Source organism: Actinocorallia aurea (genome assembly GCF_054783995.1).
Genome location: NZ_BAAGPQ010000029.1, coordinates 1 through 56,576 on the forward strand (window position 1 = coordinate 1; position 56,576 = coordinate 56,576).

Genomic DNA, 56,576 nt, shown 5'->3' on the forward strand with positions numbered 1-56,576 from the left:
GGAAGCCAAGGAAGCTCAGAAGCACGTTCCGTGACCGCTCCCCAGGGAGTGAGACAGAGCCTCTTCCTGCTGACCGACTACTTCCGCGTCGACGAGCCCGAAGCGATGATCCCGATGCTCGGCGCGGTCAGCCTCGCCGGCATCCTCATCGCCACCGCGATCTCCGGGCCGCTGTCGGACCGCGCCGGGCGGCGCAAGCCGTTCGTCTTCGGCTCCGCGACGGTCACCGGGCTCGCCCTGCTGCTGCCCTGGGTCTGGCCCGACGTGACGGCCTGGACGCTGATGATGTTCCTGTGCGGCTTCGGCTTCGGCATGTTCCAGGCCGTCGACACGGCGCTGATGAGCGAGGTCCTGCCGTCGGCGAAGTCGTTCGCCAAGGACCTCGGCGTGGTCAACATCGCCGCCACCCTGCCGCAGACGCTCGCCCCCGGCGTCGCCGGCGCGATCGTCCTCGCGTTCGGCCACGCCGGCCTGTTCCCCGTCGGGATCGCGCTCAGCCTGCTCGGCGCGTTCGCGGTCTGGCCGATCAAGGCGGTGCGGTGACGCCGTGCTCCTCTTCGCCGGACCTCTCCCCACTCACCGCTGAACACGGAAAAGGACCATGAACCACGAGAACGGCAAGATTCCGGAGTCCGTCGAGGCACGGGCGCGCCGGATCGTCCAGGCGCTCGATCCCGCCGCGCGGGTGAGGCTGCTGTCGGGCGCGAGCATGTGGTCCACCGAGGAGGCGCCCGGCGCGCCCGCGCTCCTGCTCGCCAACGGGCCCAACGGGGTGGGCAAGCAGGTCTCCGACGCCGACCACGTGGGCATCGGCGAGACCGTGCCCGCCACCTGCTTTCCCGCCGGTGCCGCGCTCGGCTCGACCTGGGACGAGGCGCTGCTGGAAGAGGTCGGCGCGGCGATGGGACGCGAGGCACGCGCCGAAGGGGTGGGCGTCCTGCTCGGTCCCGGGCTGAACATCAAGCGCCACCCGGGCGGCGGGCGCACCTTCGAGTACCTCTCTGAGGACCCGTTCCTCGCCGGGAAGGCCGCCGCGGCGCTGGTGCGCGGCGTGCAGGCCGAGGGCGTCGGCGCGTCGGTGAAGCACTTCGCCGGCAACAGCCAGGAGACCTCGCGCATGCGCCTGGACTCGGTGATCGACGAGCGCACCCTGCGGGAGGTCTACCTCGCCGGATTCGAGATCGCCGTGCGCGAGGGGAGGCCTTGGACGGTCATGACGTCCTACAACCTGCTGGGCGGCGAGCACACCGGCGAATCGGTGTCCCTGCTCGACGAGATCCTGCGCGGGGAGTGGGGCTTCGACGGACTCGTCGTGTCCGACTGGATGGCGGTGTTCGACCGCGTCGCCGGGGTCCGGGCCGGGCTCGACCTGGAGATGCCCGGCGGCAGCGACGCCTGGGACGCCCGGGTGCTGCGGGCCGTCGCGTCAGGGGCGCTCTCCCAGGACGAGGTGGACCGGGCGGCGGCTCGGGTCGTCGCGCTCTCCCTGCGCGCGGAGCGGGCGCGGGCCGAGGCGGGGCCCGCCGTCGTCGACCGGGACGCCCACCACGCGCTGTCCCGGCGCGCGGCGGCGGCCGGCACCGTCCTGCTGACGAACGACGGCCTGCTCCCGCTCGCCGCGTCCTGCCGCGTCGCGCTGATCGGAGCCGCCGCGGAGCACCCCCGCTACCAGGGCGTGGGCAGCTCGCGCGTCAACGCCTGGCGCACCGAGACCGTTCTCGACGCGCTGCGCGACCGGATCCCGGGGCTGACGTACGCACCCGGATACGACCCGGTCACCGGGGAATCCCCTGCGGAGCTGCGGCAGACGGCCGTGGCGGAGGCCTCGTCCGCTGATGCGGTCGTCTTGGTGCTGGGCGTGCCCGCCGGGCTGGAGGCCGAAGGCGTGGACCGCACGGACCTCGCCCTTCCCGCCGATCTGAACGCCCTCGTGCGCGACGTCGTCGCCGCCAACTCCCGCACGGTCGTCGTGCTCGTCAACGGGGCGCCGTTCGAACTGCCGTGGGCCGACGAGCCCGCGGCCCTCATCGAGGCATACCTGGGCGGGCAGGCCGCCGGAGCGGCGATCGCCGACGTCCTGCTCGGGGACGCCGAACCGGGCGGAAGGCTGGCCGAGAGCTTCCCGGTGCGGGCCTCCGAACTGGCCGCCTCCGCCGCGTTCCCGACCACGGCCCCCACCCAGGCCCTGTACCGCGAGACGTCCTTCGTCGGCTACCGCTTCTACGACACCTGGGACGTCACGCCCCGCTTCGCCTTCGGCCACGGGCTGACCTACACCTCGTTCACCTACGGCACACCGCACGTCACCGGCCATGGCACGGATCTCGTCCTCACCGTGCCGGTCACCAACACGGGGGAGCGGACCGGCACGGAGGTCGTGCAGCTCTATGTGCACGACGCGGACTCCGCGGTCCACCGGCCCGAGCAGGAACTCAAGGCCTTCGCACAGGTGCGGCTCGCGCCGGGAGAGACGCGTGAGGTTACCCTTCGCCTGGACCGCCGATCCTTCGCCGTCTACGACGTCGCGAGCCGATCCTGGCTCGTGGAAGCGGGCGACTTCGACCTCCGCGTCGGCGCGTCCTCGCGCGACATCCGGGCGACGGTCACCGTGCGGATCGAGTCCGACGACATCCTCACCCCCGTACCCGCCCCCGCAGGCCCCGTCGCCACGGACGAGGAGATGGCCGCGCTCCTCGGCCGCCCCGTCCCCGCCCCTCGCCCGCTCCTGCCCTACACCACCGACTCCACCATCGAGGACCTCGCCCAGACCTGGCTGGGCCGACGCCTCCGCTCCACGCTGCTCGCCGCCGTCCGCAAACAGGTCCCGATCGACGACGAGGCCACCAAGGCCATGGTCGAAGCCGTCCTCGCCCAAATGCCCCTCCGCGGCCTCGTCACCGCATCCGCCGGCCGTCTGACCCTCAACACCCTGGACCGCCTCGTCTCCATCCTCAACGCGACCTCACCCACCCCCCGCCGAACACCCGCAAAGCCCCCACGGTGATGCCGAGACGCGACACATCACGTGTCTCCAAGTCTGCATGGATCGCGATCGGTGGTGGTCTCGTGAGCGGGATACGGGACTCAAGATCCGGCTTTTGCGAGGTTCGGCCGACGCCGTGGGCGACGTGGTGATCCCGGCGGTGGCGGCGTCGGTCAGTGTCGGTGGGGTTCGAGGTGTTCGATGTAGGCGGCCAGGCGTAGGCCGGCCTCGAAGGCGAGGTCGGTGTCCGGTTCCGGGTCGAGCCACAGTTCGGAGATCCGGCGCCAGGCGGGTGGGCCGATGAAGGGGCCGGCGACCGGCTCGTCGCCGAGGGCAGGACGCCAGAGGGCTTCCTGGTCGAGCAGCCTGCGCAGGACCGCTTCGTTGTCCGCGGCCTTGGGATGCTCGGTGTGGAAGCCGATCTCCAGCGCGTGCCCCCGAGCCTCCTCGACCAGGTCGGCCCTGATCAGCTGGGCCTCGTAGTGCTCCTTGGCCGGAACGGGATCACCGATCCACGCCTTGACGCCGTTGCGGTGCACGACGAGCCGGAGCGGCCCGAGGACCCGGGGCACGGCACCCCGAACGACCTCTCCCACCTGCTCGAAGAAGTCCGGTTCCACGTCATCACTCCCATCACCCGCGCCTCCGGCCAGCGTACGGAACCCCACCGACATTCCCGGTACGCGCCTGGGACGGGGCCGGGCCACCGCGGTGCTCGACGACGTCCCGGAGGGTTGCGTGCAGTGCGTTCCCCCACGCCGACCCCATCGCGCACGCGCTCCTCGGACCGGATCCGGAGGAGTCCTCCGCGCGGGTCCCGGCGCGTCCCCGACCAGCGTGTGCGTCGGCTACGTGATGGGAGGCGGCACCGAGTACGGGCAGATCGCGTAGCGGCCCGAGGCCCGGCACGCGACGAGCATCGGGACGACGGTCACGTCCATGGTGCCGGGGCGAGTGGCGTGACCGTCGGTCCGTCGGCGGCGGCGGAGCACGCGAGCCGCTTCATCCCCGGGTGCCACGGCGTGAAAGCCTGAACACGCAAGGCTTCTAGCGGTCCTGGACGGGGTCGAGGAGCACGCCTTCGAAGTGCGGGGTCGCGGCTCGTATCTGTTCGGGGCGGAGGCCCGTGCCGCGGAGGTCGGTGCGGGTCAGGCGGGCGTCGGTGAGCGTCGCGCCTTCGAGGCGGGCATGCCGCAGGATCGCGCCGGTGAGGTCGGCACGGGTGAGGTCGGCGTCGCGGAGGTCGGCGCCGGTCAGGTCGGCGTCGCACAGTTGAATCCAGCGCAGGTAGGCCCCGTACAGGACGGCGCCCGACAGGTCGGCTTCCGACGCCATGGCGCCTTCGGCGTTCGCTCCGCTCAGATCCGCGCCGCGGAGCTCCGCGCCTTCCAGGAACGTCCCGTACAGCGTGGCTCCGACGAGTTCCGCTCCGGCGAGTTCGGCGTGGGACAGATCGGTGGACCTCAGCACCGCCCGACGCATCCGTGCGCCGTCCAACCGGAATCCGGACAGCCGCAGCCCGCCCATCTGGGCACCGGTCAGATCGAGCGGCTCGGCAGGCTCATTCTCGACGGTTTCGTCGCCTGGGTTCTCCATCGAGGGACTCCCGACCTCTCCCACTTCGTACCTTTACCTCCATCCTGAGCACTTGGTGTGCCGGAGTAGGCCGAAATCCGGTGTTCGGGGCGCGCGTCAGGATCGCGGGCCGGGTGGGTCGAGGACCTCGGTGCAGCGGTCGGATTCGGGCGAGGTGGCGGAGGCGGCGCGTTCCAGCAGGGTGAGCAGCAGGGTTCGCTCCTCGGGAGCGAGGTCGCGCAGGAGGTCCTCCTCGGTGCGGGAGACCTGCTCGTCGAGGTCGGCGAGGATCCTGCGGCCGTGGTCGGTGGGCACGACGCGGCGGGCCCGCCGGTCGTTCGGGTCGGGTTCGCGGCGCAGGAGGTCGCAGCCCTCGAACGCGTCGAGCAGGTAGGTCATGACGGTGCGGTCGATGCCGAGGCGGGCGGCGAGGGCGGCCTGGGTGGGCGGCGTCCCGTGGGTGGCGGCGGAGAGTACCTGGTAGCCGCGGACCCCTTGCGGGAGGTCGCGCGCGATCTCCTCGACCCGTGCGCGCCATTCGCGCAGCAGGACGGTGAGCGTCCAGCCCAGCATGGACGGCTCGCGCGGCGGCGCCTGTGGTTCTGGGCGTTCCCGGATCGTCACGCACCCAGCGTAGCCGGAAATACGCTGCGGCGCCGATGTGTTGTCGAAGATATAGTCTGCTCCACAGATTATCTCTCGGAGAGAAGAAGGGGGTTCGTGATGCCGGACTACGGCCATGACCTCGAGTTCGGCGCGTTCCTCACCCCGCAGAACCGCGATCCGCAGAGCCCGGTCCGGCTCGCGCAGGCCGCCGAGGCGGCGGGCCTCGACCTCGTGACCTTCCAGGACCACCCCTACCAGCCGGGATTCCTGGACACCTGGACTCTCCTGTCCTGGGTCGCCGCGCAGACCGAGCGGATCACGGTCTCCGGCAACGTCCTCAACCTGCCGCTCCGCCCGCCTGCGGTGCTCGCCCGCGCCGCCGCGTCCCTCGACCTGCTGTCGCAGGGCAGGTTCGCCCTGGGTATCGGCGCCGGCGGCTTCTGGGACGCGATCGAGGCCATGGGCGTCCCGCGCCTCACCCCGGGCGAGTCGGTCACCGCCTTGGAGGAGGGCCTGGAGATCATCCGCGGCGTGTGGGACGCGGGGGAGCGCGGCATCCTGCGCGTCGACGGCGCGCACCACAGGGTCGACGGGGCCAAGCGGGGCCCTGCGCCCGCGCACGACATCCCCATCTGGCTGGGCGCCTACGGCCCGCGCATGCTGCGCCTGGTCGCCCGCAAGGCCGACGGATGGCTGCCCAGCCTGTCGTATCTGAAGGACGGCGACCTGAAGCGCGGAAACGGCGTCATCGACGAGGCCGCCGCCGAGGCCGGACGCGATCCGTCGGAGGTGCGGCGGCTCCTGAACGTCACCGGCGAGATCGGCCCTTCCTCCCAGGGCCTCCTGCGCGGGCCCGTCGCGCAGTGGGCGGAGGAACTGACCGCCCTCGCCCTGGAGGACGGCATCGGCACCTTCATCCTCGCGTCCGACGACCCGGCGGCGCTCCAGGCCTTCGGCGCGGAGATCGCCCCCGCGGTGCGCGCGAGCGTGGCACGGGAGCGGGACAAGGCGGGGACGGCGCCTGCCGCGTCGCGGCGCGGGTCGGCCGCGATCGCGCTGCGCCGTCCGGGCATCGACTACGCGAAGGTGCCCGCGGACCTCGCGGCCGACGCCGTCGAGCCGGGCGACCGCGCCTACGGGTCGGTGCGGCACAACTACCTGAGGTCAGGGTCACCGGGCCTGGTCCTGCGCCCGCGGACGGCGGGCCAGGTGGTCGACGCCCTCGGCTACGCGCTCACCCAGGACGTGCCGCTGGCGGTGCGCTCGGGCGGCCACGGCATCAGTGGCCGCTCCACCAACGACGGCGGCCTCGTGCTCGACGTCGGCGCGCTCAACGCCGTCGAGATCATCGATCCGAGAACCCGGCGGGTGCGGCTCGGCGCGGGCGCGACCTGGGGCGAGGTCGCCGCGGCACTGGCGCCGCACGGATGGGCGATCAGCTCGGGCGACTACGGCGGCGTCGGCGTGGGCGGGCTCGCCACCACCGGCGGGATCGGCTTCCTCGGACGCAGGTTCGGGCTGACCATCGACCACGTCGTCGCCGCCGAGGTGGTGACCGCCGACGGACGCGTCCTGCGCGCCTCCGCGCAGGAGAACCCCGACCTGTTCTGGGGCCTGCGCGGCGCCGGAGGCAACCTGGGCGTCGTGACGTGGGTCGAGATCGAGGCGATGGAGCTCGGCGACATCGTCTTCTCCCAGATGACCCTCGACGCGCGCGACACCTCCGGACTCCTCCAGCGCTGGGGAGCCGCCGTGGAGGCCGCGCCGCGCGAGCTGACGAGCTTCCTCATCCTCTCCCCGGCCCGCCGCGGCCGCACTCCCGTCGCTCAGCTCATGACGGTGTACGCCGGCGACGACACCTCGGCCGCGGTGAAGGAACTGGAACGGCTCGCCGAGGCGGGCCCGCTGCTCGACCACCAGGGCCACCTCCTGCCCTACGCCGCCCTGGTGCGGCCCGAGGAAAAGCACCACACGGGCGGCGGCGATCCCGCGGTCCGCTCCGGCCTCGTCACCCATCTCGACGCGGACGTCAGCGGCGCCTTCGCGAGGACGGCGCACTCCGGAACGCCCTACTTCCTTCAGATCCGCGCCACCGGCGGCGCCGCGCACGACCTGGCCGGCGACGCCACCGCGTATCCCCACCGCCACCAGAACTTCGCGCTCACCGCCATGGCGGCCTTTCAGTCCCCTCTGAACGCCCTGTGGGACGCCGAGGTCGCCCCGCACACCGACGGCCTCTACCTGTCCTTCGACACCGACACTCGCCCCGAACGCCTGCGCGACGCCTTCGGCGACGCGGGCCTCGCCCGGCTCCGCCACCTCAAGCGCGCCTACGACCCCGCCAACGTCTTCCGAGCGAACTTCCCGATCACCCCCGCGGACTCCTGACGTCTCCGGCCTCCCAACTGCCGAGGGCGGCCACCAGCCCCGCGATGCCCGGTGGGGAGGCGGAAGCCTCCGTCACCCGAGCGGGGGCGGGCGGCCGTCGGTCTCGGACGGCCACGCCGGTCGCTCACCGCTCCGGCTCGCAGGGAAGCGGGGGCGGGGGGTGGAGCATGGGGGCGAGGTAGCGGCGGGCCAGGTCGGCTAGGTGGTCGTCGTCTTCGAGGTGGGGGAGGTCGGTGGGGATGGTCAGGAAGGAGGAGGAGATCCGGACCATCAGTTCGGCGACGAGGTCGACGTCGACTTCGGCGGCCACGTTGCCGGCGTGCTGCTCGTGGCGGAGCAGGCCGGCGAGGAACCGGCGCACGAGGGTGAGCGCCTGCCTTTCGTTCTCGATCGGGGAGGCGGCGACCAGATCGGGTTCGGGGGCGAGCAGTCCGCCGATCAGCGGGTTGCTCCGGGAGGCGCGCAGCGTGCTGACGAAGCCGAGGACCACCCGGTCGGTCACCGTCTCGGCCTGGGCCATCTCTTCCCGGAACTCCTCGAAGTAGCGCCGGAACTCGCGGCGCACCACCTGTTCGACCAGGGCGTCCTTGGTGGAGAAGCGCCGGTAGACGGTGATCCGTGAGACACCGGCCCGCCGCGCCACGTCGTCCATGGTCGACTTCTGGACGCCCAGCCGGCAGAACTGCTCGTAGGCGCTGTCGAGGATGCGTGCGCAGTTCCCCTCGTCCTCGTCGACCAGCTCCGCGGCGTCGGCGTACGCCTGCTCCAGCAGCGACTCCGCGTCGGCGTCCGCTGCGGCGCCGGACGTGGGGAGCGGGGGCGTCTCCATATCTCTCCCGGAAGACAGGGGGAAGGTCTGCCGGCCGCAGAGGTCGTGCCCACGGCCGACGCATCAATTGGACTCACTGTCAGTGACGTCGGAAACGCGTTCCGCGCAACAAACTACCAACCTCAAGGGTCGCCGCCGCGTCCGGTGGGTGTGATGTGCCTTCCGTTCGGCGCCTCAGCCTTCGAGATCGCTCAGGCTTCGGGGTCGCTTCGGGGCGGGTCTTGCGGGCGGGTGTGCGGGCGGGTCCGGAGCCAGTAGGTGAGCGCGGCCTGGTATTCGAGGTTGCGCTCGGGGTCCCGGATGGCGGGGCCGAAGACCTCCTCGAGCTGGCGGATGCGGTAGCGGATGCTCTGGGGGTGCAGGTTCAGGCGGGCGGCGACGTCGGAGGCGTTGAATCCGCACTGCAGGCAGCGCAGCAGGGTTTCCAGGAGCGCTTCGCGGGTGGAGTCGCGCAGGGAGCCGACGGGGGCCAGCAGGGTGTCGACGAGATGCTCCATCATCTCGCCGCCGTGCAGGAGCACGAGGGGCAGCGTGTGGTCGTCGGTATGGACGAGCCGGTCGCCGTCGAGAAGGCCCTCGGCGGAGAGGTCGAGGGCGCGGCGGGCCCAGCGCAGGGACCGGGCGGCCTGGGTGATGCCGACCGTCGGGCCGACCGTCGCGGTCCAGTCGCGCAGTTCGGTGGCGAGCGCGAGGCGGCGGCCGGGCCCGGCGGGGTCGGGAATGACGAGGCAGGGGTCCGGGAGATGGAGGCCGGGGAGCGCGTCCGCGGGGAGGGCGGGCCGGAGCTTGACGACGTCGGTGCGGCGTCGCAGCGCCACCGCGGCGATCGTCCTGGGGACGGGCCAGCCGGCCTCCGCGGCGGCCTGGTGGACGTCCTCGGGGCGGGGCCCGTCGCTGATGAGCAGGTCGAGGAGCTTGCGCCGGTGGTGCAGGGTGTCGCCGACCCCGGCGCCGGCATAGCCCTCGTTCATGGCGCTGGTGATCCGCTCCAGGTAGTACAGGACGTCCTGGGCGACCCGGGCGATCGCGGTCGGGGTGACGCCCGGATACGTGCCGACCGCCTCGGTCATCCGGTTGATCGCCACGCCGGTGCTGATCCTGAACGTGGCCTGCCAGTCGTCCTGGGCGACGCCCTCCTCGGCGAGGAGTTCGCCGAGGTCGCGGTAGAAGTCGTGCAGTTCCTCGAGACGGGCGTCGCCGCCGGCCAGGAGCTCGATGAACCGCCCGATCCCCCAGTGCACCGCCTGGCCGAGGAAGGCGCCGTACCGGGGATCGTGCGGCCGGACCAGCGTGGGGATCTGCGTCTCGATCTCGCGGACCGCTTCTGCGGTGACCTCGGGAAGTCGCCCGCGCAGCGCTTCGCCGAGTTCGGCGGCCTGCTCCTCGGTCAGGTCCAGATCGGTCAGCCGCACGGCGCTCACTCCTCTTCCGGTAAGAGGGATCACCCTAGGACAGATCGCGGCGGGCGATCCGGCGAGTCCGCACGGCGCCTCAGGCCCGCTCTTCGGTCGAGCGGGAGTCGGTGAGGGTGAGCGCGCCCCCTGCCGCGATCAGACCGACGATCACCGCGAGGACGGCGTAGGTGATCCGCTCGCCGTGGAAGAACGACGCCACGAGATCGCCGCTCCAGGCGCCGGCGGGCAGCCGCGTGGTGACCAGCGCGGCGATCATGGTGCCGATCACCGCGGTGCCGATGCTGCTCCCCACCTCCTGGGCGGTGTCGTTGAGCGCCGTGCCGATCGAGGTGCGGTTGGCCGGCATCGCCTCGACGAGGGCGATCGCGCAGATCGTCATCACGGTGCGCAGCCCGATGGTCAGCACGACCATGGAGACCGCGATGGCGGGGTACCCGTGGTCGACGCCCCAGGCGAGGCCGGCCAGCGAGCCGGCCAGGCAGGCCGCGCCGATCAGGCAGGCGACGCGGTGGCCGAACGCCTTCGCGAGCCACTCCGACAGCGGGGTCGCGGCGATCATGGTCATGATGATCGGCAGGTTCGCCAGCCCGGCCCGCACGGGGCTCCAGCCGTAGGCGTACTGGAAGTGGAGGATCAGCCCGAACATCACGCCCGCCATCGCGATGGACGTCCCGACCTGCGCGATGGCGGCGCCGCGGACGGTGCCGCGGGAGAAGAGGCGCAGGTCGAGCATGGGCGACGCGCTGCGGCGCTCGTGCCGCACGAACGCGACGGCCGCGGCCACCGCGCCGAGGACCGACGCGAGCGTGATCCCGGAGAGCCAGCCGTGCTCGACGCCGCTGGTCAGCGCGTAGCAGGACAGGCCGATGGCGGCGACGCTCAGTACGGCGCCCGGCAGGTCGAGCCTGTCGTCGGTCAGGTCCTCCGGCCGGTCGGCCGCGACGCCGAGCCGGACGCCGATGGCCGCGATCAGCGCGATCGGGGCGTTGACGATCAGGAGCCACTCCCACCGCACGTGGGCCAGGGCGGTGCCGCCGAGCAGCGGGCCGAGGACGAATCCGGACATGCCGACGACGATCATCAAGGTCATCGCGCGCATGCGCAGCGCCTGGTCGTCGAAGAGCCGGAAGACCAGCGCGTTGGTGATGGGCGCCATCGCCGCGGCGGCGATGCCGAGCCCGGCCCTCAGGGCGATGAGCTCCCCTGCGGTGGTGACGGCGACGACGCACAGGCTCAGCAGGCCGAACACGGCGAGGCCGATCAGCAGCACGCGGCGGCGTCCGAGGCGGTCGGCCATCGATCCGGCGGTGAGCAGCAGTCCCCCGAAGGTGAGGGAGTACGCCCCGGTGACCCATTGCAGGGCGGTCGTGCCGCTGCCGAGGTCGCGGCCGATCGTGGGCAGCGCGATCGAGAGCAGCGTGTTGTCGACCATCTCGACGAAGAAGGCCAGGCAGAGCGCGGCCAGGGGGATCCACGCGGCGCGTAGGGATGGATAGGTGCGGGAGGTGGCGGGTGCGGCAACGGCGGTCATGGGGGCTCCTCTCGGGCGTCGTCGACTATCGAACGACGTTCGATAACATAGAACAACGTTCGATGATGCGCAAGCTGTGATTGAATGGAGCACATGGCACGCCCGCGAACACGCTCCGTCGATGGTCCGTCCCGAGAGCGGCAGCGTGCCTCGCACTCCATGGAGGCCGTCCTCGCCGCGGCCGTGGGCCTGCTCGACGAGGCGGGCGCCTCGGCCCTGACGTTCCGGGCCCTGGCCGGCCGGCTGGGCACCGGCGTCGGCAGCATCTACTGGTACGTCGCGAGCAAGGAGGAGCTGCTCGACCGCGCCGCCGACCATGTGGTCGGCGAGGTGCTGACCGCCATCGAGGGCCAGACGGGCAGCGACGACCCGATCGCCGACCTGCGCATGATGGCCGTCACCCTGTTCGACACGATCGTGGACCGGCCATGGCTGGCGGCCTACTTCATGCGCAACACCGAGGTCCAGGAGCACTCGCTGCGGCTGTACGAGAAGTTCGGACAGCAGGTGCTCCGCCTCGACCTCACGCCGCGGCAGCGGTTCCACGCGGTTTCGGCGGTCGTGGGCGTCGTCGTCGGCACCGCCGCCGACCTGGGCGCGGAGGTGCCCCGGGAACTGCTCGACGGCAGCGTGAACCGCGAGGAGTACCTGGGGCGTTTCGCCGAGACATGGCGTGCGCTCGACCCCGCGGAGTACCCGTTCGTGCACGAGATCGCCGACGAGTTCGCCGGGCACGACGACCGGGAGCAGTTCCTCGCCGCGCTTGACCTGACGCTGGCGGGACTCCGCCTCCAGACCGAAGCCTGACCGACGGCTTCCCCGGCTCGGACATCAAGACCGAGCCCGCCTCCCGCCGCGCGAGCCCGCGTTCCGTGTCCTCGACGAGCCCGTCACGGGCTCGCCCCGGCGGGCGTCGCCGAGATCCGCGCCCTGCTGCGTGAACGCCGGCACCGCCCCCTGATCCGGCTCGCCAGTGCGGGCAGGGCCTGGCCCGGCGACGCGGAACAGGACTGTGAGGTGACCTCAGTGTGAGTCATCACTCAGTAAGAGACCTCAGTGTGAGTGATCCTCTGTGAGGTGAGCTCAGTGTGAGTCATTCTCCGTGAGGTGTGCTCCAGAGGGCGGTGATCTCGGCGGCGCGCTGGAGGTGGCCGGTGGGGTCCCTGCCGAGGAGCCGGGCCAGCGAGGCGAGGGTGTCGGCGGGCGGCGCCAGGGCGAGGGAGAGGCTCTCCAGACCGGCGGGAGGGCCGTCCTGATGCGGGAGAAGCGCCTCGTACAGGTCCGCGGCCTCTGCGGCGTCGCCCAGCGCGAGGACCGTCATCGCGCGGAAGGTGCAGAACATCGTGAAGTAGAAGTCCGGCTGGATCGGGGCGGCGGACGCGTGCAGGCGGCGGGCCTCGTCGAGGCGGCCCGCCGCGGCGTGCGAGGCGGCGAGGACGTCGCCGACCAGGGGGGCCAGCCCGGCGGGAACAGGGTCGGCCTCGGCGAAGTCGGCGAGGCGTCCGCGCCCCGCGGCGAGGGCGGCGCGGGCGAGCAGGGCGAACCCGTCGGCGTGCAGCGACCCCTGCTCGGCCATCGCGCCGGTCGCCGCCGCGTAGTGCCGTTCGGCGTCGTCGAAGCGCCCTTCGGCGGCGGCGAGGGCGGCCCGCGCGGTCTCGCAGACGGCGGACGCCTCGGGCATCCGGTATCGGCGGGCCAGTTCTGCGGCCTCCGCGACCAGGGCGCGCACCTCGGCGGGACGGCCCAGCCGCACGAACGCCCCCGCGAGGTTGTACGTGCCCGCCCACAGCGCCTCGGGCATGTCGTGTTCGGCGCCGAGGGCGCGCAGCTCGCGGGCGTGCCGCACCTGGTCGTCGGTCTCGCGGTGGTCGTGCTCGCGGCCGAGCGTGAGGAGGGTCAGCACGCGCAGCTTCGGATCGCCCAGGCTCCGGGCGATGCCGACGGCCTCCTGGGCCGCGGCCCTGCCGCGCGGATCGCCGGTGCCCGACAGCTCGGCGGCGCAGGCGTCGAGGAGCCGGCACCGTACGTCCGGGGCGAGATCGGCGCGCGCCAGGAGGCGGGACAGCAGGGCGACGAGGCGGTCGTCGACGACGCCGTAGGGGCGCACCTGCCAAGGGGCGGGCTCGGTCCACGCGGTGAAGGCCGCGATCAGGAGGTCGTCGCGCCGCGCCCGCTCGGCGAGATCGACGGCGCGCTGCCGGGTGGCGCGGGCGTCCTGGATCGCGCCCGCGCGCGCCTGGGCGCGCAGCAGGCGGCCCAGCAGGTCGACGCGCTCGGCGTCGTCGCGGTTCGGCAGGCGTTCGAACGACACGAGGGCCTGGGCGAGCAGTTCCACCGCGGTCTCGTGGGCGTAGCGGGTCTCGGCCAGTCCGGCGGCCCGGACGCAGTACGCGACGGCCTTGGCGGCGGTCGCGGCGGAGGCGGCGCGGTGGAAGTGGTACGCCAGCGCGGGCACGTCGTCGGGGGCGAGGCGTTCCAGGGCCGCGCCCAGCCTCGCGTGCATCCGGGTGCGCCGCGGCGCGCTGAGGTCGGCGACCATGGCGCTCTGGACGAGCGCGTGCGCGAACCTGACCCGGCCCGGGGACCGTTCGGCGAGCAGCCCCGCGACGAACCCGGCGTCGAGCGCGTCGAGCACCCCTTCCTCGTCGGCGTCGGCCGCGAGCACGAGCGTGTCCACGTCGATCTCGCGGCCCGCGACGGCGGCGAGGCGCAGCACCGCCGCGGCGGCCTCGGGCAGGCGTGCGAGGCGGCGGCGCAGGACGTCGCGGACGCCCTCGGGGACCTCCGAAGTCGCCACGAGCGCGCCCTCGCTGCTGAGCAGGCGCGCGCTCTCCCGGACGTAGAAGGGGTTGCCCCCGGTGCGTTCGGCGAGTGCCGAGACCGTGGCGGCGTCCACGTCACCGCACTCGGCGGTGACGATCCGGGCGACCGCCTGCTCGGGCAGCCCGCGCAGGGCGAGGCGGAGCGGGGAGCGGCGGGCGAGGACGGCGAGCGTGCCGGTGAGGCGCGCGCCGATCTCGTCGGCCCGGTAGGCGGCGACGACGAGCAGGGGCGCGTCGCCGGAGAGCGCGGCGAGCAGCGCGAGGGTCTCGGTGTCCGCCCAGTGCAGGTCGTCGAGCATGACGGCGAGGGGCCGTCGCCGGGCCGCGTCGTTCAGCCAGGTCCAGACGGCGCGGTGGAGCCGGAACCGGCCCGCCGTGGTGTCGCGGGAAGCCACCGCGGTGGCGTCCCGCAGCAGCGGCGCGACCTCCGCGGGGGCCGGGACCTGCCCGGACAGCGAGGTCAACGCCTCGGTCCAGGCCCAGGCCGGGGGAGCGCCCTCGCTCTCCGGGCAGCGGCCGGTCACGACGGCCCAGCCGTGCTGGTGCAGGACGTCGGCGAGCCGGGTCAGCAGGGCGGTCTTGCCCAGTCCCGCCTCGCCGGTGACGAGCGCGACGCGCAGGCCGCCCCGGCCCGCGAGCCCGGTCAGCGCGGAAAGTTCGGTGTCGCGGCCGAGGAACAGGTCGCGGTCGGGGACGGGCGGGGGAGTCGGCGCGGCGACGGGTTCGGGAAGGCCGGTGCGCTGCTGGAGGATAGCCCCTTCCAGGGCCGCCAGCGCGGGGCCGGGATCGAGCCCGAGTTCGTCGGCGAGCGTGGCGCGGGCCCGGCGCAGCGCGGCGAGGGCGTCGGCCTGGCGGCCCGCGTTCCACAGCGCCAGGGCCAGCAGCCGCCAGCCCTCCTCGCGGAGCGGATCGGCACCGGTGAGGAGCTCGGCCTCGGGCACGGCTCCCGCGGCGTCGCCCGCGCGCAGCAGGTCGGCGACGTGCTGTTCGCGGGTGGCGAGGCGCATCGCGTCGAGGCGGCCGATCTCGGCCTGCGCCCACGGCTCGTCGGCGAACTCCGCGAACGCCGGACCGCGCCACAGCGCCAGCGCCTCGGAGCGCCGCTCGGGATCGCGGGCGAGGACGTCGAACCGCCACGCGTCCACGGCAGCGTCCGGGAGACGGAGCGCGTAGCCGGGCGCCGCGGAGACGAGCACGCGCGCGGGGGCGCGCGGCGGGCGGTCCGGCTCCAGCAGCCTGCGCAGGTTGGAGATGTAGGCCTGGAGGGAGGTGACGGCCTGGGCGGGGGGTTCGCCCCGCCACAGATCCTCGACCAGGCGATCCACCGACACGACCTGGCCGCGCGCGGCGACCAGCAGCGCGAGGACGGCTCGCTGCCGCGGCCCGCCCAGCGCCACGCGCGCGCCCGATACCTCGGCCTCGAACGCCCCGAAAACCCGAATCCGTAGCATTTCGCATTGATCGTAATATCCGGTTCGGCTTCCAAGTCACGTTCCATGCCGGTTCCAAGACGTCCCGCGCAGCCTTGGGGACATGAACACCGACACGGTCCCCGCCACCCTCTCCTTCACCCACTCCATGGTCGTCATCCACCGCGGCCTCCGCCGCGAGTCGCGTCTGCTCGTCGAACTGGTCGGCGCGACCCGGCCCGGTGACGTCCGCCGCGCCCGAGTGCTCGCCGCGCACCTCGCGGACTACCTGGTCGGCCTGCACAACCACCACCACGGCGAGGACGAGCTGATCTGGCCGACGCTGCTGTCCCGGGTGGACCTGGACGCCGACATCGTCCTGCGGATGGAGGCCCAGCACGAGAAGGTCGCCGCCACCATCGAGCGGCTGCGCGGCCTCGCCGGGCCGTGGGCGCGTTCCGCGGACGCCGCGGCCCGCGACGCCCTGACCGCTGCGCTCACCGAACACCGCGCCGTCCTGGTCGAGCACCTGGACGATGAGGAGGCGAACCTGCTCCCGCTCGCCGAGCGGCACCTCACCGAGGCCGAGTGGAACGCCCAGGGAGAGCACTTCGTCCAGCACACCCCCAAGACCAAGATCCTGAAGCTCCTCGGCATCGTCCTGGAGGACGCCACCCCGCAGGAGCGCGCGGAGTTCCTCGCCGGACTGCCCGCTCCGGCGCGCGCTGTGTGGCGGTTCTACGGGGCACGTCACTACGCGGGTGTGATGCGGCGGCTCCGCGAGGACGTCCGCACATCCCGCACCGGCACCGCCCTCGCCGCCCTCACCGGCGTCGGCATCACCTACGTCGGGCTCTCCTACCTCCTCGACCCGGCGGGCACCGCGCCGGGCTTCGGCCTCCCGGCCTGGCCGACCGGCGACGCCGCCGCGTGGCTGAACATCAAGGGCGTGCGCGACCTCGCCACGGGCCTCACCGTCTTCGCGCTGCTCGCCGCGGGCAGGCGCGAGGCGCTCGGCTGGGTGATGCTGGCGTTCGCGACGATCCCCGCCGGCGACATGCTGACGATCCTCGCCCACCGCGGTTCGACGGCCGCCGCTCTCGGCATCCACGGCGTCACGTCGGCCGCCGTCCTCACCTCGGCCCTCCTCCTCATCCGCGCGTCCCGCCGCCGCTGACGGAGGCGGCCGCGCGGAAAGGGCCCGCGAGCGCCCGGGGCTCGCGGGCGGAGCCGGCCCTTGATCCGCCCCCGCCGGACGGAGACGGCCGGGCACCCCGCGTCGCGGAGACGACGTCGCGGAGATCACGGGGCGGTGGTCAGGGCGTGACGATGGCGAAGTCGCGGTCGGGCTCGTCGAGGAGACCGAGGAGGGTGGTGAAGACGCTTCGGTCGCCGTCGGCGTGGACGCCTTCGAGGCGGCCCGTCGCGATGACGTCCAGGAGTTGCGGCTTGGTCATCGTCAGCGTCAGGTCGGTCGCGGCTCCCGCGTGGTGGGCGCTCTGGGTGAGGACGCCGTTCGCGAGGGTCAGGCGGACCTCTTCTTTGAGGTCGGTGAGGACCCAGTCGATGGTGAGGCGGGTGTGCCAGGCGCGCGGACCGTTGACGCGGATCGCCAGGGAGTCGAAGAGCTGCTCGACGCTGAGGGCGGCCATGACGTCCGGGCTCGCGCTGTCGAGGGAGGCCGCCGCCTTGTGCCCGCGCAGCTCGGCCGCGCCCTGGAGGTAGAAGTTCCGCCAGGTGCCGTTCTCGCTGCCGTGGCCGAGCCGGGTGTAGACGTCGGCGAGCATCCCGCGCACCTCGGGGTCTCCGAGGTCGGCGAAGACGAGGTAGTTGAGAACCTGGGCGGCCCAGCGCAGGTCGCCCGCCTCGATGGACGCCTGCGCCTTGGGCAGGATCGACTCGCGACCGCCCATGAACGCCACGTGCCTGCGCGCCGACTCCTCGGGCGGCAGCTCCCACAGGTGGGCGGGGTTGCCGTCGAACCAGCCCATGTACCGCTGGTAGATGGCCTTGACGTTGTGGGACACCGAGCCGTAGTAGCCGCGCGCGTGCCAGGCCCCGGCGAGAGCGGGCGGCAGTTCGATCGCCTCGGCGATCTCAGGGCCGGTCAGGCCCTGGTTGAGCAGGCGCAGGGTCTGGTCGTGCAGGAAGGCGTACAGGTCGCGCTGCTGCGACAGGAACCGGGACAGCTCCTCGGTCCCCCAGGTCGGCCAGTGGTGGGAGGCGAACAGCACGTCCGAGCGGGCCGCGAACATGCCGATCGCCTCGGTCAGGTAGCGCGCCCACGCGCGCGGGTCGCGGACCGGCGCGCCGCGCAGCGTGAGGATGTTGTGGAGGTTGTGGGTGGCGTTCTCCGCCATGCACAGCGCCCTGTGCTCGGGCAGGTAGAAGTTCATCTCGGCCGGCGCCTCGGTGCCCGGGGTGAGCTGGAAGACGATCCGCACCCCGTCGACGGTCTCCTCGTGCCCCGTCTCGGCGATCGACAGGGTCGGCTCGATGAGGGAGACCGTCCCGGTCGACGTCGTCACGCCCAGGCCCGCGCTGAGCTGTCCTTCGGGGCCCCGTCCGAGTTCCGCGCCGTACATGTAGATCGCCCTGCGGTTCATCGCCGTGCCCGCGTACACGTTCTCGGCGACGGCGTGCTCCAGGAAGCCGGCCGGGGCGAGGACCGGGACGTCCCCGCCCCCATCGATGACGCCGCGCACCCCGCCGAAGTGGTCGGCGTGCGAATGGGTGTAGATGACCGCCGTCACCGGCCGGTCGCCGCGGTGCTCGCGGTACAGCTCCAGCGCCGCCGCCGCGGTCTCCACCGACAGCAGCGGGTCCACCACGATCACCCCGCGCCCGCCCTCGATGAACGTGACGTTCGACAGGTCGAACCCGCGGACCTGGTAGATCCCGGCCGCCACCTGGTACAGGCCGTGCTTGGCCGTCAGCTGCGACTGCCGCCACAGGCTCGGGTGCGCGCTGTCCGGGCACGGCCCGTCGAGGAACGCCGAAGCCGCGAAGTCCCACACCACCCGCCCGGACCCGTCCTCGATGCGCTCCTGCGCCACCGTGCCGACGAACCCCCGGTCGGCGTCCTCGAAGTCCGTCCGGTCCTCCAGCGACGGCATGCTCTCCACGGCCACTCCCTGCTGCTCGTTGCTCCTCCCCGCTGCCTTCCCCCGATCCCGTCCCCCAAGGACCAGCACATGGCAATGAACCACCCCTTGGCGGCCTTCCGACGATGAGGGGCAGCCGGAGCCCCGGCGGTCACATCGGCCCAGGCGAGTTCCGCAGCCTCGGACCCCGACCTCGCCGCGCCGCCGCTGGTCGCACGCCGAGTCCGCCGGTTCGGCACCGGGCGGACACCGCATGTCGGCGTGGCCGCGATTCAGAAGCCGGTCAGGGCGGTCGGGCCGGAGGGCTCCTCTTCGTGCCATGCGGCGTCAGGGGGAGGGGCGCTGTGGGCCACGAAATGGCGGACGATGCGCAGCGCCTCTTCCAGGGGAACGGTGTGCGCGTCGGGGATCTCCTCGGGTCGCCCGTTGGACCGGGGGTAGCCGCCGCTGACGCCCTCGGCTCCGGGATCGATCGCGTGCCCGTCCGGATCGTCGAGCAGATCGGAGAACACCACCTGGGCTCTCCGCCCGTTGGACACGACGATCAGGATCCGTCCGGGCTCACCGTTCAGACAGGAGTGGAGCCGTCCTGCGGCGATCCTCTCCCGAAGCAGCCCGACCACCGTCTCAGCCGACACCTCTCCGGGCTCGTCGGCGAACTCCCACGACTCGACCACGACCACGATCCTTTCCGCCGCCGACCGGGCGGCGCGGGGGAATCGCCGACGTCTCCCGCCGGCCGAAGGACAGGACACGGCCGCCGGACCTCGTCGGCGTGCGTCCCATGCTAATTCGCCGAACACCCCGCGCGCCTCGGCCGGGAACCGCACGCCCTCCGGGGTCGGCCGCACCCGCCGCGACGTCCGGTCGGACAGCGGCAGGCCCAGCTCCCGCACCTGCTGGCTGACCGCGCGCTGCGCGAGATGCAGCCCCTCTGCGGCCCTCCCGAAGTGCAACTCGGCCACGGCGACAGAGCACGAAGTCCCCCGTGCGAGCTACCCGAGAGCGTCCACCGTGCGGTGACGTTTTCCGGCGGGTGAATGCCTAGTGTTCTGGCCGTGGCGGTGATGCGCCGTCACGAACCCCCCGCGAAGGAAGTCGTCATGCGGTTGTTGAAACAGCTCGTGCCCGTCGTGCTGGTCGCGTTCGTCGGAAGCGCGATCGTGGGCGCGGTGCAGGGAAGCGCCCTGCTCACCCTGCTCCTCGGCCTCGTGACGGCGGTGCTCGCCGTCGTCGTGTACGCCCGCGTGGTGCGGTGGTCGGAGCGGCGGGAGCCGGTGGAGGTGGCCGCGCAGGGCGCGGTTCGCGCCACGGGTCTCGGCGTGCTGATCGGGGTCGGCATGTTCGGGGCCGTCATCGTGAACATCGCGTTCATCGGCGGCTACCGGGTCGACGGCCTGGGCTCGCTGATGGGCGCGGCGGGCCTGTTCGGCTTCATGGCCGCCGCCGCGGTGACCGAGGAGCTGATCTTCCGCGGCATCCTGTTCCGGATCATCGAGGAGCGCGTCGGCACCTGGTCGGCGCTGGCGCTGACCGCTGTTCTGTTCGGCCTGTCGCATCTGGCGAACGAGCACGCCGGCCTGTGGGGCGCGATCGCGATCGCGATCGAGGCGGGCGGCATGCTCGCCGCCGCCTACGCCGCCACGCGCACCCTGTGGGTGCCGATCGGCCTGCACTTCGGTTGGAACTTCGCCGCGGCCGGCATCTTCAGCACCGAGGTCTCCGGCAACGGCGCCACCAAGGGCCTGCTGAATGCCGAGACCTCGGGCTCGGAGCTGCTCACCGGCGGCGCGTTCGGGCCGGAGGCGAGTCCCTACGCGGTCCTGTTCGGCCTGCTGCTGACCGTCGTGTTCCTGTGGCTGGCCCACCGCCGCGGCAACCTGGTCCCGTTCCGGCGCGGCGCCCGGGCGGACGCGGTCGCCGGGTCCGCCCGGTGATCGACCTGCGTGAAGTCCCGGATCTTTGGCGGCGCAGTTCCGTCACGGTCCGGGACGCGCCGTTCGCGCTGCTGCTGGCTGCGCTCCACCCGGGCCGTCGAGGCCGAACGCCGGCGCCACATCGCCGAGGCCACCCGCGTCGCCGAACGGACCCGCATCGCCCGCGAACTGCACGACGTCGTGACCCACCATGTGACGGCGATGGTCGTCCAGGCCGAGGCGGCGCGCTATCTGACCGCCGCGCCCGACCGTCTGGACGAGTCCCTGAGCGCCGTCAGCGACACAGGCCGGCGGGCCATAGCCGACCTGAGGCACCTGCTCGATCTGCTCGACCCCGGCCACGACACCGCGGTGAGGACGCCGTCCGTCGGCGACCTGCGCGCGCTCGTGGAGCAGACGCGACGGGCCGGGCAGCCCGTGGAGTTCACCGAGGAGGGAAGTCCTGCCGCATCCGCGGGCAGCGCCGAGTTCGTCACCTATAGGGTCGTGCAGGAATCTTTGACGAACGCCCTCAAATACGCCCACGGCAGCCGCACCGAGGTCAGGGTGCACTACGGCGAGAAGGAGATCCGCGTGGACGTCGGCACCGACGGCTCCGGCTCGGCGGCCGGCTCACCCCGTGGCAGCGGGCGGGGCCTCGCCGGGCTCCGCGAGCGCATCGACGCCCTGGGCGGCGAGTTCAGCGCGGGCCCGCAGGCCGACGGCGGGTTCGCCGTGCGGGCCCGCATCCCTGCGGGAGGCCGGTCGTGACCGCTCCCGTCCGCGTGCTGGTCTGCGACGACCAGGCGCTGATCCGCACCGGATTCGCCACGATCATCGGCGCGCAGCCCGACCTGGAGACGGTGGGGGAGTGCGGGGACGGCCGCACCGCCGTCGACCTCGCCCGCCGGCTGCTCCCGGACGTCGTGGTGATGGACGTGCGCATGCCGGTGCTCGACGGCATCGAGGCGACCCGCCTGCTGGCCGGCGCCGGAGTGGAGCGCCCCGTCAAGGTGCTCGTGGTGACGACGTTCAACCTCGACGAGTACGTCTACGAGGCGCTGCGCGCGGGCGCGAGCGGCTTCCTGCTCAAGGACGCCCCGCCCGCCCAGCTCCTGCACGGCATCCGCACCGTCGCCGCGGGCGCCGCGCTCCTGGATCCGGACGTGACGCGGAAGCTCGTCGGCAGATACGCGTCCCGCATCCGCCCAGCCCAGGACATACCAGAAGGTTCCGCCCTGACGCCCCGCGAGCTGGAGGTGCTGCGCCTCATCGCCGACGGCAGGTCCAACAGCGAGATCGCCGCCACCCTGGTGCTCAGCCAGGAGACCGTCAAGACGTACGTGTCACGCATCCTCACCAAGCTCGACCTGCGCGACCGCGTGCAGGCGGTCGTCTACGCCTACCGCAACGGCCTGGCGACCTGAGCCTGAGCCGTCCCGCCGACGACCCGGCCCGCTCAGCGCGCGTCCGTGAGCCTCTGCGCCAGGACGGTGTCGAGCAGCCCGGTGAGCCGGGGGAGCTGGGCGGGGTCCAGGCGGCCGATCGCGGGCGCCAGGGCCCGCCGGATGTCTTGCTCCACACGCTCGGCGAGCTCGCGGCCGGCCTGGGTCGCGTACACCTCGACGACGCGGCCGTCTTGTGGGTTTTTGCCGCGGGCCAGGAGCCCGCGGCGCTGGGCGCGGTCGATGAGGCCGGAAAGGGTGGACTTGTCCAGGCCGAGGTGGGCGGCCAGTTCGGTGACGCGGGCGCGGCGGTCGCGGAGGATGCCGAGGATCCGCAGCTGGCTGAGCGACAGGTCGTGCTCGCCGCCGACGCGGGTCAGCACGCCCGCCACCTCGAACGTGGTGCGGACGAGGGCGTCCATGGCGTCGTCGGCGGCGGTCATGCCGTCATGTTAGTGCGGGCGGGGCCGGTGCGGGCGTTGACTTGGTTTGCATTGCCAACTAGTCTTCTTTTGGTTAGCAATACAAACTACATCTGGAGGCCGCCATGCACGCCGCCGTCATCGAGTCGCCCGACGCCACGCCGGTCTACCGCGAACACCCCGACCCCGCGCCGCGCCACGGCGACGAGCTGGTCGTCGACGTTATCGCGGCAGGCCTGCACCATCTGACCAAGGCCAAGGCGAACGGCTCGCACTACTCCGCAGACGGGATGTATCCGCTGGTCCCCGGCGTCGACGGCGTCGTCCGCGACGTGGCGGGCGACCTCCGCTACGTGGTCCTGGACGACACGGCCATGGGCACGTTCGCCGACCGGACCCTCATCGACCCCCGCCGCAGCGTCGTCCTGCCCGACGGCGCCGACCCCGTGCGGATCGCCGCCGCGATGAACCCGGCCATGTCGTCCTGGGTCGCGCTGCGCCGGCGCGTCGACTTCCGCGCCGGTCAGCGCATCCTCGTCCTCGGCGCGACCGGAGGCGCTGGGCGGATGGCCGTCCAGATCGCCAAGCTGTTCGGCGCCGCCCAGGTCCTCGCCGCGGGCCGCGACATCACCCGCCTGAAGGAGCTGACCGCGCTCGGCGCCGACGAGACCCTCACCTTCGACGAACTCGCCCACGCCGCCGACGTCGACGTGGTCATCGACTACGTGTGGGGCGAGCCCGCCGCGCACGCCATGATCCCGATGCTCACCGCCCGCGCCGACCGCACCGCGCCGCTGACCTGGATCCAGATCGGATCCATCGCCGGCCACGACGCCCCGATCCCGTCGGCGGCACTGCGCTCGGCCCGCCTGCAGATCGTCGGCAGCGGCATCGGCTCCGTCCCCGCCCGCGACTTCCTCGCCGAACTCCCGGACCTGGCCGCGGCTGTGACCACGGGCAAGATCGACGTCCGCGCCCACCCCGTCCCCCTGGCCCAGATCACCCACCACTGGACCCCCGACCCCAACACCCGCCTCGTCTTCACCCCCTGACCCCACCGAGCCGGGGCCCCAACGCGGCCCCCCGGCTCCGCGGGTCCGGATGCGGGGTGCACGGACCCGGGTGCACGATCGGCCCGGGTGCTGGACCTGATCGGCGAGGGCCTGACGGTGGTGTTCTGCGGCGTGTCCCGCAGGGCGGCGCGGGGCCACCAGTTCGCGACGCCGGGCAGCAGGTCCTGGTTCGCGTTCCGGGCTCCGGCCGACCGGGTCCTCTGGAAGGGGGATTCGGCTCTCCGTCGCACCGAAGAGCAGGGCGGGCGATCGTCAGTTGATGGTGAGGTCGCCGTGGACGTCGCGGGTCTGGATCACGTTGCGCGCCATTCCGGAGAAGGAGTTGCTGACCATGCCCTGGGCCTGGCTCCACAGGTCGCGGCATTCCTGGTGGAAGGTGGGGTCTTCGGAGAACTCGGAGTCGAGCGCGGTCGCTGCGGTCTCGACCGTCTGCAGTTGCTCCTCGCGGCCCTGGAAGCGTTCGCGTACGCGTCCGAGGAGCGTGCCCAACGCGGTGCCGACCCCCTGGCCGGCACCCGTGGCCACTCCGGTGGCGACGGCCCCGGCGATGGCGAGTGTGATCGGATCCATGACACCTCCTGCGCAGAGAACCTTCAGTTCAGCACGGACCTGGGGGTGAAGACCAGAGGATCGGCTCTGAGGAGGGTGGAAGGAGGCGATCTGTGGCGTATGGGTCGATGCCCTAAGGATTCCCGGCCGTCTGCCCGGGTCCCGGCGGTGCGAAGGCGGATGGCTATCAGCGCGGCCTCGGGTGCGCCGATTCCCTCGAAAAGGTCCAAAGCCTGGCGCCAGTGAATGCGAGCGGCGTCCGGGCCACTGGTGCTCAGGATGATCGACCCCATTCCGTCGTGAATCCTGGCCTGCTGGCGGGGGTCGCCCATCTCTTGGGCGAGCGTGAGTGCTCGTCGGTAGTTGTCCAGCGCCGACGCGTGACGACCGAGGCCCCCCTCGGCGTCCCCGATGCCGGCCAGCGCGCGTGTGAGTTCGTAGAGCTCGCCGATGGATTCGGCGATGTCCTTCGCCTCAGTGTGGTGGATGATCGCCTCGCTGTGCATCTCCAATTCGAGATAGGTCGAGCCGATGCTGTTGAGTGCGCTGGCGATGTTGCGGCGGTCGCCCGTATCTCGAAAAGTGGCCAGGACCTGTCGGTAACTGCGCAGCGCCTCGCGGTAGTTCCCCTTGTAGCGTTGGATGCTGCCGAGATTGTTCTGGACGATGGCCAACGCCTGCTTGCCCTTGATGTTCTCGTAGATCGACATGGCTTCCCGGTAATGCGCCACGGCGTCCCGGTGCATACCGCGGCGGCGGTGGACCTCTCCGAGGTTGTTGAGTGTCATGGCCTCGCCTCGACGATCACCGATCCGGCGGAAGATGGCGAGAGAGGCGGTGAAACTCTCCACCGCCTCCGGGTAGCGGCCGAGGTGGCAGTACACGATCCCGGTGTGCCCGAGTGCTTCGGCCTCCCCGCGAATGTCCCGTGTGTGGTGATAGATGGCGTGCGCCTCCTGATGGTGGGCGAGTGCTTCCCGAATGTTTCCGTTCGACCAGTGGACGATGCCCATCCAGTCGAGGGTCTCGGCCTCTGCCCTTTCGTCCGGGAAACCTCGAAAAAGACTTCCCGCCTCCCGGAACTTGTCGAGTGCCGCACCGTGATGTCCCGTTCGGAACAGGACGAGGCCGAGTTGGAACATGGCCTGGGCGACGCCCTGCGGTTCGTCGAGGGTGCGGTAGGCCAGGAGAGCCATCTCTGCGCAAGAGGTGCACTCCTCCCACAGTCCTGAGGTCTCCAGATACGTCGAGATCGCGATGGCGAGATCCGCGCCCTGCTTGCGCCATTCATGGTGGATGGCGTACTGGGCGACCGTCAGCATGTTCCGCCACTCGGTCTCCAGCACTTCGCGGAAGGCGGTTTCCCCCGATGGCGGACCCAGTCGTGGCCTGTCCGGGTCCTTGGCTCGGCGCCGGTGGGGATGCAGAGCTCGGTCCGCCTCGTGGGCGACGTCGAGGTAATACGAGGCCAGGCGTTCGATACTGCGGCGATTCTCTGAGGGTTCGTCCTCGCGGGTGCCGCGGTCCCGCGCGAACAGTCGTGTCAGATCGTGCAGCACGTACCCGGCACGCGAATCTCCGGAGAGCACATGGTGCTCGACGAGAGTTTCGATGTCCGCACGCACCTCGTCGGCGGTGACACCGACGAGAACCGCGGCAGAGCGCTCGGTCGTCCGCGGACACGGGCTCACCGCGATCCGGCGGAGCAGGCGACGCTGCCGTTCGGACAGTTGCTGGTAGGAGAGTTCGAAGGCCGCGTCGATCGCTGAGTCGGTGTCCCACTCGCGATCGTCCGGTCCGCTGGAAAGAAGGTCGGTCATGAGGGCGGCCGCGTCGTTGGCGTACCTGTCGCGCAGGCTGGCCGCGGCGAGCTTGATCGCCAGGGGGAGGTTGCCCAGACGCGCGACGATCTGAGACGCCATCGGGTCGTCCTCCGGCTGCCCGGCCGCCTGGATGAGGAGGGCCCGCGCCTCTTTCGGCGGTAGGACGTCCAGGTGCACGCGCCGAGCCCGGACGACGGACGTCAGACGTCTGCGCGTGGTCACCAGGACACGGATGTCTCCCGTGATGGGCAGGATCGGTTCGATCTGGGCGGGATCGGTGACGTCGTCGAGGACGACGATCAGTCGGCGGTGTGCGATCTCACGCTGCCAGAGCGCGGCACGTTGCGGGAGCGCGGCGGGCAACGGGGTGGGCGGCACCTCCAGCATGCGAAGGAGTTCGGCGAGGGCCACTGACGGGGTGAGCGGGCCCTGCCCTGGTTCGTGCTCGCGGAGGTTCAGGTAGAGCTGCGCGTCGGGATACTGACGGCTCAGCCGGTGCGCCGCGTGGCACGCGAGCGCGGATTTCCCGACCCCGGGCATGCCCTCGATGATGTCGACCATCGATCCGGCATCCGGTCTGCCGGTGAGGAGGGCGAGCTCGTCCGCTCTTCCCGTGAACCCGGCAGGCGATGGCGGAAGGGTGTGGGGCTGGTCGGCCCGGCCTGTCCTGCGGTACAGAGGGGTCACGGCCAGGTCGAGATCCCGGCGCAGGATCTTCTGGTGGATCTCGCGCAGTCGGACTCCGGGTTCCGAGCCGTAGGAATCGAGAAGAAGCCCGCGGGTCTCCTGATAGACGCGGAGCGCGTCGGCCTGCCGGTCGCACCGGTAGAGCGCGACCATGAGGTGGCACACGAGTCGTTCGTCCTCAGGATGATGGGCGAGCAGCCGGTGCAGTTCGCCGACGACGTCGGCGTGCCGGCCGAGGCGGAGTTCGAGTTCGATCCGCTCCAGACGCGCTGCCCGCATCTCTTCGAGAAGGCCCGCCCGGATGGCCTGCGTCCAGCGGCCGGAGAGCCCGGCCAGCGGCTCGGCACCGCATTCCGCCTCGGCTGCGACGAACAGGGCGAGGGCCTTGCTCTCGTCCCCGCTCTCGGCTATGGACAGGGCCTGGCGCCTCAGGCGGCGGAACCGGAAGAGATCGATCACCTCCTCGTGGTCGGCGACGACCGCGGTGTAGGTTCCGGCGTGCGCTCTGATCTCGACGGCCCCGCCTGTCGTCCGCGCGAGCCGGCGGCGTGCGCGCGAGATGTAGCTGATCAGCGTCACGCGGGCCTGCTCGGGCACCTCGTCGTCCCAGACATGGGAGATGAGGGCGTCCGTTGAAACGGGGCGACCGCATTCCAGCAGCAGCGCGGCCAGGACCTTCTGCTCGCGGAGCGTGCCCACGGGGTGCGTTCTCCCGCGCCAGGTCACTTCCAACGGACCCAGCAACCGAATGGCGTCCATCACGGGCCTCCGCACCCACCGTCCCCAGCACCCACTGGGGATTCTGCCACCGGCATGGGTGATTTGCCAGGGATAGTCACCTTCTGCGGTTTATGGCTATTTATGTAGCGCTATCCAAGGCGGCGGGGGTGACGGCTACTAAGCGGCATCTGGGAAGGTCTGTGCGGTGGTGCTCACCTGCTTGAATAAGGAAGAAATCTGGCATGGCGGGCATGTTGGAAATGCGTGTCCATGGACAAGGTTTCCGCTACTGTTCCCCTGCTGCCTTATTTTGGGCGGTAATCAACCCCTTACTACCTAAAGGGAAGTGGGTATCGGATGGCCGTTAGCGCCTCTGCCATCGTCCGCGTAGGGACGGCGGCGCTCGTCACGATGGGCCTGGTGCTCTCGCCCGCGACTTCGTCCTCCGGGGCGGAGGGCGGGCCCGGGCAGGCCAGGACCGCTTCCGTCGTGACGACGGAGACCCCGGAGGGCCGGGGCACCTGCGATGACGCCGGGTATCTCGCCGCGATCTTCATCGTCGGCTACGTCTCCGGCGGCGGGGCTCCCATCGCTGGTGACTGCCCGGAGGCGGTGGCCGTTTAAGCCCGTAGAGCGCAGAGGGCCGGGGATCCGCCGCCGGTCCTCTGCTTGCATTATCCAGGTTCCGGTGGAGTGCACGCAGGACATCCAGGAAAGTGCAAGCGGGACATCCAGCCCCCAGCCGCAGACTGACGCCCACGGCCGCTGAAGTCGGCCTTGGCCGTTGCGAGCGGAGGTCTGCAGATGGACATCGACTGGAGGCGCGGGCCCTTCGGGCTCGATGCGGAGAAAGGCGCGACAGTGCCCGGCCTGAAAAGGGTGCTGGCCGTCGTTCACCATCTCACGGCGGCGACCCGCCTGGCTGATGTCATGCCGTTGGTGGAGCGGGACAGAAGGGTGCAGGTGGTCTACACCGTCGCCTCTTCTTCGGTGCTGTCCGGCGGGGCGGCCGCACACCTCGACCGGTCAGGAGCGGCCGTGATCCCCTGGGCGCAGGCGACGAACACGGCGTTCGACCTAGCGGTGGCAGCGGGTCACGGCGGTCTGGAGCAGGTGCACGCGCCGGTCCTCTGGCTGCCGCACGGCATCGGCCCCAACACCCTCGGCCATCGGTGGGCCGGTCATGGACTGCCGGCGTCCCGGCCGGTGGCGGGGCTGCGGCCGGAGGCGATCGTGGCCGGCGGTCGAGTCATCCCCACGGTCATCGCGGTGGCGCAGGAGGAGCACCGGGAAGAGATCCGACGCGCCTGCCCGGAAGCCGAACCCGCCGTGGTGGTGGCCGGTGATCCCGCCTACGACCGGATGGTCGCCAGCGCCGGATCGCGCTCGGCGTTCCGAGCCGCCCTGGGCGTCTCGCCGCGACAGCGGCTGGTCCTCATCTCCTCGACCTGGGGTCCGCGCAGCTTGCTCGGACGACATCCCGACCTACCCGACCGTTTGGCCGCAGAACTGCCGGTGCAGAGCTACCGAGTGCTCATTTCAGCTCATCCGAATATATGGACCTGGCACGGTTCGAAACAGGTCAGGTCCTGGTACTCCCGGGAGAACGTCGAGTTGCTGCGCCCCGACGAAGGATGGGGTGGAGCACTCGTGGCGGCCGACCTCGTCCTGGGCGACCACGGGTCCGTGACCTATTACTCGGCGGCCCTCGGTGTGCCCGTCGCCATAGCCGCCTTCCCCGATGATGACGTTCTTCCCGGCTCCCCGGTCGGGCTCCTCGGCCGGGTCGAAAGCCGCCTCGATCTCAGTCGGCCCCTGCATGCTCAGCTCACGGCGGTGATGGGGCGGGACCGCACCGGCAGGAAGGAGATCTTCCGTGCACGGCTCACCTCCAGGCCCGGCCGGTCGGCGGAGATCCTGCGACAGACGATGTACCGCCTCCTGGGGCTGACCGAGCCTGAGGAACGCGCTCATTCCGCTGCTCTCCCGCTGCCGAGGCTCGTGCGCCGGCAGGAGGCCGGGAACCGATGAGCACCTTCCTCGCGGCGGTGAGCCTCGGCTGCGCTGCGGATCCCGCACCTGTCCCTTCGGAGAACGGCTCCCTCGTGTCGGTGCGTACCGGTCCCTCGGCTTTGGTGGCTCTGCTGGAAAGGTTCCCGTACCCGTGTGTCGGAAGTCCCTGCGTTTCGGCGTCCGAAGTGGACGAACACCTCGTGTCCCTCGTCGACGCGACTCTCTCGGCTCGGTCTGCGATCGCCGACGTGATGGTGCTGCCTGCGTGTGCCGTCGGATTCCTCGACCAAGCGTTTGCCGGGTGGGCGGTGGCGGTCATCATGGAACCGCCCGGTGGCGCCCGTGTGCTGACCCGCACGGGGTGGTCGGCTGACCTCGTCCATGCCGCGGGAACCAGGACCAGACCCGAGACATGGGCCTCATACGGCTCGCTGGTGCATGCGTGGCAGGTGACGGGACGTTCGCTGGAAGGACTGGACGATGCCGTGCTGTCCGTCGGAAGGGACCGCCATCATGTCCGAAGCCATGGCGAACGGCGTCCCGGAGGTCACGGACCCGGTGCATCGAGCGAGGCCAACCGCTCGGCGATCTGGTGCCGTTGCGGCGCGTCGAGATCGGCGTAGATGTTCAGGGCCGACGTCAGGTGCCCTCGAGCGGCTTCGCCGTTGCCGAGACGCTCCGCCAGTGCGGCCAGGCCCACATGGACATTCGCGAGCACGTGCTTCGCCCCGGAGTGTTCCGCGATCACCAGGGCCCGGCCCAGGGCTTGCTGCGATTCGGGTATCCGGGCGAGGCGCAGGTAGACCTCCGCGACCGTGGTCAGCACCTTAGCCTCATTGTAGGGATCGGCGGCCTGGGCGAAGTACTCCTGTGCGGTCTCCAGATACTCGGCGGATTCAACGTCCCGTCCGAGGTCACGGAGAGCCTCGCCGAGTCTTCGGGTCATGAGAGCGATGCCTCGAGGACGGCCGAGCCGCCGATGCAGGGCCGATCCCTCGGCGAACGCCTCGATCGCGCGCTCTGGCAGGGAGAGGCCCAAGTAGGCCACCCCGAGTCCTTCCAGGGCCGCGGCTTCCGCAAGGGGGTGGGCGGCCTCACGGGAAAGTCGCACGGCTTCGGCGTAGAGGTCGGCTGCCGCGGCGAACTCCTCAAGGTTCAAGTGCGCGGAGCCGAGTCCGCTCAGCATCCGGGCCTCGACGGTGGGCTCTGCGCACGATCGCGCAGAGTCGAGACCGATGCGGTAGCAGGCCAGCCAGGAGCGGTAGTGCTTGTGATGGACGAACAGCCCCCAGAGCGCCTCGCTCATCTCCCACACCGAGGCATGAAGCGCGCGATCATGGGCGGCGCGTTGGAAGGCCAGCAGGCTGACGAGGTTGTCCTCCAGCCATTGTGTCGCCTCGGCTCTGTCGGAGAAGCGCCGGTGTGGGGGCAACTCGTAGAGGGGGCCGAGGTGCCATCGATCGGGGATCAGGATTCTGTCGGCGGCCACGGCTGTCGCCAAATGGTGGTGAAGCAGGCGTCCGAAGGCCGCGTCTCCATCGTCGGCGGCCGAGGAGAGCTCGGCCACGTCGCGGGCGTACAACCGAAGGAGATCGTGGAAGCGGTACCTCCCGGACTCGTCCTCGACGATCAGATTCGCGCCCACGAGGCCGTCCAGCAGCCTCGCAGCCTCGACGACGCCGACCCCCGCGACGACTGCCGCTGACTCGGTATCGAAGTCGGCTCCGGGATGGAGGGAGAGCAGGCGGAAGACCCTCGCCGCCTCAGGCTCCAGCTCCCGGTAGGAGACGTCGAACACCGCGTGTACGGAGAAATCCTCGTCCGAACTCAAGACCGCGAGCCGTCTCCTCTCGTCGGAGAGTTCCTCCACCATGCGGGAGATCGGCCAGCTCGCGCGGACCTTCAAACGAGCGGCGGAGGTGCAGAGGGCGAGCGGCAACCGGCCGCAGAGCCTGGCGAGCGCACGGGAGGCCTGAGGCTCGGCCTCGGTGCGCTGCGCACCGAGGATCCCGTCGAGCAGCCGAACCGCGTCGTCCTCGTCGAGAGGGTCGATGGAGAAGAACGAGGCCCCATCGAGAGCCAGCCCGGACAACCGCAGCCGCGTCGTGACCACCACGAGGGCGTCACCGTGTCCGGGGAGAAGTGGACGGACCTGCGCCGCCGAGACCGCGTTCTCTAGCATGATGATCAGTCGGCGCCCCGCCGTCACGGATCGGTAGAGCGCCGCTTGTTCGTCCACTTCGTGGGGAATCTGCTCCGGATTCAGGCCCAGCGCTCGCAGGAACCCTTCTAGTGGTTCGCTGGGAGGGGAGGGATCCACGTCGGAGAATCCGCGCAAATCGGTATAGAGCTGGCCGTCCGGGAATTGCTCGCGGACCTGATGTAGCCACGACAGTCCCAGCGAGGTCTTTCCGACGCCGCCGGAACCGGTCAGCACGACGATCCTCGGCCGTCCGTCCGTTCCCACGCCGTCGCTCACTCGCCGCAGCGCGGACAGTTCGGCACGGCGATTGGTGAAATGTGCTGGTCGGGCACGCAGTTGCGCGGGTACGGGAAGGCGAGAGGGCGCACCGACATGCAGATCGCCTGCGATATGGCCCACTTGGACAACGGAGCCCGTCACGGCCCCCTTGAGGTCGTTGTGGATGGCGCCACCAAGATCGTCGCCGGTCATGGAATGTCGTCACCTCAGTGATTCTGGAGTGATCAAGAGTCGGTGCATCGTCGCGCCTTGCGCCAATCTACATGAAGTGGTGGTGTGTCGATCATCTTGTGGCATTCGACCTATCGTCCGATCAAGCTCAATGATCTTGTCGGCTCCGGCCCCCGATCTATTTTGGTACGACCATTTTTGTCATTCAAGTAAGAATTGCATCGTGTGTCGGGGGCAAGAGTGCAGGTCGGGGCGGTGTAGTCCTCCTGGCGTGCTTGTCGTCGGGAGGCGATGATCCGTGTCGCAGAAGGAAATTCGGGCACCGCCTGCCGTAGCACTCGCCGTTGTGGGCGCCGTTCGCACGGCCGCCGCTGGCCACGGGTGGGTAACGCCGTTGCCAAGAACGGTCCTCGGGTCGAGGGCTGCGGCTGGCTAATGATCTTCTCGGACGGAGAACTTCCGGCATGGGCGGGGGTGTTCTCCGGCCGCCGCCCGCGGCTCGGGCCTCCGCCGGAAGGAGACGTATGCGCCGTTCACTTACCCTGCTCGCGAGCGCCGTCCTGCTGTTGGGCCTGGCCGCCGTTCACCTCGACGAGGCCTGCGGCGCGTTCCTGCCCGGCTGCCACTACTGCCCCTGGTCCTCCCGGCTCGTCGACGAGGTCAAGGTCTGACACACGTCGGCCCGCCGACCGCCACCAGGCGGCCGGGCGGGCCGACCTCTTACGGCGGCCACGACGCGGACCCGGGGCTCCGCCCTTCCCATGGCCAGTCCGGTGACATGGGTGCCCTGGGCCGCGAGTTCGAGCCTGATCCCGTTCGTGAGCGCCCACGCGGCAGCCTTGGACGCCGAGTAGGAGTTGGAGTTCTCGTAGGCCATCCACGCCATCACCGACAGGACGTTGAGGACGGCGCCGCCGCCCGCCGCGAGGACGGGGGCGAAGGCCCGGACCATCCGCAGCGGCCCGAAGTAGTTGGTCTCCATCTCCAGGCGGATGTCGGACTCGGGCCCGTCGACGAGGTTCGCGAAGGTCGAGACGCCCGCGTTGTTGATCAGCAGGGTGGTGTCCGCGGCCTCGGCGGCGGCCCGCGCGACGGAGGCCGCGTCCGTGACGTCGAGGGCGAGCGGAACGACGCCCGGCTCGCCTCGACCGTCGCCGACATGACCCAGGCCCTCGGCCGCCTCGACGCCCTTCTCACCGACGCGGCCGACCGCACCCGGGCCTGAGCCCGCCCCGCCCCCGCGGCGCCGATGGGCTGGCGGTCCCGGCGCTCCTCATCCGGATCCCGGAAGCGGCCCCGCCTCAGTCGTCACCCACCCTCACCGGTCCGCCGGACTCCGAACAGGGACTCGGCGTTCGCGCCCAGGACGGCGTCGCTCAGGAAGTCGAGTGTGCCGAGCACGTCATCGGCTCCCCGACGGCCCCCGTTGGAGTATTTCCGCGCCCGCCCCGGCGATCGCTTCCTCGGCGTCTTTCACAACGGCGGCCTATCGCACGGTGTTCTCGTCCCGCCACTATGCCCGCATCTCCCGGCCGCGGAAAATCAACCGTGCTGATACCAGCTATCGGGCCAGGCCGCGGGGCCCGGGTCGGCCTGCGGTATTACCTCGGAGCTATTCACTGTGTGAATGGCTGAGATCGCCGCGAATCATTTCCGCCCAGGTGGGCCCGATGGTGGGATGGGATGAATACATGGTGAGGAGACATGGATGCGTTACGCCAGTTTCGTCTACCGCGGTCGGCGAACCGCCGGGGTCGTTCAGGGCCAGTTGATCCACCCATTGGACTGCGCCCTGGCCGAACTGATCGGCAGGGGCGGATTCGAGGTCGGCCACGCCACCCGCCGGGCGTTGCTGAGGCGCGGCATTCCGCTCGCCGACGCGGTGCTCGTCGCCCCTCTGGAACCTCCCACGGTGCGGGATTTCGTCGCCTTCGAAGAGCACGTCGAAGGCGTGCGGCGCAGCGTTTCGGGCGAGGAGGGCGTGCCGGAGCAGTGGTACGCGGCGCCGACGTTCTACTTCACCAATCCCTATGCCGTCGTCGGCACCGGAGCCGACATCGCGATGCCGCCGGGCAGCCGGGTGCTGGACTTCGAACTCGAAGTCGCCGCGATCATCGGCAGGCCCGGCCGGGATCTGACGCCGGAGCAGGCCCGGGAGCACATCTTCGGATACGCGATCTTCAATGACTGGTCGGCTCGCGACCTGCAGGGCGCGGAGATGGAGGTCGGGCTCGGGCCGTGCAAGGGCAAGGACTTCGCCACGACGCTCGGACCGTGGATCGTCACCGCCGACGAACTCGAATCGCACCGGGACGCGGACGGGTTCCTGCGACTCGGCATGAGCGTCGAGGTCAACGGGCGGGAGGTCGGCCGGGACCTGCTGTCGAACATGGCCTGGCCCTTCGAGGACCTGGTCGCCTACGCCTCGCGCGGCACCGAGGTCCGTCCTGGCGATGTGCTGGGTTCGGGCACCTGCGGCAACGGCGGCTGCCTGGCCGAGCTCTGGGGCCGGTCCGGGCAGCGCGTCCCGGCGCCGCTTTCTCCCGGGGACGTGGTCACGATGACCGTCGAGGGAATCGGCGGCATCACCAACACGATCGTCGAAGGCATCGGCCCCCAGGCCATTTCGCGGGCGCGTATTCGGCCCCGCACCCGCCCGCACGGCGTCGCGCTCACCTCCTGAGGGCTTTTCCACTGGAATCGGAGACCCTCACCCGCAGTGGTGACGGGGCCCCGCGCATTTCCCGGTAAGAAGGATCGAATTCATGAGACCCACAGTCCTGGTCACCGACTACGCGTGGCCGAACCTGGATGTCGAGCGCGCCGTTCTGGACGCCGATTTCCTGGTGGCCAAGACCGGAGACCGAGATGAACTCCTCGATCTCGCCCCTGCGGCCGACGCGATTCTGACGTGCTGGAAGACCGTCGACGCCGCAGTGCTCGACGTCGCGGCCAGGTGCGTCACCGTCGGCCGCTACGGCGTCGGCCTGGACAACATCGACGTCGCGCACGCCACCTCGCTCGGCATCGTGGTGTCCAACGTCCCCGACTTCTGCGCGGACGAGGTCGCCGACACCACCCTGCTGCTGATCCTCGCCTTGGCCCGCCGCCTCGCCCCGCTGTCCGCCGACGTCGAAGCCGGGGGATGGGACAACCGCGCGGGCGGCATGCCGGTGCGGCTCCGCGGAAAGACGATCCTGCTCGTCGGACTGGGCGGCATCGCCCGCCGCGTCGTCCCCCGGGCGCAGGCGCTGGGCATGGAGGTACTCGCCTACCGCAGCGGCAAGGGGCCGGGCGACCTGCCGGCGGGCGTTCGCACGGTCGGCGACCTCGCCGAGGGGCTCGCCCGGGCAGACGTCGTGTCGCTGCACTGTCCGCTGACGCCGCAGACGCGAGGGCTGATCGGCGCGGACGAGTTCGCGGCGATGAAGGACACCGCCTACCTGGTCAACACCTCGCGCGGCGGACTCGTCGACACCGAGGCGCTGGTGAACGCCCTGGACTCGGGGACCATCGGCGGTGCCGGGCTCGACGTGACCGACCCCGAGCCGCTGCCCGCCGGGCACCGCCTGCGCGGCCATCCCCTCGCGGTCATCACCCCGCACGTCGGGTTCTACTCCGACGGATCGGTCGCCGAACTCGCCCGGAAGGCGGCTCGCAACGTCGCCGACGCGCTGCGCGGCGTGCGCCCCGCCTCGATCGTCAATCCCGAGGTGCTCACCGCCTCGGCACTGCGCATGAAGGAAACGCGATGACCTCCCAGCCGCCGAGCGAGGCCACGGACCTGATCGGGCATCTCGCGGCCCGCGGCCTGGTCACGGCCCCGGACCGGACCAAGGCGCTCCCGCTCACCGGCGGCGTCTCCAACGACGTGTTCGCCGTCTCCGGCCCCGGGATCGACGTCGTGGTCAAGCGCGCGCTGCCCGTGCTGCGCGTGGCGCGGCAGTGGGAGGCCGACGTCGCGCGCATCGGCATCGAGGCGCGGGCCCTGCGCGCCGCGCACGCCCGCACGCCGGAAGCGGTTCCCGCGGTCCTGGACTTCGACAGCGGCTATCTGGTGATCGAGCGGGCGCCCAGGAGCTGGACGAACTGGCGCGACGACCTGCTCGCGGGGGTCGTGGACACCGAGGTCGCCCGCGCCCTGGGCCGGGCTCTGGGCACCTGGCAGAGGCACACCGCGGGGGACGGCGCCCTCCTCGCGGACTTCGGCGACCGGACGGTCTTCTCGCAGTTGCGCGCCGACCCCTTCCACCGGGAGGTCGCGCTCGCGCACCCGGATCTCGCACCGGCCGTCGAGGAGACCCTCGCCGCGATGTTCGGCGCCCGCGACTGCCTGGTGCACGGCGACCTGAGCCCGAAGAACATCCTGGCCTCCGCCGGGCAGATGTGGGTGCTGGACTGGGAGGTCGCCCACATCGGCGACGCCACCTTCGATCCGGCGTTCCTGCTGAGCCACCTGCTGCTGAAGAGCGTCCACGCACCCCACCGGGCGGCCCTGCACCGCGGACTCGCGGAGACCTTCCTGAGCACCTTCACGCGGGAGGTGAAGGACGCCGTCGCCCACGACCCGCGCCAGCTGGTCCGGCAGATCGGCGTCCTGCTGGTCGCCCGCGTCGACGGCAAGAGCCCGGCGCCCTACCTGACCGAACCCGAGCGGCTGCGCACCAGGGCCCTGGGCCGCGCCCTGCTCACCGACCCCCGCCCCCACGACCGGATCGACGGCGCGCTGCGCGCCTGGGAGATGATGAAATGACGACCACCACCGCCATCACGGCCCTGCACGCATGGGAGGCCCTCGACTCGCGGGGCAAGCCCACCGTGGGGTGCGAGGTCACCCTGGCCGACGGCGGCCGCGGCAGCGCCGTCGTGCCCTCCGGTGCCTCGACGGGCACGCACGAGGCGCGCGAGCTGCGTGACGGCGATCCCGGCCGGTACGCGGGCAACGGGGTCCTGAAGGCCGTCGGCCATGTGGCGGGGGAGATCGCCGAGGCGGTGCGCGGACAGGACGCGGCCGACCAGAGCGCCCTCGACCAGCTGCTCCGCGACCTCGACGGGACGCCCGAGCTGGGCCGCCTCGGTGCCAACGCCGTCCTGTCGGTGTCGATCGCCGCCGCCGTCGCCGCGGCCGCCGGCACCGGGCGGGACCTGTGGGAGCACGCCGCCGCCATGGCCGGACACGACGGCGAGGCGCCCCTGCTGCCCGTGCCGATGGTCAACATCATCTCCGGCGGCGCCCACGCGGGCCGCTCCATCGACGTCCAGGACTTCCTCGTCGTGCCGCTGGGTGCGCGCTCCTTCGCCGAGGCGATCGACTGGGCCTCCCGGGTCCGCGCCGGCACCGCCGAGATCCTTGCCGGGCGCGGCCTGCCCGTCGCGCTCGTGGCCGACGAAGGCGGCCTGGGGCCCGTCCTGCCGACCAACCGCGAGGCCCTGGAGCTGCTCTGCCGGGGCATCGAACGGGCCGGACTGCCCCTGGACACGGGAGACGGCACCGGCGTCGGCATCGCGATCGACATCGCCGCGACCCAGTTCTTCGACGCCGACGGCCGCTACACGCTCGCCGCCGAGGAGCGGCGCCTCACCTCCGCCGAACTCGTCGCCGAACTGGCCCAGTGGTGCGCCGACTACCCCATCGTCTCCCTGGAGGACGCGCTCGCCGAAGACGACTGGGAGGGCTGGACCGCGGCCACCCGCGCGCTGGGCACCGCCCGGGGCGGGCAGCATGTCCAGCTTCTCGGCGACGACCTCTTCGTCACCCACCTGGAGCGCCTGGAGAACGGCATCACCGCCCGCGCCGCCAACGCGGTGCTCGTCAAGCCCAACCAGGCGGGCACCCTCTCCGACGCCCTCACCGTGGTCCGCCGCGCCCACGCCGCCCGGTACACCACGGTCCTGTCGGCCCGCTCCGGCGAGACCGAGGACACCTGGCTGGCCGATCTCGCCGTGGGCTGGCACACCGGCCAGATCAAGGTCGGCTCCACGATGCGCTCGGAGCGCACGGCCAAGTGGAACCGCCTCCTCCAACTGGAATCCGCGCTCGGCGCCAAGGCCGTCTACGCGGGCGGAAGGGAGCTCTCCCGCTTCGCCTGACCTCCCCTGCGCCAAGGGCCGCGGGGCGGAAGGACTCCTTCCGCCCCGCGGCCCTTCGCGCGGGGTCCTCGCTCAGCCGTCGGAGGACTCGGCGTCCAGGGAGATCACCAGATCCGACAGCGCCTCGGGAGTGAAGCAGGTCAGCGCGTCCAGCACGACGGGGTCGAGCAGGACGCGGCGCCCGCGCCGTGGCGATTCCAGCAGCAGCCGCTCGCCGTTGCCGGTGACGACCGGGGTGAACCTCACCAGGGCGAACTCGTTGGACAGGCTCTGGGTCGGCCCCTGAGCCGCGGCTTCGTCGCCGTGCACCGTTTCCTCCATGGCGATCAGAACAGGAACGACAGCGCCGCACCCGGAAGGACGACGTGGTCGAGGTACACCGTACGGCCGGCCAGGCGGTACTCGCCGTCGTCTCCCCGGCGCAGCACGTCGCGCCGCTCGCCGGCCCACAGCTCGGGGGTGAAGCGGGAGCGCTCGCGGTGGAGGTGGAAGGCGCTGCGGACGTCGACGTGCGCGTCGTCCTGGCCGGGGGTGACGACGACGCCGCTGACGACGCGGCGCAGCCGGGAGGGCGGGTCCTCGGCCCAGGCGTGGTCGCCGTGCAGCCGGTCGATGCGCATCTTCAGGGTGAACCAGTTGTCGTGCATGTGAAAGGAGCCGTCCGGGTAGTCCGGCAGGTTGCTGGTCAGCTCCCGGGGGACCAGGACCGGGACCCGGTAGGTGACGTCCTGGGTGAGCAGGGCGTGCCATTCCGGCAGGCGGCGCATGTCGTCGAGCAGCATGCTCTCGTAGTCGATCCAGGACCGCACCGCGGCCTCGGTCTCCGGGGCCACGCGCGGCCGCGGCCGGGTCGAGGGCTGGTTCACGGGGTCTCCTCCTTCGGCTCGCCGCAGGCCGCCGGGGCTGTGCTCTGTGGGGCTGTGCTCGGTGAAGCGGTGCTCGGTGAAGCGGTGCCGGGCGGGGCGGTGTCGGGCGGGGCGGTGTCGGGTGCGCTGATGCGGGCGAGCCACTCGCGCTGGAAGCCGCGGATGTTGCCTTCGCTCATCGCCGTGTCGTAGGACTCCCCGGGGCCGGGGTGGTCGGGGATCGGGCCGCCCGAGCTCATCCCGGGCGTGCCGACCTGGTAGTTGAAGCCCATGGCGCGGTCGCGCACGAACCGGCCGGCGCCGATGCGGGCCGGGCCGTTCCACAGGGTGAAGTCGTCCTGCTCGATGATGCCTGACGCGTTGAGGACGAACAGGCCGTCCCGGTAGGACTTCGTCCGGTAGTCCTCGGGCTCGGCGACGTAGGACACGAGCCAGGAGACGACTTCGGTCTTCGTCGCGCCGCGCGGCTGGTAGAGCCGCAACTGGGTGTGGATCAGGGTCTGCCGGGTGACCGGGTCGAAGGAGAAGCCGCGGTAGAACCCGAAGTTGGGGAAGATGACGCCGCCGAGCGGCATGCGCTCGTCGTTGAACCGCTGCTGGTCCTCGGTGAGACCGCTCTGGTCGAACAGGTCCCACACCTGCCTCGGGTAGGCCCAGGGCGCTTCGATGGGCATTCCGGTGCTGCGCAGATCCCAGGAGAACAGCGCGTGGCCCTGCCCGGGGTTGAACATCGCGTAGGAGTCCTGGGCGCGGATCAGGCCGCTGGCCATGCCGAGGTCTTCCAGGCTCTTGTGCACGTGCGCGACGTGCAGGGGGTCGCCGCAGTAGTTCTCGGTCCCCGTCTTCCAGTTGCCCTCCAGCATCGCGCGCTCGGGCTCGCCCATCACGACGGTGCCGCGGGAGTCGAGGTCGAACATCGACTGCAGGTACCAGCCCATGTCGCCGAGGTAGTCGTCGAAGGACGGGGCGTCGGGGTCGGGGCTGGCGAAGACCAGGCCGTACTTGACCGCGACGTGCGGGGCGGCGAGCAGGCCCCAGGACGCCGCGTCGAGCTTCTTGTAGGCCAGGGTGCGGCGCGGTGCGGACGCCCAGGTGCCGTCGTTGCGGTAGGTCCAGCCGTGGTAGGGGCAGCGGAAGTGGGAGCTGTTGCCCTTCGCGCCCCGGCACACGGGCGCGCCGCGGTGGCGGCAGGCGTTGTACAGGACGTGGATCCGGCCGTGCTCGTCGCGGGTGACGATGACCTCGTCCGCACCGAGATGGCGCAGGACGTAATCGCCGGGCTCGGCGATCTCGCTCTCGTGGGCGACGAACAGCCAGGACCTGGCGAAGATCCGCTGGAGTTCCGCCTGGTAGACCGCTTCGTCGGCGAACGCCGCGACGGGGAACGTGCCTTCGTTCAGGCCTGAGGCGGCTTGGTCCAGGATCACCTGGAGGTCGTCGGTCGGTGTCATCTGCTCTCCACTGGGCTGGGGCGGGGTGGGGTGGTGCGGGAGGGGGCGCCGGTCAGGGTCGCCAGGGCCGTCTCGGGGGCGGCGCGGGCCGCGACGTGCCGGGCGAGCCGCGGAGACCAGGCCGGCGCGCCGATCGTGAGGGCTCCGGTGAGGATTCCGTCGCACGAGTACAGGGCGGCCAGTCGGTCGCCGTCGCGGTGCAGGTGGTGCAGCAGGTCGCCGGGCCGCAGGTGGCCGTGGAACTGGATCTTCGTCCCGGCCTGGTCGGACCAGAAGTAGGGCGCGAACGCCGCTGCGGCGGTCGCGTCTCCCGTGATCGCCGCGGCGACCGTGTCCGCGTGCCTGAGGGCGACCTGCCGGTGCTCGACGCGCATGGCGCGGCCGAACAGCGGGTTGTCCCAGCGGCAGACGTCCCCGGCGGCGAAGATCCGCGGGTCGCTGACCGACCGGCAGGCGCTGTCACAGACCACTCCGTCGTCGACCGCGACCCCGCTGCCCTTCAGCCAGGAGGTCGCCGGGGCCGCTCCGGTGCCGACGATGAGCAGGTCGGTCTCCACCACGGCGCCGTCGGCCAGGACGACGCGCTCCACGCGCTCGCGGCCTTCCACGGCGACGACGGCGCAGCCGGTGCGCAGGTCGACGCCCTGGCGCCGATGCGCCTCAAGGACCGCGCGGCCGATCTCCGCGCCGAAGCGGGACAGCGGCAGCGGGGCCTGCTCCAGCACGACGGGCGCCAGCCCGAGGGCGCGTGCGGCCGTTGCGATCTCCAGGCCGATGAAGCCGCCTCCCAGCAGCACCGGACGCCGCGCCCTGCGCAGTTCGGTGTGCAGGGCCGCTGCGTCGTCCAGGGTGCGCAGGCAGAAGACGCCGTCGAGGTCCGGCAGGTCCTGCGGCATCCGCGCCGCCGACCCCGTGGCCACGACCAGGCGGTCGAAGGGCACCTCGGTGCCGTCATCGAGCGCGATCCCGCCCTCCGCGAGATCGAGCCGCTCCGCCCGCACGCCCCACCGTCGCTCCACCCGCAGCGAGGCGAGTTCGGCCTCGTCGGTCAGCGCGGGCGGGCCGGCCACGGGCGCGGCCTCCGACAGCAGGGCCTCCTTGGACAGGCGGGCGATCGTAGGGCAGGTGGCGCTCGTCGCCCACGGAGACCAGGTCTCCTTCGTATCCGGCCAGCCTCAGCGCGCGCAGCACGCTGAGGCCCGCCAGGGAGGCTCCCACCACGACGACGCGGGAGACCTCGCCATCCGTCATGGGCACGGGGTCACTCAACGGTGATCGCACGTTCCGGGCAGCCGCGGGCGGCCCTGCGCACCGCGTCGGCCCCGTCGTCCCCGGGATCGGCCTCCAGCAGGACGGCGAGCCCGGTCTCGTCCTCGACGTCGAACACCGCGGGCGCCTCGAGCGCGCAGATGCCGTGCCCGGCGCATTTTTGCCGATCGAACATCACTTTCATGAGAAGACTTCCCTCGATGAAGAAATGCCGCGAGCGCCATCGCACATCGCGTTGACGGCATCCGGCGGCAAGGGATGGGCGGTATTTCGGCAAGTGCTTCGATGAGCGGGCATCGGCTGCCCGCTATCCGCATGCCGATGCTAGGAGTGATCCAGCTCACTGTGAAATCAATGTGGCGGATAACAGCTATCGGCGCCGTCGTGCGGCTCCGGCCGCGCCGTCAGTCGCGGTCGTGGTGGTCGAACTCCAGGCGGGCGGTCGCCATGAGCTCCTGCCGCAGCCAGACATGGCCCGAGTCGCGGTCGCGGCGCGGATGCCAGAAGGCCGAGTGGCTCAAAGACCGCAGCGGGAAGTCGGGTTCCAGGACCGTGACCTGCGCCGCGGGCGCGACGCGGGTGGCCAGCCGCTCGGGAACGAAGGTGATCATCATGGTGTCGGGGAGCATGAAGGCCAGCGAGGTGAAGTTGGAGCCGGTGGCCTCGGCCGAGCGGTCGACGCCGAGTTCGTCGAGCGAGTCCTCCACCAGGCTGGTGCCGCGGGGAGGGGCATAGGCCAGGTAGGGCCACTGGCCGAGGTCGTGCGCCGACAGGCGCTCCCGGCCGGCCAGGGGATGGCCCTCCCAGACGACCGCGACGAACCGGTCCTCGATCACCTTCGCGCTGGACAGCGCCTCCCGGTCGTCCTTACCGACGAGCCGGTCCGGCATGATCGCCAGATCGACCTCGTCCCGCTTGACCTGCTCGAACCAGTCGACCGGGACCGCGCGCAGGTTCATCCGGACGCGGGAGGCCTGTCCGCCGAGCCGCGCCAGCAGGGGCCGCAGCAGCGCGATCCCGACGTAGTCGCTGGCCAGGACCGAGAAGGTGCGGGCGTCGTGCTCGGGGTCGAAGACCGGCGGTTGCAGGATGCTCTGCTCGATCGTGGCGAGCGCCTCCCGGACGGGCTCGACCAGCGCCTCGGCCCGCGGCGTCAGCGCCAGGTGCCGGCCCTGGCGCACCAGGAGCGGATCGTCGAGCATCTTGCGCAACCGCGACAGGGCGGTGCTGACCGCGGGCTGGGACAGGTGCACCCGCCGGGCGGCCAAGGTCACGTTCTTCTCTTGCAGCAGTGCGTCCAGCACGACCAGCAGGTTGAGGTCGAATCTGCCCAGTTCCATCGCGCGCGGCTCCTCGAAGACCTCCGGGCAGGGGGTGGCCGCCCGGCCGTTTCGACACTATCGGCGCATGTGACCTGCGATACAACGGCTCGGCGCGTCCGGTGGCGCTCGGCCCACCTCATAGCTGGTATCCGTTGCGCGCATGATCCACCACCGGGACGCGGGCCGGCGCGTCGCTACCGTCCGGACATGGCCTTCGTCCCACCACCGGCCGCCGGCCGGTCCCCGCACGGCCGACCCACCGCCTCCCGTCCCGTGATCGCCGCGGGCGGACCGCTGGTCGTCTCGGCCAAGACCCTTGTCTCGGCGTCGCTCGTCGCGGTCGACCTGTGCGACCCGCGCGGGCTGCCGCTGCCGCGCTGGTCGGCGGGCTCGCACGTGAACCTCGTGCTCGCCTCGGGCCTGGTGCGGCCCTACTCGCTCTGCGGGCGTACGGACGACCGGAGAGTCTGGCGGATCCTCGTCCGCAGGCACGCCGGCTCCCGGGGCGCCTCCGCCCACATTCACGACAGCCTCAAGGCCGGCGACCGGCTGCGGCACCTCGGAGTGGTTCCCGGACTCGTCCTCGGCAGAGCCGACCGGTACCGGTTCCTGGCGGGCGGGGCGGGCATCGCGCCGCTGATCCCGCTGGCCCGCCTGGCCGCCTCGGCCCGTGCGGCCTGGTCTCTGACGGTGTTCGGAAGAGACGCCCTCGCGGTGGCGGGCTGGGACGAGATCGGCGATCTCCGGCCCGCGATCACCACCGCGCCCGAGGCCAGGCGCGCCCTGACCGGCACGATCGAGGGCCTGGAGCCCGGGTCCGCGGTGTACGCGTGCGGCCCCGGCCCGTTCGTGGACGCGGTCGAGAACGCGATCGCCGGGCGGCCTGACCTCGCCCTGTTCCGGGAGCCGTTCGACGCGCCCGCGGCCGACCCGGGCGCGGCCATGGAGATCGTCCTCGCCCGTTCGGGGCTGTCCTTCTCGGTCCCCGCGGGCACGTCGCTGAACGAGGGGTTGCGCGCTGTGGGAGTGTCCGTGCCCGTGGCGTGCGGGGCGGGGTTCTGCGGGGCGTGCGCCGTCGGGGTCGTCGAAGGCGTTCCCGACCATCGGGACCGGCTCCTGTCACCGAGCAGGAGGGCCCGGGGAGACGTGATCCTGACGTGCGTGTCGCGTTCGCGGACTCCGCGACTCGTCCTGGACCTCTGAGCGAAAAAGCCGGGCGGGACGTCATAGCAGCTATTGCCGACATTGATTTCCGGAGCCGCGTCACCGGTGTCTACCTTTCACGGGAACCCGTGATGAAGGAGTTGTCATGTCGGAGATCGCAAAACTCGGATATGTGGGAGTCGAATCCCCCGACCATGCTGAATGGCGCACCTGGGCGCCGGAGACTTTCGCGTGCATGCTCGGCCCCGACGGCGACGACGGGGCCGTGCGCGTCAAGATCGATGACGCCGACTACCGACTCTCGGTCCATCCGGGCGAGGAACACCGGCTCGCCTACGTCGGGTGGGAGGTCCTCGACCACCGCGACCTCGACGCGCTGTTCGCCCGGCTGGAGAAGGCCGGCGCGAACCCGCGGCGTGCGGACCGGGCCCTGTGCGAGGCGCGCGGCGTCCAAGAGCTGGTGACGTTCACCGACCTCTACGGGCAGCCGCACGAGGCGTTCTCCTACCAGTCCAGCGGCTACCGCGACTGGGACCCGCCCCGCCCCCACCAGGGCTTCGTCACCGGGGACCAGGGCCTCGGGCACGTGGTGTTCGTCGTGCCCGACGCCAAGGCGGCGTCGGAGTGGTTCACCGACGTGCTGGGCTTCCAGACCACCGACATCGTCCGGCTGCGCCCGCCGCTGGGCGACATGTGGTTCCTGCGCGCGAACCCGCGCCACCACAGCATCGCCTTCCTCCAGATGGACGGCATGCTCGGCCTCCACCACCTCTACCTGGAGTGCAACTCCCTCGACGACGTCGGCTACGCCTACTACGACGTCCTGGGCGGCGACCGGAACCCCGACCTGCTGATGAACCTCGGCCGCCACATCGGAGACCAGACCGTCTCCTTCTACATCCACAACCCAGCCGGGTTCTTCATCGAGTACGGCTGGGACGGCCTGCCCATCCCCGAGACCGAGGCCCGCTCCCCGCGGTACATCGACGTCGGCAAGGGCAAGCGCGCCGAGATGTGGGGCCACCACTTCACGATGCAGCCCAACGAGACCGTCCGCCCCTACCAGGGCTGAAGGAGGACCGGGTGAGCAACGTCCCCGCCGACGCTCCGCGTTTCGCGCTCGGCACCTTCGCCGACGGCTCCGGCACCGAGTTCGCCGGCCTCGTGACGGGAGACCGGGTGCGGCGCCTGGGCCCACCGGACGCCCCCGCGACGGTCCGCGGCCTCCTGGCGGACTGGCAGGCGGCCCTGCCGAAGCTGGTCGAACTCGCCGCGGCCCCCCACGGCCCGGACACCCTGGCGCCGGCGGACCTGCGCGTCCTGCCGCCGGTCACGCCGCACCACATCATCCAGGCGGGCGCGAACTACCGCGCGCACCTGCTGGAGATGGCGACGGCGCAGGCCAAGGCCGCGGGCGAGGACGACGCCGGGGCGCGGGCCGCCGCCGACGCGCAGCTCAAGGCGTTCAGCGAGGGGAGGCCCTTCCTGTTCATCGGCCTGCCCTCGGCCATGACCGGCGCCTACGACGACATCGTCCTGCCCGAAGGCGCCACCCAGCCCGACTGGGAGGCCGAACTCGCCGTCGTCATCGGCCGCCCCGCCCGGCACGTGCCGCCCGAGCGGGCACTGGAGCACGTCGCCGGCTACACGGTGTGCAACGACATCAGCGCGCGGGACTGGCAGTTCCCGCCCGAGCACCGCGCCCTGGGCGGCGACTGGCTGCGCGCCAAGAACCAGCCGACGTTCCTGCCCACCGGACCGTTCATCGTGCCGTCGCTCTTCGTTCCCGACCCGTCCCGCCTGCGCCTCACCCTGCGGCTCAACGGGCAGGTCATGCAGGACGAGACCGCCGACGACATGATCTTCGACGTCGCGCGGCTGGTCTCCGAGGCCTCGGCCTCCGTGCGCCTGCTCCCGGGCGATCTCGTCCTGACCGGCAGCCCCAAGGGCAACGGCGGCCACTGGAGGCGGTTCCTGCGCGCCGGCGACGTCGTCGAAGCCGCCGTCGAGGGCATCGGAGCCCAGCACAACCGCTGCGTCCCCGCCTGACGCCGCGCCCCCACTCGAAACCACCCCACATCGAGGCATCATGAGAGTTCTCATCGTCGGCGGAGGCATCGCCGGCACCGGTCTGGCGATCCTGCTGGCCCGCGCGGGCGTGCGGGTCGACCTCGCCGAACGCAACCCCACCTGGACCGCCCTCGGCTCCGGCATCACCCTCCAGGGCAACGCGCTGCGCGTGCTGCGCGAACTCGGTGTCTGGGACCGGGTGCGCGCCGAAGGCTTCGCCTTCGACTCCATCGGCATCCGCACGCCCGGCGGCGACCTGCTGTTCGAAAGCCGGGACATCAGGTCAGGCGGCCCCGACCTGCCCGCCTCCCTCGGCATGTACCGGCCCGCCCTGTGCGCCATCCTGGTCGACGCCGCCCAGCGGGCCGGCGCCAGGCTCATGCTCGGCCGCACCGTCACGTCCGTCGACCCCGTGACGTTCGACGACGGCACGGGCGGCGCGTACGACCTCGTCGTCGGCGCCGACGGCATCCGCTCCACCGTCCGCGGCATGATCGGCATCGACGCCGAGCCGCGGCCCGTGGGCATGGGCGCCTGGCGGGCCCACGTGCCGCGCCCCGCGCAGATCGAGCGGACCGAACTCATGTACGGCGGCCCCTGCTACATCGCCGGATACTGCCCCACCGGCGAGAACTCCATCTACGCCTACCTCGTCGACAAGGCCTCCGACAACCTCGGCGTCCCGCGCGCACGCCTGGCGGAGATGATGCGGGAGCTGGCCCAGCCCTATGGCGGCGCCTGGAAGGAGATCACCCCGACCATCACCGGCAGCGCGCCGATCAACTACACCCACTTCGAGTCGCTCCTGGTCGACCGGCCCTGGCACCGCGGCAACGTGGTCCTGATCGGCGACGCGATCCACGCCTGCCCGCCCACCCTCGCCCAGGGCGCCGCCCAGGGCCTGGAGGACGCCCAGGTCCTCGCCGAACTCCTCCTGGCCCGCGGAGGCGTCGACGACGCCCTGTTCGAGGAGCTCTTCGACCGCCGCATCGACCGCGTCCGCACCGTCGTCGACACCTCCCTGCAGATCGCGACGTGGCAGATGGCCCCGGCCCCCGACGCCGACATCCCGGGCGCCATGGCCCGCATCGCCACCACCATGACCACCACCCCCTGACCTCCTTCGCCCACCCTGGCGCCCGAACCGAGGCGGGTGGACCCTCCCTCTCGACGCCCCGTCTTCGTTCAGGCCTCGGGGATGGGGCGGCCGTAGGCCTCCAGGCTGACTTCCTCGGGTTCGGGGCCGTGGCGGACGCCGGTGTCGAGGGACTCGAGTTCGTCGTCGGTGAGGGTGAAGTCGAAGACGGCGAAGTTCTCCGCGATCCGTTCCGGACGGACGGATGTGGGGATGGCCGAGCGGCCTTCCTGGAGGTGCCAGCGGAGCATCACCTGGGCGGCGGTGAGCCGTCCGCCGGATCCGATGTCCTGAAGAGCTGTGTCGCGCCCGGTGGGCTCGCGTCCGTGCCGATGCTCGCGCTCCTGCGCCTCGGCTCGCGGGCGCGAACTCGCCTGAGGGCCCGGAATGTGATTGAGTATGGCCGCCATGCGCTTCTTCGCTCTTCTCCTTCTTCGCCGCTGCGGGGCCTGACGACGACCGGCCCCTCGCAGCGGGGAGTCGGCATGCGCCGGTCGGTCCGGCCTGAGGTCGGATAACCCGAAGCGAAGAAGAAGAGAGCGTTTCCCATGACCGACCACTCGGCCGTGTTCCCGACCGTCCGCACCCCCTCCGGCGCCGTCCCCGCCGACGCGCCGGCCTGGAACCCGCAGCGGCACAGCGCGATGCCGTCCCACCGTTACCGGCCCGCCCACGACCGGGTCCGGGTGCCGCTGGCCGACGCCGACCGCGCCTGGCCGTCGAAGCTGATCACCCGGGCTCCGCTGTGGGTGCCGGTGGACCTGCGGGACGGCAACCAGGCGCTGCCCGAGCCGATGGACACCCCGCGCAAGCGCCGGATGTTCGACCTGCTGTGCGCGATGGGCTTCAAGGAGATCGAGGTCGCCTACCCGTCGGCCAGCCAGACCGACTTCGACTTCGTGCGCCACCTGGCGACCGACGGCGCGGTGCCCGACGACGTCACCGTCGTCGTCTTCACGCCCGCCCGCAAGGAGCTCATCGACCGCACCGTCGAGTCGGTGGCCGGGCTGCCCAGGGTCCTGCTGCACATGTACACCGCGACCGCGCCGGTCTGGCGCGACGTCGTGCTGGGCCGCGAGCGGACCGAGCTGAAGGAGATGATCCTCGACGCCGCCGCGCACCTGAAGCGGCGCGCCGACGAGCGGCTGGCCGGCGCGGACGTCAGGTTCCAGTTCTCGCCGGAGGTCTTCAACCTGACCGAGCCCGACTTCGTGCTGGACGTCTGCGACGCCGTCACCGAACTGTGGGAGGCGACCCCGGCGCGTCCGGTGGTGCTGAACCTGCCCGCGACGGTCGAGATCTCGACGCCGAACGTGTACGCCGACCAGATCGAGCACATGCACCGGAACCTGGCCAGGCGCGACGGCGTGATCCTCTCGGTGCACCCGCACAACGACCGCGGCACCGGCGTGGCCTGCGCGGAGCTGGCGGTGCTGGCCGGGGCGCAGCGCGTCGAGGGCTGCCTGTTCGGCAACGGCGAGCGCACCGGCAACGTCGACCTGGTGCCGCTCGCGCTGAACCTGCACACCCAGGGCGTCGACCCGATGATCGACTTCTCCGACATCGACGCGGTCCGCGAGGTCGTCGAGGAGTGCATCCGCATCCCGGTCCACCCGCGCCACCCCTACGCCGGGGCGCTCGTGCACACCGCGTTCTCCGGGACGCACCAGGACGCCATCGCCAAGGGGCTCACCCGGCACGCGAAGGACGCCGAAGCGCACGGCCTGCCGTTCGCCGACGCGCCCTGGGCGGTGCCCTACCTGCCGATCGACCCCGCCGACCTCGGCCGCACCTATGAGGAGGTCATCCGCGTCAACTCCCAGTCGGGCAAGGGCGGCATGGCCCATCTGCTGCAGACCGGGCACGGCATGGACCTGCCGCTGGGGATGCGCCCCGACTTCTACCGGATCGTCCAGGCGGTCACCGACGAGACCGGCGCGGAGCAGACCACCGAGGACCTGTGGAAGCTGTTCCACGCCACCTACCTGGCGCCGGCGTTCGACGGCGGCCACGTCCTGACGGACTGGACGGCCCGCCAGCGCGGCGCCGACCACGAACTCACCGCGACGGTCGTCGCGGACGGCGTCCGCACGCCCGTCCACGGCACCGGCAACGGCCCGATCGCCGCGCTCGTCGCCGCGCTGGCCGGCATCGGCGTCTCCGTCGACGTGCTGTCCTACGCCGAGCACGCGACGCAGGCGGGCACGGACGCCGACGCCGCAGCCTATGTCCTGTGCCGGGTGGACGGCCGAGAGGTCTGGGGCGCGGGCCGTGACACGTCGATCCTCACCGCGGGCGTCCAGGCCGTCATGGCCGCCGTGAACCGCGCCGGAGCCTGACGGCGCCCGGGACGGGGCCACGCGGCCCCGTCCCGCTCAGGTCCGCCGGGCCTCGGAGTTGCGGTGTGGGCCGGTGGGGAGAGCGAAGGGGATCGGGCAGCGGTCGGCCTCGGCGCACAGTGCGGCGAACTCGCCCAGCCGCGCCCGCACTCCCGCGGCCGGCAGCGCGCACACGATCGGCGCCTGCACCGGCCCGCCCGTCTGACCTGCCGGGCCGCACCCGCGCCCAGGTCCGCACATGACCGACCCCCGTCTCCTCCGGAACCGCTCGCTCGGCGGCCTCCCTCCCGAAGGTAGGCCCGTACCCGGGTACAGGATGCGACCCGGGGGAGCGGCAGTCGCCGCTCGCTCGATCACCATGGGGAATGTAACGGCTGCTACATTCTCCGGTGTGTCGAATCCTGAAACGGCAGGGCAGTGGGTCGTCCTCGTCCTCAAGATCCCCGCTGAACCGTCCCGTCACCGGGTCGCCGTCTGGCGTGAGCTGCGCAGGATCGGCGCGCTCTCGCTCGGGCAGGGCGTCTGGGCCGTCCCCGACGTCCCCGTCTTCGCCGACGGCATCGCCCGCGCGCTCACCCTCACCGGGAACGCCGGCGGACAGGCCCTCACCCTCAGCGCCTCGGGCCGCGCCCCCGAGGACGCCGCCCGTTTCCGGGCGCTGTTCACCGCCGCCCGCTCCGCCGACTGGACCGAGTTCCTCGCCGACTGCGGCAAGTTCGAAGCGGAGATCGCCAAGGAGATCGGCAAGGCCAAGTTCACCCTCGCCGAACTCGAAGAGGAGGAGCAGTCGCTGGAGCGGCTGCGCCGCTGGCACCGGGACCTGACCGCCCGCGACGTCTTCGGCGCCCCCGAGGCCGGAGAGGCCGCCGCCCGGCTCAAGACCTGCGCCGCAGTCTGCGAGGACTACGCCGAGCGTGTCTTCGCCCTCCTGCACGAGACCCCGGAGGACCAGTGACCGCCCCCGCCCCGCCCGCATCCGCGCACAGGATGTGGCCCCTGTACGCGGCAGGGTTCACCACCGCGTTCGGCGCCCACGGCATCGCCGCCAACCTCGGCGGATTCTCCGACGACGCGGTCACCTCGCTGCTCGTCCTCGGCGGGCTGCTCGCCCTCTACGACGGCGCCGAAGTGATCCTCAAGCCCGTGTTCGGCACGCTGGCCGACCGGGTCGGCGCCAAGCCCGTCCTCGTCGGCGGGCTCGTCGCGTTCGCCGCCGCCTCCGCCCTCTACGTCGTCGCCGACAGCCCCGGCTGGCTGTGGGCCGCCCGGCTGGGCCAAGGCGCCGCCGCCTCAGCCTTCTCGCCGTCCGCCTCCGCGCTGGTCGCCCGCCTCAACCCGTCGGCCAAGCGCGGGCGCGCCTTCGGCGGCTACGGGTTCTACAAGTCGATCGGCTACACGCTGGGTCCCCTCCTCGGCGGGCTCTTGGTCTGGGCCGGCGGTCTGCGCCTGCTGTTCACCGTGCTCGCACTGCTCGGCGCCGCCGTCGCGCTCTGGGCCGCGATCGCCGTACCCGCCGTGCCGCCGCTGCCCAAGCTGCGCCAGACCGTCCTCGACCTGGCCCGCCGGCTGGCCGACCCCGTCTTCCTCGGCCCCACCGCGGCCCTCGCCGCCGCGACCGCCGCGCTCTCCGTCGGCGTCGGATTCCTGCCCGTCTCCGGCGCCGCCGCCGGACTGGGCACCATCGCCACCGGCGCCGCGGTCTCCGTGCTCGCGGCCACCGCCGCGTTCGTCCAGCCCTACGCCGGACGCGCCCTCGACGACGGGCGGCTCGCCACCCGCGACGGCCTCGCCGCGGGCCTCACCCTCACCGCAGCGGGTCTCGCCTGCGCCATGCTGCCCGGCCTCACCGGCGTCCTGCCGTCCGCAGCCCTCATCGGCGCCGGCACCGGCCTGATCACCCCGCTCGGCTTCGCCGCCCTCGCCACCAGCACTCCGGAGGAGCGCATGGGCCAGACGATGGGCGCGGCCGAACTCGGCCGCGAGCTCGGCGACGCCGGAGGCCCCCTCCTCGTCGCCGGCGTCGCCACCGTCGCGACCCTCACCTACGGCTACGCCGCCCTCGCCCTCCTCGTCGCCGCCGGAGCCGCCCTCGCCTTCGCACTACGCACCGCCACCGAGCGCGCCGCCGAAGCATGACGCCCCAGGGGAGTTCAAGCCCGGCGGATGCGTTCGACGAGCTGCGTCGCGTCCGCTCGTGATCTTTCGGTTCCGGGTTCCGGGGGGCGATGTTCTTCGCGTCGTGTCGATCTGAGGCGAGTCCGTTCGACCTAGGGGTGAGGGACCGGCAAGGGCCGGTCGACGTCCGCCGGAGGGGCATGATGACCGTTACCACCAGTGTTTCCGCGAAGCCGCTGATCGTCCGTGGAGTGCTCGCCGCGGTGGTCGCCGCGGCGGCGACCGCGTCCGTCGCCGCGGTGGGGGAGTTCGCCGGGATCAGCCGCGACGTCGGCGGCGAGCCGATCCCGGTGGCCGGGTTCGCCACGCTGACCGTCTTCTTCTCCCTCGTGGGCCTCGCACTCGCGCTGGGTCTGGCCCGCTGGGCCCGCCGCCCGCGCACGGCGTTCCTCAGGACCACGATCGTCCTCACCGCGCTGTCCCTGGTGCCGGACCTGCTCGCGGACGCGTCCCCGAGCACGAAGGCACTGCTCATGCTGACCCACCTGGTCGCCGCCGCGATCGTCATCCCGTCCCTCTCCCGCCGCCTCCACGACTGACCACCGCTCCGGGGCGCGCGCCTCGGGATCACCTGGGGCAAATCGCACCTTACTGCGTAAAGGTCGCGGGTCGGGTGGGCCCCCGGGCGGCCCTTGTGCGGGCGCCCGGGGGAGTGGTCAGCGGGGGGGAGCCTCCTTCTACGAGAGTGAGGTCGGGGTCGGCGGTCCACTCGCTGAGGGAGTTGCAGTAGACGGAGACGTTCTTGCGGCCGAGGGTGGTGAGGGCGAAGGCTTCGGTGGAGGCGGAGAAACCGCTGCCGCAGTAGGTGGGGGTGTCGGCGGACTCGAAGAGGCCGTCTTCACCGCGGTACGAGGCCGCGTCGAGGGAGGAGATGAGCGCCCTGCCCGCGGAGCCCCTGCGGCGCCGGCCACCCGGCTCGCGTCCGGTCAGGCTCCGGCGATCGCTCGGAGGACGTCGAAGGTGTCCTGTTCGTCTTGTTCCGTGCCGTGGTCGCTGAGCTTGACGATGACGGTGCCGGTGGAGGGGCTGAGGTAGGTGTACTGGCCGTAGATGCCGAGGGCGGAGTAGTCGGTGCCGTCGCCGCCGGAGGGGTGCCACCACTGGGCGGAGTAGCCCCAGTCGCCGATCTTGTGGGCGGAGGGGGTGGCGATGCGGGTGATCCACGCTTTCGGGATGATCTGCTCTCCGGCGGGGGATTGGCCGTCGTCGAGGACGAGCCGGCCGAGGCGGGCGAAGTCGCGGGCCGTGGCGTTGAGGCAGCAGTAGGCCTTCTCGGTGCCGTCGGGGTGGTCGAGGTTCCATGTCGCGGAGCTCTCGGCGCCGATCGGCGACCAGATCCGCTCGGCGAGGAGGTCGGCGACGGGCTCGCCGGTGACGCGGGTGAGGAGGAGGCCGAGGATCTGGGTGTCGGCGCTGCGGTAGTCGGATCTGCTGCCGGGGGCGAAGGCGAGGTCGCGGTGGTCGGCGACGAAGCCGGGCAGGTCGCGGGCGAGGTACATGCGGGCGGTGCCGGTGAAGGGCCAGTACCTGTGGTAGTTCTCCGAGATGCCGATGCCGGAGGCCATGTCGAGCAGGTGCGCGACGGTGATCGTGTCGTAGGCGCCGCCGGTCCTCAGTTCGGGGAGCAGGTCGGTGAGCCTGTCGTCCTCGGCGAGTTCGCCGCGTTCGATGGCCTGGCCGACGAGCAGGGAGACCACCGACTTGGCCATCGACCATGACGACATGCGGGTGTCGGCGCTGACGCCGTCGCGGTACCACTCGTGGGCGATCTTCCCGTCGCGCAGGACCACGAAGGCGTTCGTGTGGGTGGCGGCGAGGAACTCCTCGACGGTGACCTGCCCGCCCTTCCACGGGACCGTGCCGGGCAGCGGTGCGGGGGCCGACGCGAGCGGGACGGGCTGTGCGGCGGCCGAGATCGTCCGGGCGGGGAAGAGGTCGCCCCAGCGGGACGGCACCGCACTGTTGATCTTGTAGAGGGTGTGCGGCGGAGGCACGTCCATGATCGCGGTGGCGGCGAAGGCGCCGCCCGCCAGCAGGGCGAGCGTCACGGGCACGGCGATCAGGGCACGGCGGGCGGCCCGTCGGCCCCTCCCGGGTCGGCGGCGGTCGGCGGGGTCGGGCTGTGGGTCGGCGGCGGGGCGGGAATCCATGCGGGGGCTCCATGGGAACGGGGAAGGTCCGGCTGCCGTCGGCGGCGCGGGCCTCACAGCGGAGGCCCGCGCCGCCTGGGCCATACCAGGTATATCGATCATCGATTTCCCCTGCCCGGAGGAGGCGGCCTAGCCTCGGCGGCCATGGGAAGGCTTGACGCACGCACGATCGTGATCACCGGCGCGGCGCGCGGGCAGGGCGCGGCGGAGGCCGCCCTCGCCGCCGCGGAAGGCGCCGAGGTCGTCATCACCGATGTCCTGGACGACGAGGGCGCGGCGCTCGCCGCGGAACTCGACTGCGCCTACCGGCACCTGGACGTGACGGACTCGGCGGGATGGGCGGATCTCGCCGACTCCCTGCGCGCCGAGGGCAGGCCCGTGCACGGGCTCGTCAACAACGCGGGCGTCCCGATGCGCCCGCGCCTCGACGAGATCGGGCTGGACGACTGGAACCGCGCCTACGCGGTGAACACCACGGGCCCGATGCTCGGCATGCGGACCCTCGCGCCGCTCATGCCCGCCGGGGCGTCGATCGTCAACATCGGTTCGATCGCGGGGCTCAGCGCCCACCACGCCGTCGCCTACACGAGCAGCAAGTGGGCGCTGCGCGGGCTCACCAAGGTCGCCGCGCTGGAGTACGGGGAGCGCGGGATCCGCGTCAACATCGTGCATCCGGGCATCGTCGAGACGCCGCTGATGGCGAACGCCGATCCGCGCTTCGTCGCCTCCTCCACCGCCCAGACGCTCCTCGGCAGGCGCGGAGCGCCCGAGGAGATCGCCCCGCTCGTCGTCTTCCTCCTGACCGACGACGCCTCCTACATCACCGGGGCGGAGTTCACCGTGGACGGCGGCCACACCGCCCACAACGGCACCAAACCGATCTTCACCGCCATCTCCTGACCCTCGCCCCCGACCGAGGTCCGGCAGGCTCGGCTGCCCGCCCGTCCCGGCGGGGAAGGCTTCGGAGCCCGGCCGGGTGCCGGGCTCCGAAGCACGCGGTCAGGAGGCCGTCGTGCCGGTGCTCGCTCGGCGCTTCCTGAGCGCGCCGACTGCGGCGTCGATGAGGAGGAAGGCGCAGAGGGTGGAGCCGAAGAGCGGGATCAGCCAGGCCGCGAAGAGCGCGACCGCGGCCAGGGCCGCGAGCAGCCATCCGGGGGCGCTTCGCCAGGCGCCGCGCGGGATCGGGCGGCCGAAGCCGTGCCGTCCGCGCTTCCACCACAGGAGGTAGCCCCAGACGATGAGGACGATCAGGGCGAGTGCCAGGATCGCCAGCAGAATCTGGTTGACGAGCCCGAACAGCGACCCCATGTGGGCGGAGATGCCGATCGAGGTGAGTTTGGCCAGCGGCGGGTAGTCGGCGAACCGCAGGGTGTCGAGGACTTCGCCGGTGGCGGGGTCGAGGGCCTTGGAGTCCTGCTTCATCCGCCAGGAGTTGTCGATCTGCTTGACCACGACCGCCTCGTCGGCCGCCTTGGGGTAGACGACCTCGATCCGTCCGTCGAGGCCGGCCGAGGCGATGAGTTCGTCGAGGTCGGCGGTGCCGTGGTCGTGCGCGTGGGCATCCCCGTCGGTGGAGCCGTGGTGGCCCGCGGCGGTGCCGGAGAGGGTGGGGGTGACGCCGTTGAGCGTGGTCTGGAGGACGTCGACGCGCTTGCCGGCGTGCGCCGACCAGGTCAGGCCGGTGGCGGACAGGAACAGGAACCCGATGGCGGCCCAGAGGCCGACCGTCCCGTGCAGCGACAGAGTCCGCTTGCGGCCCTTGGCCTTCAGGTCGGGCAAAGCGAGGTCGCGGCGGCGTCCCCGCCTGCGGGAGATCCACAGGACCAGCCCGGCGAGGACGACGACCCACAGCCAGGACGCGGCCATCTCGCTGTAGTAGCGGCCCGGCTCGCCCAGGTGCAGGTGCCGGTGCAGCCGGGAGACCCACGCCCGCAGCGGCGTGGCCTCGGATCCGCCGTAGACGATGAGGTCGCCCTTGACCTCCCCCCGGTAGGGGTCGACGTACACGGCGAGCCGTTCGGACTCGCCGAGCCCCGCGGCGTCCATGAGGACACGGGTGGTGGCTCCGTCCTGGACCGAGGGCCGGACGGCGAGGACCTTCGCGTCGGGCTCGGCGGCCTGGGCGGCGTCGACCTGCTTCTGCACGGGCAGCCGCTCGGACGAGGCGGGGACGGAAACGGTGAGCTCGTCGGCGTAGACGATCTTCTCGGCCTGCCACGTCCCGGCGTACAGCAGTCCGGAGACCGCGGCGACGAGCAGGAAGGGCGCGACGAGCACGCCCGCGTAGAAGTGCAGGCGCAGTGCGAGCGCCCGGAGCCCGCCGACGACGGCGGAGCCGGCTGCCCGTTCAGCCTTGGGCTGGACGGGCGTGGGGGATTGCACGGACAAGAGACGTCTCCATGGCGTTCTCTTCATGGCGCGCGGGCACCGGGCCACACGGCCATGGACCTCCGGCATGGACGCCGAAGGCCTGACGAAAGGGGGAAGGTCAGAAGGAGAACGCCGCGGGCGGCCCGCGCCGGGAGACCTCGGTGACGACCGCCACCGGCACCAAAATCCGAACCGGCTCCGCCGACGGAACG

At 71.8% G+C, this 56,576-nt stretch carries 48 protein-coding genes and 2 pseudogenes (1 of these 50 running past the window's edge); 25 read left to right on the forward strand and 25 right to left on the reverse strand.

The features are described 5' to 3' along the window. Positions 1-30 precede the first annotated feature (30 nt). Entirely contained in the window at positions 31-543 is a 513-nt protein-coding gene (locus tag ACYVOM_RS32670; RefSeq protein WP_460307424.1) for an MFS transporter, read from the forward strand. Positions 544-601: 58 nt separating this feature from the next. After that, positions 602-3,004 carry a glycoside hydrolase family 3 C-terminal domain-containing protein gene (locus ACYVOM_RS32675; RefSeq protein ID WP_460307425.1) on the forward strand — a complete coding sequence of 801 codons (2,403 nt, stop codon included), beginning with the start codon at positions 602-604 and terminating at the stop codon, positions 3,002-3,004. Between the two features lie 152 nt (positions 3,005-3,156). Here ACYVOM_RS32675 and ACYVOM_RS32680 read toward each other — a convergent pair whose 3' ends face one another. From ACYVOM_RS32680 to ACYVOM_RS32690, 3 genes are all read right to left on the reverse strand, one after another. Then, entirely contained in the window at positions 3,157-3,603 is a 447-nt protein-coding gene (locus ACYVOM_RS32680) for a hypothetical protein (protein WP_460307426.1), read from the reverse strand. A 427-nt stretch (positions 3,604-4,030) separates the two neighbouring features. Further along, positions 4,031-4,579, reverse strand: coding sequence for a pentapeptide repeat-containing protein (locus ACYVOM_RS32685; protein ID WP_460307427.1), 549 nt, complete (start codon positions 4,577-4,579; stop codon positions 4,031-4,033). A gap of 96 nt (positions 4,580-4,675) precedes the next feature. Further along, the gene (locus ACYVOM_RS32690) at positions 4,676-5,182 is read right to left on the reverse strand and encodes a MarR family winged helix-turn-helix transcriptional regulator (protein WP_460307428.1); all 507 of its coding nucleotides are present in this window, start codon (positions 5,180-5,182) and stop codon (positions 4,676-4,678) included. 99 nt (positions 5,183-5,281) lie between these two features. Here ACYVOM_RS32690 and ACYVOM_RS32695 point away from each other — a divergent pair, with 99 nt between their 5' ends. After that, complete coding sequence (locus ACYVOM_RS32695; protein ID WP_460307565.1) at positions 5,282-7,552, forward strand: LLM class flavin-dependent oxidoreductase; 2,271 nt, start codon at positions 5,282-5,284, stop codon at positions 7,550-7,552. 124 nt (positions 7,553-7,676) lie between these two features. On the opposite strand, the gene ACYVOM_RS32700 is transcribed toward ACYVOM_RS32695, so the two are convergent. The 3 genes from ACYVOM_RS32700 to ACYVOM_RS32710 all read right to left on the reverse strand — a co-directional run bounded on the left by ACYVOM_RS32700 (position 7,677) and on the right by ACYVOM_RS32710 (position 11,327). After that, positions 7,677-8,381: a TetR/AcrR family transcriptional regulator gene (locus ACYVOM_RS32700; protein ID WP_460307429.1), complete on the reverse strand. Its 705-nt coding sequence runs from the start codon at positions 8,379-8,381 to the stop codon at positions 7,677-7,679. A 191-nt stretch (positions 8,382-8,572) separates the two neighbouring features. After that, the gene (locus tag ACYVOM_RS32705; RefSeq protein ID WP_460307430.1) at positions 8,573-9,793 is read right to left on the reverse strand and encodes a PucR family transcriptional regulator; all 1,221 of its coding nucleotides are present in this window, start codon (positions 9,791-9,793) and stop codon (positions 8,573-8,575) included. Positions 9,794-9,872: 79 nt separating this feature from the next. Next, positions 9,873-11,327, reverse strand: a complete 1,455-nt coding sequence (locus ACYVOM_RS32710) for an MFS transporter (RefSeq protein WP_460307431.1) — start codon at positions 11,325-11,327, stop codon at positions 9,873-9,875. 159 nt (positions 11,328-11,486) lie between these two features. On the opposite strand from ACYVOM_RS32710, the gene ACYVOM_RS32715 reads away from it, so the two are divergent. Beyond that, positions 11,487-12,134 carry a TetR/AcrR family transcriptional regulator gene (locus ACYVOM_RS32715; RefSeq protein WP_460307432.1) on the forward strand — a complete coding sequence of 216 codons (648 nt, stop codon included), beginning with the start codon at positions 11,487-11,489 and terminating at the stop codon, positions 12,132-12,134. A 286-nt stretch (positions 12,135-12,420) separates the two neighbouring features. Here the strand turns inward: ACYVOM_RS32715 and ACYVOM_RS32720 are convergent, their stop codons facing one another. After that, a complete protein-coding gene (locus ACYVOM_RS32720; RefSeq protein WP_460307433.1) occupies positions 12,421-15,600 on the reverse strand; it encodes a BTAD domain-containing putative transcriptional regulator in 3,180 nt (1,059 codons plus the stop codon). An 82-nt stretch (positions 15,601-15,682) separates the two neighbouring features. On the opposite strand from ACYVOM_RS32720, the gene ACYVOM_RS32725 reads away from it, so the two are divergent. Beyond that, positions 15,683-16,735, forward strand: coding sequence for a DUF4267 domain-containing protein (locus ACYVOM_RS32725; protein ID WP_460307434.1), 1,053 nt, complete (start codon positions 15,683-15,685; stop codon positions 16,733-16,735). A 139-nt stretch (positions 16,736-16,874) separates the two neighbouring features. Here the strand turns inward: ACYVOM_RS32725 and ACYVOM_RS32730 are convergent, their stop codons facing one another. After that, the gene (locus ACYVOM_RS32730; protein ID WP_460307566.1) at positions 16,875-18,674 is read right to left on the reverse strand and encodes an alkyl/aryl-sulfatase; all 1,800 of its coding nucleotides are present in this window, start codon (positions 18,672-18,674) and stop codon (positions 16,875-16,877) included. Positions 18,675-18,934: 260 nt separating this feature from the next. Next, a complete protein-coding gene (locus ACYVOM_RS32735) occupies positions 18,935-19,627 on the reverse strand; it encodes a helix-turn-helix domain-containing protein (protein WP_460307435.1) in 693 nt (230 codons plus the stop codon). Positions 19,628-19,765: 138 nt separating this feature from the next. On the opposite strand from ACYVOM_RS32735, the gene ACYVOM_RS32740 reads away from it, so the two are divergent. The 3 genes and pseudogenes from ACYVOM_RS32740 (at position 19,766) to ACYVOM_RS32750 (ending at position 22,005) form a co-directional block, all read left to right on the forward strand. Beyond that, positions 19,766-20,599, forward strand: a complete 834-nt coding sequence (locus ACYVOM_RS32740; RefSeq protein WP_460307436.1) for a lysostaphin resistance A-like protein — start codon at positions 19,766-19,768, stop codon at positions 20,597-20,599. Positions 20,600-20,674: 75 nt separating this feature from the next. After that, positions 20,675-21,349, forward strand: a pseudogene (locus ACYVOM_RS32745) (sensor histidine kinase); the annotation flags it as partial. After that, positions 21,346-22,005 (forward strand): response regulator, encoded by a 660-nt coding sequence (locus tag ACYVOM_RS32750; RefSeq protein ID WP_460307437.1) that lies wholly within the window; start codon positions 21,346-21,348, stop codon positions 22,003-22,005. The pseudogene ACYVOM_RS32745 and the gene ACYVOM_RS32750, both read left to right, overlap by 4 nt. Before the next feature lie 32 nt (positions 22,006-22,037). Here the strand turns inward: ACYVOM_RS32750 and ACYVOM_RS32755 are convergent, their stop codons facing one another. Then, positions 22,038-22,466 (reverse strand): MarR family winged helix-turn-helix transcriptional regulator, encoded by a 429-nt coding sequence (locus ACYVOM_RS32755; RefSeq protein WP_460307438.1) that lies wholly within the window; start codon positions 22,464-22,466, stop codon positions 22,038-22,040. A 104-nt stretch (positions 22,467-22,570) separates the two neighbouring features. Between ACYVOM_RS32755 and ACYVOM_RS32760 the strand changes: the two genes are divergently transcribed. Continuing rightward, positions 22,571-23,497 (forward strand): hypothetical protein, encoded by a 927-nt coding sequence (locus ACYVOM_RS32760; RefSeq protein ID WP_460307439.1) that lies wholly within the window; start codon positions 22,571-22,573, stop codon positions 23,495-23,497. Positions 23,498-23,770: 273 nt separating this feature from the next. Here the strand turns inward: ACYVOM_RS32760 and ACYVOM_RS32765 are convergent, their stop codons facing one another. Together ACYVOM_RS32765 and ACYVOM_RS32770 are read right to left on the reverse strand one after the other, a co-directional pair. Next, complete coding sequence (locus ACYVOM_RS32765; RefSeq protein WP_460307440.1) at positions 23,771-24,088, reverse strand: hypothetical protein; 318 nt, start codon at positions 24,086-24,088, stop codon at positions 23,771-23,773. Positions 24,089-24,111: 23 nt separating this feature from the next. Further along, positions 24,112-27,276, reverse strand: coding sequence for an AfsR/SARP family transcriptional regulator (locus tag ACYVOM_RS32770; protein WP_460307441.1), 3,165 nt, complete (start codon positions 27,274-27,276; stop codon positions 24,112-24,114). A gap of 378 nt (positions 27,277-27,654) precedes the next feature. Here ACYVOM_RS32770 and ACYVOM_RS32775 point away from each other — a divergent pair, with 378 nt between their 5' ends. Together ACYVOM_RS32775 and ACYVOM_RS32780 are read left to right on the forward strand one after the other, a co-directional pair. Next, positions 27,655-27,921, forward strand: coding sequence for a hypothetical protein (locus ACYVOM_RS32775; protein ID WP_460307442.1), 267 nt, complete (start codon positions 27,655-27,657; stop codon positions 27,919-27,921). Positions 27,922-28,101: 180 nt separating this feature from the next. Continuing rightward, positions 28,102-29,328, forward strand: a complete 1,227-nt coding sequence (locus tag ACYVOM_RS32780) for a hypothetical protein (RefSeq protein WP_460307443.1) — start codon at positions 28,102-28,104, stop codon at positions 29,326-29,328. 529 nt (positions 29,329-29,857) lie between these two features. On the opposite strand, the gene ACYVOM_RS32785 is transcribed toward ACYVOM_RS32780, so the two are convergent. Then, a complete protein-coding gene (locus tag ACYVOM_RS32785) occupies positions 29,858-31,984 on the reverse strand; it encodes an NB-ARC domain-containing protein (protein WP_460307444.1) in 2,127 nt (708 codons plus the stop codon). A gap of 503 nt (positions 31,985-32,487) precedes the next feature. Here ACYVOM_RS32785 and ACYVOM_RS32790 point away from each other — a divergent pair. Continuing rightward, positions 32,488-32,634, forward strand: coding sequence for a BP74-related protein (locus tag ACYVOM_RS32790; protein ID WP_460307445.1), 147 nt, complete (start codon positions 32,488-32,490; stop codon positions 32,632-32,634). Here the strand turns inward: ACYVOM_RS32790 and ACYVOM_RS32795 are convergent. After that, a pseudogene (locus ACYVOM_RS32795) lies at positions 32,589-33,149 on the reverse strand (SDR family NAD(P)-dependent oxidoreductase); the annotation flags it as partial. The gene ACYVOM_RS32790 and the pseudogene ACYVOM_RS32795 overlap by 46 nt on opposite strands. Positions 33,150-33,671: 522 nt before the next feature. Here ACYVOM_RS32795 and ACYVOM_RS32800 point away from each other — a divergent pair. From ACYVOM_RS32800 to eno, 4 genes are all read left to right on the forward strand, one after another. Next, the gene (locus ACYVOM_RS32800; protein WP_460307446.1) at positions 33,672-34,646 is read left to right on the forward strand and encodes a fumarylacetoacetate hydrolase family protein; all 975 of its coding nucleotides are present in this window, start codon (positions 33,672-33,674) and stop codon (positions 34,644-34,646) included. Between the two features lie 82 nt (positions 34,647-34,728). Then, positions 34,729-35,718 (forward strand): C-terminal binding protein, encoded by a 990-nt coding sequence (locus ACYVOM_RS32805; RefSeq protein ID WP_460307447.1) that lies wholly within the window; start codon positions 34,729-34,731, stop codon positions 35,716-35,718. After that, positions 35,715-36,716 (forward strand): phosphotransferase family protein, encoded by a 1,002-nt coding sequence (locus ACYVOM_RS32810; protein ID WP_460307448.1) that lies wholly within the window; start codon positions 35,715-35,717, stop codon positions 36,714-36,716. The genes ACYVOM_RS32805 and ACYVOM_RS32810 overlap by 4 nt, the downstream gene beginning before the upstream one ends. Then, complete coding sequence (gene eno / locus ACYVOM_RS32815; RefSeq protein ID WP_460307449.1) at positions 36,713-38,053, forward strand: phosphopyruvate hydratase; 1,341 nt, start codon at positions 36,713-36,715, stop codon at positions 38,051-38,053. The genes ACYVOM_RS32810 and eno overlap by 4 nt, the downstream gene beginning before the upstream one ends. A gap of 72 nt (positions 38,054-38,125) precedes the next feature. On the opposite strand, the gene ACYVOM_RS32820 is transcribed toward eno, so the two are convergent. From ACYVOM_RS32820 to ACYVOM_RS32845, 6 genes are all read right to left on the reverse strand, one after another. After that, positions 38,126-38,374 carry a hypothetical protein gene (locus ACYVOM_RS32820; RefSeq protein ID WP_460307450.1) on the reverse strand — a complete coding sequence of 83 codons (249 nt, stop codon included), beginning with the start codon at positions 38,372-38,374 and terminating at the stop codon, positions 38,126-38,128. A 5-nt stretch (positions 38,375-38,379) separates the two neighbouring features. Next, the gene (locus tag ACYVOM_RS32825) at positions 38,380-38,919 is read right to left on the reverse strand and encodes an aromatic-ring-hydroxylating dioxygenase subunit beta (RefSeq protein WP_460307451.1); all 540 of its coding nucleotides are present in this window, start codon (positions 38,917-38,919) and stop codon (positions 38,380-38,382) included. Continuing rightward, positions 38,916-40,370 carry an aromatic ring-hydroxylating oxygenase subunit alpha gene (locus ACYVOM_RS32830; RefSeq protein WP_460307452.1) on the reverse strand — a complete coding sequence of 485 codons (1,455 nt, stop codon included), beginning with the start codon at positions 40,368-40,370 and terminating at the stop codon, positions 38,916-38,918. The genes ACYVOM_RS32825 and ACYVOM_RS32830 overlap by 4 nt, the downstream gene beginning before the upstream one ends. After that, on the reverse strand, positions 40,367-41,440 hold the full coding sequence (locus ACYVOM_RS32835; protein WP_460307453.1) for an NAD(P)/FAD-dependent oxidoreductase: 1,074 nt from the start codon (positions 41,438-41,440) through the stop codon (positions 40,367-40,369). Before ACYVOM_RS32835 ends, ACYVOM_RS32830 begins: the two co-directional genes overlap by 4 nt. Before the next feature lie 191 nt (positions 41,441-41,631). Then, positions 41,632-41,814: a ferredoxin gene (locus ACYVOM_RS32840; RefSeq protein ID WP_460307454.1), complete on the reverse strand. Its 183-nt coding sequence runs from the start codon at positions 41,812-41,814 to the stop codon at positions 41,632-41,634. Positions 41,815-42,043: 229 nt separating this feature from the next. Then, positions 42,044-42,979, reverse strand: coding sequence for a LysR substrate-binding domain-containing protein (locus ACYVOM_RS32845; RefSeq protein WP_460307455.1), 936 nt, complete (start codon positions 42,977-42,979; stop codon positions 42,044-42,046). Between the two features lie 189 nt (positions 42,980-43,168). Here ACYVOM_RS32845 and ACYVOM_RS32850 point away from each other — a divergent pair, with 189 nt between their 5' ends. The 4 genes from ACYVOM_RS32850 to ACYVOM_RS32865 all read left to right on the forward strand — a co-directional run bounded on the left by ACYVOM_RS32850 (position 43,169) and on the right by ACYVOM_RS32865 (position 47,312). Next, entirely contained in the window at positions 43,169-44,164 is a 996-nt protein-coding gene (locus tag ACYVOM_RS32850) for a flavin reductase family protein (protein WP_460307456.1), read from the forward strand. Positions 44,165-44,270: 106 nt separating this feature from the next. After that, the gene (locus ACYVOM_RS32855; protein ID WP_460307457.1) at positions 44,271-45,197 is read left to right on the forward strand and encodes a VOC family protein; all 927 of its coding nucleotides are present in this window, start codon (positions 44,271-44,273) and stop codon (positions 45,195-45,197) included. A gap of 11 nt (positions 45,198-45,208) precedes the next feature. Further along, the gene (locus tag ACYVOM_RS32860; protein ID WP_460307458.1) at positions 45,209-46,174 is read left to right on the forward strand and encodes a fumarylacetoacetate hydrolase family protein; all 966 of its coding nucleotides are present in this window, start codon (positions 45,209-45,211) and stop codon (positions 46,172-46,174) included. Positions 46,175-46,214: 40 nt separating this feature from the next. Continuing rightward, entirely contained in the window at positions 46,215-47,312 is a 1,098-nt protein-coding gene (locus tag ACYVOM_RS32865) for an FAD-dependent monooxygenase (protein ID WP_460307459.1), read from the forward strand. A gap of 68 nt (positions 47,313-47,380) precedes the next feature. On the opposite strand, the gene ACYVOM_RS32870 is transcribed toward ACYVOM_RS32865, so the two are convergent. Next, the gene (locus ACYVOM_RS32870) at positions 47,381-47,740 is read right to left on the reverse strand and encodes an aldo/keto reductase (RefSeq protein WP_460307460.1); all 360 of its coding nucleotides are present in this window, start codon (positions 47,738-47,740) and stop codon (positions 47,381-47,383) included. Between the two features lie 138 nt (positions 47,741-47,878). Between ACYVOM_RS32870 and leuA the strand changes: the two genes are divergently transcribed. Next, the gene (gene leuA, locus ACYVOM_RS32875) at positions 47,879-49,669 is read left to right on the forward strand and encodes a 2-isopropylmalate synthase (RefSeq protein WP_460307461.1); all 1,791 of its coding nucleotides are present in this window, start codon (positions 47,879-47,881) and stop codon (positions 49,667-49,669) included. Between the two features lie 36 nt (positions 49,670-49,705). Here leuA and ACYVOM_RS32880 read toward each other — a convergent pair whose 3' ends face one another. Then, entirely contained in the window at positions 49,706-49,843 is a 138-nt protein-coding gene (locus ACYVOM_RS32880) for a hypothetical protein (RefSeq protein WP_460307462.1), read from the reverse strand. Between the two features lie 217 nt (positions 49,844-50,060). Between ACYVOM_RS32880 and ACYVOM_RS32885 the strand changes: the two genes are divergently transcribed. The 3 genes from ACYVOM_RS32885 to ACYVOM_RS32895 all read left to right on the forward strand — a co-directional run bounded on the left by ACYVOM_RS32885 (position 50,061) and on the right by ACYVOM_RS32895 (position 52,383). Further along, positions 50,061-50,624 carry a Chromate resistance protein ChrB gene (locus ACYVOM_RS32885; RefSeq protein ID WP_460307463.1) on the forward strand — a complete coding sequence of 188 codons (564 nt, stop codon included), beginning with the start codon at positions 50,061-50,063 and terminating at the stop codon, positions 50,622-50,624. Next, on the forward strand, positions 50,621-51,805 hold the full coding sequence (locus ACYVOM_RS32890) for an MFS transporter (protein WP_460307464.1): 1,185 nt from the start codon (positions 50,621-50,623) through the stop codon (positions 51,803-51,805). The genes ACYVOM_RS32885 and ACYVOM_RS32890 overlap by 4 nt, the downstream gene beginning before the upstream one ends. A gap of 182 nt (positions 51,806-51,987) precedes the next feature. Then, positions 51,988-52,383, forward strand: coding sequence for a DUF6069 family protein (locus ACYVOM_RS32895; RefSeq protein WP_460307465.1), 396 nt, complete (start codon positions 51,988-51,990; stop codon positions 52,381-52,383). Positions 52,384-52,770: 387 nt separating this feature from the next. Here ACYVOM_RS32895 and ACYVOM_RS32900 read toward each other — a convergent pair whose 3' ends face one another. Further along, the gene (locus tag ACYVOM_RS32900) at positions 52,771-53,994 is read right to left on the reverse strand and encodes a serine hydrolase domain-containing protein (RefSeq protein WP_460307466.1); all 1,224 of its coding nucleotides are present in this window, start codon (positions 53,992-53,994) and stop codon (positions 52,771-52,773) included. 144 nt (positions 53,995-54,138) lie between these two features. Here ACYVOM_RS32900 and ACYVOM_RS32905 point away from each other — a divergent pair, with 144 nt between their 5' ends. After that, on the forward strand, positions 54,139-54,894 hold the full coding sequence (locus ACYVOM_RS32905; protein ID WP_460307467.1) for an SDR family NAD(P)-dependent oxidoreductase: 756 nt from the start codon (positions 54,139-54,141) through the stop codon (positions 54,892-54,894). Between the two features lie 99 nt (positions 54,895-54,993). Here the strand turns inward: ACYVOM_RS32905 and ACYVOM_RS32910 are convergent, their stop codons facing one another. Beyond that, positions 54,994-56,376: a PepSY-associated TM helix domain-containing protein gene (locus tag ACYVOM_RS32910; protein WP_460307567.1), complete on the reverse strand. Its 1,383-nt coding sequence runs from the start codon at positions 56,374-56,376 to the stop codon at positions 54,994-54,996. Positions 56,377-56,482: 106 nt separating this feature from the next. Beyond that, positions 56,483-56,576 carry the 3' end of a hypothetical protein gene (locus ACYVOM_RS32915; RefSeq protein WP_460307468.1) on the reverse strand. 461 nt of this gene lie beyond the right edge of the window, so 94 of the gene's 555 nt are visible here — the last part of the coding sequence; the start codon falls outside the window, past its right edge; it ends in the stop codon at positions 56,483-56,485.

Bases quoted from the DNA above. Each gene is read 5' to 3' on its own strand.
- ACYVOM_RS32675 (WP_460307425.1), top strand. From the start codon at position 602: ATGAACCACGAGAACGGCAAGATTCCGGAGTCCGTCGAGGCACGGGCG.
- ACYVOM_RS32685 (WP_460307427.1), bottom strand. From the start codon at position 4,579: ATGGAGAACCCAGGCGACGAAACCGTCGAGAATGAGCCTGCCGAGCCG.
- ACYVOM_RS32695 (WP_460307565.1), top strand. From the start codon at position 5,282: ATGCCGGACTACGGCCATGACCTCGAGTTCGGCGCGTTCCTCACCCCG.
- ACYVOM_RS32700 (WP_460307429.1), bottom strand. From the start codon at position 8,381: ATGGAGACGCCCCCGCTCCCCACGTCCGGCGCCGCAGCGGACGCCGAC.
- ACYVOM_RS32710 (WP_460307431.1), bottom strand. From the start codon at position 11,327: ATGACCGCCGTTGCCGCACCCGCCACCTCCCGCACCTATCCATCCCTA.
- ACYVOM_RS32715 (WP_460307432.1), top strand. From the start codon at position 11,487: ATGGAGGCCGTCCTCGCCGCGGCCGTGGGCCTGCTCGACGAGGCGGGC.
- ACYVOM_RS32720 (WP_460307433.1), bottom strand. From the start codon at position 15,600: ATGCTACGGATTCGGGTTTTCGGGGCGTTCGAGGCCGAGGTATCGGGC.
- ACYVOM_RS32725 (WP_460307434.1), top strand. From the start codon at position 15,683: ATGAACACCGACACGGTCCCCGCCACCCTCTCCTTCACCCACTCCATG.
- ACYVOM_RS32730 (WP_460307566.1), bottom strand. From the start codon at position 18,674: ATGCCGTCGCTGGAGGACCGGACGGACTTCGAGGACGCCGACCGGGGG.
- ACYVOM_RS32740 (WP_460307436.1), top strand. From the start codon at position 19,766: ATGCGGTTGTTGAAACAGCTCGTGCCCGTCGTGCTGGTCGCGTTCGTC.
- ACYVOM_RS32755 (WP_460307438.1), bottom strand. From the start codon at position 22,466: ATGACCGCCGCCGACGACGCCATGGACGCCCTCGTCCGCACCACGTTC.
- ACYVOM_RS32760 (WP_460307439.1), top strand. From the start codon at position 22,571: ATGCACGCCGCCGTCATCGAGTCGCCCGACGCCACGCCGGTCTACCGC.
- ACYVOM_RS32765 (WP_460307440.1), bottom strand. From the start codon at position 24,088: ATGGATCCGATCACACTCGCCATCGCCGGGGCCGTCGCCACCGGAGTG.
- ACYVOM_RS32775 (WP_460307442.1), top strand. From the start codon at position 27,655: ATGGCCGTTAGCGCCTCTGCCATCGTCCGCGTAGGGACGGCGGCGCTC.
- ACYVOM_RS32780 (WP_460307443.1), top strand. From the start codon at position 28,102: ATGGACATCGACTGGAGGCGCGGGCCCTTCGGGCTCGATGCGGAGAAA.
- ACYVOM_RS32785 (WP_460307444.1), bottom strand. From the start codon at position 31,984: ATGACCGGCGACGATCTTGGTGGCGCCATCCACAACGACCTCAAGGGG.
- ACYVOM_RS32790 (WP_460307445.1), top strand. From the start codon at position 32,488: ATGCGCCGTTCACTTACCCTGCTCGCGAGCGCCGTCCTGCTGTTGGGC.
- ACYVOM_RS32800 (WP_460307446.1), top strand. From the start codon at position 33,672: ATGCGTTACGCCAGTTTCGTCTACCGCGGTCGGCGAACCGCCGGGGTC.
- ACYVOM_RS32805 (WP_460307447.1), top strand. From the start codon at position 34,729: ATGAGACCCACAGTCCTGGTCACCGACTACGCGTGGCCGAACCTGGAT.
- ACYVOM_RS32810 (WP_460307448.1), top strand. From the start codon at position 35,715: ATGACCTCCCAGCCGCCGAGCGAGGCCACGGACCTGATCGGGCATCTC.
- eno (WP_460307449.1), top strand. From the start codon at position 36,713: ATGACGACCACCACCGCCATCACGGCCCTGCACGCATGGGAGGCCCTC.
- ACYVOM_RS32820 (WP_460307450.1), bottom strand. From the start codon at position 38,374: ATGGAGGAAACGGTGCACGGCGACGAAGCCGCGGCTCAGGGGCCGACC.
- ACYVOM_RS32830 (WP_460307452.1), bottom strand. From the start codon at position 40,370: ATGACACCGACCGACGACCTCCAGGTGATCCTGGACCAAGCCGCCTCA.
- ACYVOM_RS32840 (WP_460307454.1), bottom strand. From the start codon at position 41,814: ATGTTCGATCGGCAAAAATGCGCCGGGCACGGCATCTGCGCGCTCGAG.
- ACYVOM_RS32845 (WP_460307455.1), bottom strand. From the start codon at position 42,979: ATGGAACTGGGCAGATTCGACCTCAACCTGCTGGTCGTGCTGGACGCA.
- ACYVOM_RS32850 (WP_460307456.1), top strand. From the start codon at position 43,169: ATGGCCTTCGTCCCACCACCGGCCGCCGGCCGGTCCCCGCACGGCCGA.
- ACYVOM_RS32855 (WP_460307457.1), top strand. From the start codon at position 44,271: ATGTCGGAGATCGCAAAACTCGGATATGTGGGAGTCGAATCCCCCGAC.
- ACYVOM_RS32865 (WP_460307459.1), top strand. From the start codon at position 46,215: ATGAGAGTTCTCATCGTCGGCGGAGGCATCGCCGGCACCGGTCTGGCG.
- ACYVOM_RS32870 (WP_460307460.1), bottom strand. From the start codon at position 47,740: ATGGCGGCCATACTCAATCACATTCCGGGCCCTCAGGCGAGTTCGCGC.
- leuA (WP_460307461.1), top strand. From the start codon at position 47,879: ATGACCGACCACTCGGCCGTGTTCCCGACCGTCCGCACCCCCTCCGGC.
- ACYVOM_RS32895 (WP_460307465.1), top strand. From the start codon at position 51,988: ATGACCGTTACCACCAGTGTTTCCGCGAAGCCGCTGATCGTCCGTGGA.
- ACYVOM_RS32900 (WP_460307466.1), bottom strand. From the start codon at position 53,994: ATGGATTCCCGCCCCGCCGCCGACCCACAGCCCGACCCCGCCGACCGC.
- ACYVOM_RS32905 (WP_460307467.1), top strand. From the start codon at position 54,139: ATGGGAAGGCTTGACGCACGCACGATCGTGATCACCGGCGCGGCGCGC.